Source organism: Mucilaginibacter limnophilus (assembly GCF_004005815.1).
GTDB lineage: Bacteria > Bacteroidota > Bacteroidia > Sphingobacteriales > Sphingobacteriaceae > Mucilaginibacter > Mucilaginibacter limnophilus.
On sequence record NZ_SACK01000001.1, the window covers coordinates 1 to 57,671 of the forward strand.

At 40.9% G+C, this 57,671-nt stretch carries 51 protein-coding genes, 1 tRNA gene and 1 pseudogene (1 of these 53 running past the window's edge); 39 read left to right on the top strand and 14 right to left on the bottom strand.

Annotated elements, in window-relative coordinates:
• Together EOD41_RS00005 and EOD41_RS00010 are read right to left on the bottom strand one after the other, a co-directional pair.
• Positions 1-367 (bottom strand): annotated as a pseudogene (locus EOD41_RS00005) (hypothetical protein); the annotation flags it as partial.
• Positions 368-462: 95 nt separating this feature from the next.
• Positions 463-1,323, bottom strand: a complete 861-nt coding sequence (locus EOD41_RS00010) for an N-acetylglucosamine kinase (protein ID WP_127702739.1) — start codon at positions 1,321-1,323, stop codon at positions 463-465.
• A 232-nt stretch (positions 1,324-1,555) separates the two neighbouring features.
• Between EOD41_RS00010 and EOD41_RS00015 the strand changes: the two genes are divergently transcribed.
• Both EOD41_RS00015 and EOD41_RS00020 read left to right on the top strand, forming a co-directional pair.
• A complete protein-coding gene (locus tag EOD41_RS00015) occupies positions 1,556-3,214 on the top strand; it encodes an LIC_10190 family membrane protein (protein WP_127702740.1) in 1,659 nt (552 codons plus the stop codon).
• 45 nt (positions 3,215-3,259) lie between these two features.
• Positions 3,260-4,087, top strand: a complete 828-nt coding sequence (locus tag EOD41_RS00020) for a transporter (protein WP_127702741.1) — start codon at positions 3,260-3,262, stop codon at positions 4,085-4,087.
• Positions 4,088-4,098: 11 nt separating this feature from the next.
• Here EOD41_RS00020 and surE read toward each other — a convergent pair whose 3' ends face one another.
• On the bottom strand, positions 4,099-4,842 hold the full coding sequence (gene surE, locus EOD41_RS00025; RefSeq protein ID WP_127702742.1) for a 5'/3'-nucleotidase SurE: 744 nt from the start codon (positions 4,840-4,842) through the stop codon (positions 4,099-4,101).
• An 81-nt stretch (positions 4,843-4,923) separates the two neighbouring features.
• Between surE and EOD41_RS00030 the strand changes: the two genes are divergently transcribed.
• Entirely contained in the window at positions 4,924-5,820 is an 897-nt protein-coding gene (locus EOD41_RS00030) for a diacylglycerol/lipid kinase family protein (RefSeq protein WP_164849836.1), read from the top strand.
• Positions 5,821-6,059: 239 nt separating this feature from the next.
• On the opposite strand, the gene EOD41_RS00035 is transcribed toward EOD41_RS00030, so the two are convergent.
• Both EOD41_RS00035 and EOD41_RS00040 read right to left on the bottom strand, forming a co-directional pair.
• Positions 6,060-7,076, bottom strand: a complete 1,017-nt coding sequence (locus EOD41_RS00035; RefSeq protein WP_127702744.1) for a hypothetical protein — start codon at positions 7,074-7,076, stop codon at positions 6,060-6,062.
• Positions 7,077-7,159: 83 nt separating this feature from the next.
• The gene (locus tag EOD41_RS00040; RefSeq protein WP_127702745.1) at positions 7,160-8,575 is read right to left on the bottom strand and encodes an MBOAT family O-acyltransferase; all 1,416 of its coding nucleotides are present in this window, start codon (positions 8,573-8,575) and stop codon (positions 7,160-7,162) included.
• Between the two features lie 116 nt (positions 8,576-8,691).
• On the opposite strand from EOD41_RS00040, the gene EOD41_RS00045 reads away from it, so the two are divergent.
• The 6 genes from EOD41_RS00045 to EOD41_RS00070 all read left to right on the top strand — a co-directional run bounded on the left by EOD41_RS00045 (position 8,692) and on the right by EOD41_RS00070 (position 15,049).
• Positions 8,692-8,765 (top strand) — tRNA-Arg (locus EOD41_RS00045).
• Between the two features lie 137 nt (positions 8,766-8,902).
• Positions 8,903-10,129: a site-specific integrase gene (locus EOD41_RS00050; protein ID WP_127702746.1), complete on the top strand. Its 1,227-nt coding sequence runs from the start codon at positions 8,903-8,905 to the stop codon at positions 10,127-10,129.
• A gap of 74 nt (positions 10,130-10,203) precedes the next feature.
• A complete protein-coding gene (locus EOD41_RS00055; protein WP_127702747.1) occupies positions 10,204-11,070 on the top strand; it encodes a hypothetical protein in 867 nt (288 codons plus the stop codon).
• A 189-nt stretch (positions 11,071-11,259) separates the two neighbouring features.
• Entirely contained in the window at positions 11,260-11,652 is a 393-nt protein-coding gene (locus EOD41_RS00060) for a hypothetical protein (protein ID WP_127702748.1), read from the top strand.
• Between the two features lie 111 nt (positions 11,653-11,763).
• Entirely contained in the window at positions 11,764-13,629 is a 1,866-nt protein-coding gene (locus EOD41_RS00065) for a hypothetical protein (protein ID WP_127702749.1), read from the top strand.
• 250 nt (positions 13,630-13,879) lie between these two features.
• Positions 13,880-15,049: a PDDEXK-like family protein gene (locus tag EOD41_RS00070; RefSeq protein WP_127702750.1), complete on the top strand. Its 1,170-nt coding sequence runs from the start codon at positions 13,880-13,882 to the stop codon at positions 15,047-15,049.
• 41 nt (positions 15,050-15,090) lie between these two features.
• On the opposite strand, the gene EOD41_RS00075 is transcribed toward EOD41_RS00070, so the two are convergent.
• Positions 15,091-15,765 (bottom strand): hypothetical protein, encoded by a 675-nt coding sequence (locus EOD41_RS00075; protein ID WP_127702751.1) that lies wholly within the window; start codon positions 15,763-15,765, stop codon positions 15,091-15,093.
• A gap of 446 nt (positions 15,766-16,211) precedes the next feature.
• On the opposite strand from EOD41_RS00075, the gene EOD41_RS00080 reads away from it, so the two are divergent.
• The 25 genes from EOD41_RS00080 to EOD41_RS00195 all read left to right on the top strand — a co-directional run bounded on the left by EOD41_RS00080 (position 16,212) and on the right by EOD41_RS00195 (position 43,597).
• The gene (locus EOD41_RS00080) at positions 16,212-16,400 is read left to right on the top strand and encodes a hypothetical protein (protein WP_127702752.1); all 189 of its coding nucleotides are present in this window, start codon (positions 16,212-16,214) and stop codon (positions 16,398-16,400) included.
• Between the two features lie 400 nt (positions 16,401-16,800).
• Positions 16,801-17,298 carry a hypothetical protein gene (locus EOD41_RS00085; RefSeq protein ID WP_127702753.1) on the top strand — a complete coding sequence of 166 codons (498 nt, stop codon included), beginning with the start codon at positions 16,801-16,803 and terminating at the stop codon, positions 17,296-17,298.
• Positions 17,299-17,876: 578 nt separating this feature from the next.
• Entirely contained in the window at positions 17,877-18,680 is an 804-nt protein-coding gene (locus EOD41_RS00090; protein ID WP_127702754.1) for a hypothetical protein, read from the top strand.
• Between the two features lie 141 nt (positions 18,681-18,821).
• Entirely contained in the window at positions 18,822-19,529 is a 708-nt protein-coding gene (locus tag EOD41_RS00095) for a hypothetical protein (protein ID WP_127702755.1), read from the top strand.
• Between the two features lie 591 nt (positions 19,530-20,120).
• On the top strand, positions 20,121-20,960 hold the full coding sequence (locus tag EOD41_RS00100; protein ID WP_127702756.1) for a ParA family protein: 840 nt from the start codon (positions 20,121-20,123) through the stop codon (positions 20,958-20,960).
• Entirely contained in the window at positions 20,950-21,450 is a 501-nt protein-coding gene (locus tag EOD41_RS00105) for a hypothetical protein (RefSeq protein ID WP_127702757.1), read from the top strand. Before EOD41_RS00100 ends, EOD41_RS00105 begins: the two co-directional genes overlap by 11 nt.
• Positions 21,450-22,160, top strand: a complete 711-nt coding sequence (locus EOD41_RS00110) for a hypothetical protein (RefSeq protein ID WP_127702758.1) — start codon at positions 21,450-21,452, stop codon at positions 22,158-22,160. The genes EOD41_RS00105 and EOD41_RS00110 overlap by 1 nt, the downstream gene beginning before the upstream one ends.
• A 182-nt stretch (positions 22,161-22,342) precedes the next feature.
• Positions 22,343-23,068: an N-6 DNA methylase gene (locus EOD41_RS00115; RefSeq protein ID WP_164849837.1), complete on the top strand. Its 726-nt coding sequence runs from the start codon at positions 22,343-22,345 to the stop codon at positions 23,066-23,068.
• Between the two features lie 84 nt (positions 23,069-23,152).
• Complete coding sequence (locus EOD41_RS00120) at positions 23,153-23,560, top strand: hypothetical protein (protein ID WP_164849834.1); 408 nt, start codon at positions 23,153-23,155, stop codon at positions 23,558-23,560.
• Positions 23,561-24,358: 798 nt separating this feature from the next.
• Entirely contained in the window at positions 24,359-24,661 is a 303-nt protein-coding gene (locus EOD41_RS21205; RefSeq protein ID WP_164849838.1) for a hypothetical protein, read from the top strand.
• A gap of 113 nt (positions 24,662-24,774) precedes the next feature.
• Positions 24,775-25,389, top strand: a complete 615-nt coding sequence (locus EOD41_RS00125) for a hypothetical protein (RefSeq protein ID WP_127702761.1) — start codon at positions 24,775-24,777, stop codon at positions 25,387-25,389.
• Complete coding sequence (locus EOD41_RS00130; protein ID WP_127702762.1) at positions 25,389-25,751, top strand: hypothetical protein; 363 nt, start codon at positions 25,389-25,391, stop codon at positions 25,749-25,751. The genes EOD41_RS00125 and EOD41_RS00130 overlap by 1 nt, the downstream gene beginning before the upstream one ends.
• Positions 25,736-26,401, top strand: coding sequence for a hypothetical protein (locus tag EOD41_RS00135; RefSeq protein WP_127702763.1), 666 nt, complete (start codon positions 25,736-25,738; stop codon positions 26,399-26,401). The genes EOD41_RS00130 and EOD41_RS00135 overlap by 16 nt, the downstream gene beginning before the upstream one ends.
• Positions 26,402-27,365: 964 nt before the next feature.
• Positions 27,366-27,947, top strand: a complete 582-nt coding sequence (locus tag EOD41_RS00140; RefSeq protein ID WP_164849839.1) for an RNA polymerase sigma factor — start codon at positions 27,366-27,368, stop codon at positions 27,945-27,947.
• 93 nt (positions 27,948-28,040) lie between these two features.
• A complete protein-coding gene (locus EOD41_RS00145) occupies positions 28,041-29,219 on the top strand; it encodes a FecR family protein (RefSeq protein ID WP_127702765.1) in 1,179 nt (392 codons plus the stop codon).
• Between the two features lie 193 nt (positions 29,220-29,412).
• On the top strand, positions 29,413-32,727 hold the full coding sequence (locus EOD41_RS00150; protein ID WP_240663111.1) for a TonB-dependent receptor: 3,315 nt from the start codon (positions 29,413-29,415) through the stop codon (positions 32,725-32,727).
• 25 nt (positions 32,728-32,752) lie between these two features.
• Positions 32,753-34,393, top strand: coding sequence for a RagB/SusD family nutrient uptake outer membrane protein (locus EOD41_RS00155; RefSeq protein ID WP_127702767.1), 1,641 nt, complete (start codon positions 32,753-32,755; stop codon positions 34,391-34,393).
• Between the two features lie 20 nt (positions 34,394-34,413).
• On the top strand, positions 34,414-35,538 hold the full coding sequence (locus EOD41_RS00160) for a SusE domain-containing protein (RefSeq protein WP_127702768.1): 1,125 nt from the start codon (positions 34,414-34,416) through the stop codon (positions 35,536-35,538).
• Positions 35,539-35,629: 91 nt separating this feature from the next.
• Entirely contained in the window at positions 35,630-36,841 is a 1,212-nt protein-coding gene (locus EOD41_RS00165; protein WP_127702769.1) for a glycoside hydrolase family 76 protein, read from the top strand.
• A gap of 28 nt (positions 36,842-36,869) precedes the next feature.
• Entirely contained in the window at positions 36,870-39,233 is a 2,364-nt protein-coding gene (locus EOD41_RS00170; protein WP_127702770.1) for a GH92 family glycosyl hydrolase, read from the top strand.
• Between the two features lie 119 nt (positions 39,234-39,352).
• A complete protein-coding gene (locus EOD41_RS00175; RefSeq protein WP_127702771.1) occupies positions 39,353-40,555 on the top strand; it encodes a glycoside hydrolase family 76 protein in 1,203 nt (400 codons plus the stop codon).
• A 38-nt stretch (positions 40,556-40,593) separates the two neighbouring features.
• Positions 40,594-41,811, top strand: coding sequence for a glycoside hydrolase family 76 protein (locus EOD41_RS00180; protein ID WP_127702772.1), 1,218 nt, complete (start codon positions 40,594-40,596; stop codon positions 41,809-41,811).
• A 286-nt stretch (positions 41,812-42,097) separates the two neighbouring features.
• Positions 42,098-42,643, top strand: coding sequence for an RNA polymerase sigma factor (locus EOD41_RS00185; RefSeq protein ID WP_127702773.1), 546 nt, complete (start codon positions 42,098-42,100; stop codon positions 42,641-42,643).
• Positions 42,624-42,890 (top strand): hypothetical protein, encoded by a 267-nt coding sequence (locus tag EOD41_RS00190; protein ID WP_127702774.1) that lies wholly within the window; start codon positions 42,624-42,626, stop codon positions 42,888-42,890. Before EOD41_RS00185 ends, EOD41_RS00190 begins: the two co-directional genes overlap by 20 nt.
• A gap of 20 nt (positions 42,891-42,910) precedes the next feature.
• Positions 42,911-43,597, top strand: a complete 687-nt coding sequence (locus EOD41_RS00195) for an ATP-dependent Clp protease proteolytic subunit (protein ID WP_127702775.1) — start codon at positions 42,911-42,913, stop codon at positions 43,595-43,597.
• 645 nt (positions 43,598-44,242) lie between these two features.
• On the opposite strand, the gene EOD41_RS00200 is transcribed toward EOD41_RS00195, so the two are convergent.
• The 3 genes from EOD41_RS00200 to EOD41_RS00210 are packed head-to-tail and all read right to left on the bottom strand — an operon-like array spanning position 44,243 to position 46,523.
• Positions 44,243-44,926 (bottom strand): hypothetical protein, encoded by a 684-nt coding sequence (locus tag EOD41_RS00200; protein WP_127702776.1) that lies wholly within the window; start codon positions 44,924-44,926, stop codon positions 44,243-44,245.
• 40 nt (positions 44,927-44,966) lie between these two features.
• A complete protein-coding gene (locus tag EOD41_RS00205; protein ID WP_127702777.1) occupies positions 44,967-45,458 on the bottom strand; it encodes an isoprenylcysteine carboxyl methyltransferase family protein in 492 nt (163 codons plus the stop codon).
• Positions 45,459-45,467: 9 nt separating this feature from the next.
• Positions 45,468-46,523: a type III polyketide synthase gene (locus EOD41_RS00210; protein ID WP_127702778.1), complete on the bottom strand. Its 1,056-nt coding sequence runs from the start codon at positions 46,521-46,523 to the stop codon at positions 45,468-45,470.
• A 118-nt stretch (positions 46,524-46,641) separates the two neighbouring features.
• Here EOD41_RS00210 and EOD41_RS00215 point away from each other — a divergent pair, with 118 nt between their 5' ends.
• Positions 46,642-46,830 (top strand): YtxH domain-containing protein, encoded by a 189-nt coding sequence (locus EOD41_RS00215; RefSeq protein ID WP_127702779.1) that lies wholly within the window; start codon positions 46,642-46,644, stop codon positions 46,828-46,830.
• Positions 46,831-46,879: 49 nt separating this feature from the next.
• Here EOD41_RS00215 and EOD41_RS00220 read toward each other — a convergent pair whose 3' ends face one another.
• Both EOD41_RS00220 and ligD read right to left on the bottom strand, forming a co-directional pair.
• Positions 46,880-48,325 carry a cellulase family glycosylhydrolase gene (locus EOD41_RS00220; protein ID WP_127702780.1) on the bottom strand — a complete coding sequence of 482 codons (1,446 nt, stop codon included), beginning with the start codon at positions 48,323-48,325 and terminating at the stop codon, positions 46,880-46,882.
• A 53-nt stretch (positions 48,326-48,378) separates the two neighbouring features.
• Positions 48,379-50,397, bottom strand: coding sequence for a DNA ligase D (gene ligD / locus EOD41_RS00225; RefSeq protein WP_205780462.1), 2,019 nt, complete (start codon positions 50,395-50,397; stop codon positions 48,379-48,381).
• Positions 50,398-50,495: 98 nt separating this feature from the next.
• On the opposite strand from ligD, the gene EOD41_RS00230 reads away from it, so the two are divergent.
• Together EOD41_RS00230 and EOD41_RS00235 are read left to right on the top strand one after the other, a co-directional pair.
• On the top strand, positions 50,496-50,687 hold the full coding sequence (locus EOD41_RS00230; protein ID WP_127702781.1) for a DUF2188 domain-containing protein: 192 nt from the start codon (positions 50,496-50,498) through the stop codon (positions 50,685-50,687).
• Positions 50,668-51,510, top strand: coding sequence for an ion transporter (locus tag EOD41_RS00235; RefSeq protein WP_240663113.1), 843 nt, complete (start codon positions 50,668-50,670; stop codon positions 51,508-51,510). Before EOD41_RS00230 ends, EOD41_RS00235 begins: the two co-directional genes overlap by 20 nt.
• Before the next feature lie 68 nt (positions 51,511-51,578).
• Here the strand turns inward: EOD41_RS00235 and EOD41_RS00240 are convergent, their stop codons facing one another.
• Complete coding sequence (locus EOD41_RS00240; protein ID WP_127702782.1) at positions 51,579-51,764, bottom strand: hypothetical protein; 186 nt, start codon at positions 51,762-51,764, stop codon at positions 51,579-51,581.
• 310 nt (positions 51,765-52,074) lie between these two features.
• Here EOD41_RS00240 and EOD41_RS00245 point away from each other — a divergent pair, with 310 nt between their 5' ends.
• A complete protein-coding gene (locus EOD41_RS00245) occupies positions 52,075-53,550 on the top strand; it encodes a S41 family peptidase (RefSeq protein WP_164849840.1) in 1,476 nt (491 codons plus the stop codon).
• A gap of 140 nt (positions 53,551-53,690) precedes the next feature.
• Here EOD41_RS00245 and nagB read toward each other — a convergent pair whose 3' ends face one another.
• Both nagB and EOD41_RS00255 read right to left on the bottom strand, forming a co-directional pair.
• On the bottom strand, positions 53,691-55,610 hold the full coding sequence (gene nagB / locus EOD41_RS00250; protein WP_127702784.1) for a glucosamine-6-phosphate deaminase: 1,920 nt from the start codon (positions 55,608-55,610) through the stop codon (positions 53,691-53,693).
• Positions 55,611-55,691: 81 nt separating this feature from the next.
• Positions 55,692-56,909 carry an ROK family transcriptional regulator gene (locus tag EOD41_RS00255; RefSeq protein ID WP_127702785.1) on the bottom strand — a complete coding sequence of 406 codons (1,218 nt, stop codon included), beginning with the start codon at positions 56,907-56,909 and terminating at the stop codon, positions 55,692-55,694.
• A gap of 401 nt (positions 56,910-57,310) precedes the next feature.
• Between EOD41_RS00255 and EOD41_RS00260 the strand changes: the two genes are divergently transcribed.
• Positions 57,311-57,671, top strand: partial view of a family 20 glycosylhydrolase gene (locus EOD41_RS00260; protein WP_127702786.1) — the beginning only. The gene runs 2,162 nt beyond the window's last position; 361 of the gene's 2,523 nt are visible here — the first part of the coding sequence; its start codon is at positions 57,311-57,313; its stop codon lies beyond the right edge, outside the window.

Genomic DNA, 57,671 nt, shown 5'->3' on the forward strand with positions numbered 1-57,671 from the left:
CCGGATTGTTTGGCTTCGTCTTTTTTAAGATAATGATTCCTTCTTCCTGTTCGGCAATTTCAATCAGTTTTTCATAAGCAACCAGCTTCAGTTTAGCGTCAGCTAACTCTTTCTCCAGGTCTTTAATTCGTTGCTTTTGTGGATCTTTCATCGGGCGGCCCAAAGCTCCTGCTTTCGGATAGTGCAATTTACCATACCTGCGGCACCATTCCAATACCCGCGAGTTGCCCTTAATACCATACTTAGCCTGAATTTGGTCTTTGTTTAAAAACCCTTTTTCATACTCGGCCACTACAGACCGTCTAAAGACCTCACTGTACTTAAACTGCGGGGCCTCGCCTTTTAATTTAATTACTTTGTAACTCATTCCGTTGACTAAATTTTAGTCAACTTTTTTCAGGACAAGACAAAATAAAAAGCCCGGCATAACCGGGCTTTTTTTATGTAAGGCTGATTTGATTTTTACAGTTGACTTGGTGCAAGCTCAAGGTGAAATTTCACCAGGTCGTCTATAGGTGAGCGGATGATTTTGCCCACAACCATACCGTGCTCGCTTACTACCTCTTCAAGCACGTTACGGAAGTTATAACCTACCGAACCGATACAGTTGAAAGTGTATTTTTGATAATCGGGGTAGTGTACCACTACATTTTTGAAAAACTCTTCGAATGATGAACGTACCAGGTTACGTGAGTACTCAAGGTGCACATTGTTATCATAAACAAACTTGCTGAAACTTGCGCAGAAACGATTAGCCAGCGGTTTAGTATAAACCTGCTCGTTAACATCATCTGGGGTTAATTTAAAAGTATCCCAAAAGTTTTTTCTTACCGCTTCGGGCATATAACCACGCAGGTAGTCGATAAGTAATTTCTTGCCAATATGGCAGCCGCTGCCTTCATCGCCTAAAATATACGCGCCCGAGTCGATGTTCTGAATGATGCCTTTACCATCATATGTACAGGTGTTCATGCCTGTGCCTAAAATTGCCGCAAAGCCTTCAGTGTGGCCAAGCAATGCACGGGCCGCAGCCAACAGGTCGTGCCCAATGTTTACTTTGGCGGTGGTAAATACTGCCGACATGGCGCCTTTTAGCTGGTCGCGCTTTTCTTCGGTTGAACAACCTGCGCCGTAGTAATTAACTTCGGTAATTTTATCTATTTGTAAATCAGTAGGCAGGTTTTCGCGTAACGATTGTATAACGTATTCTTTACTTACAAAATATGGATTGTAACCTTCTGTATTAAAGTAAACTTTTTTGCCTTCTTCATTAACAAGGCACCAATTTGTTTTAGTTGAGCCTCCGTCGGCGATGATGATCATATTAATAGAGTTTTTAAAATCCCGGTAAAAGTATAATAAGTTATTGTAAAATGTGCACTTTGCAGGCTGAAAAAACGATTTTTTTAGCAAAAAGCTAAACTGTACATATATTTAGTGCAATAAATAGTGCCGGGATTATTCAAATATAAACAAACATGCAATTAAGTACAAGCAATATGTCTGGAACTGAGCAAAATATGTAATTTATACAATTAATACTTTTACAAGGGCAATGCTGGCATTACTTCTATCAAGCGCTTCATTATTTTTCTTATTGCTTGTTTTCGGACTAGCGGTGTCAAAATACCTGTCAATTACCACTATAATTGCCGAAAAGCTTTTAATCGGTTTAGCAACAGTGAATACTGTAACCGCGCTGCTCTCGCTATTTGTACCTGTTAACAGTTATTCTCTTATTTTTTTATTGCTGGCAGCAGCCGTACTGTTTCCTTATATAAAGAAGGATTTAAACGAGCTTTTAGCCAGGATTGTAATTAAGCGTGAAGCCCTTATTATCATTATTCTTTTTATTGCCCCAGGCTTTTTAATGGCACTAAATGCTGCCACTAATAACTATGATACAGCTCTTTACCATACCCAGGCTGTGAAGTGGATTGAAGAATACGCCGCAGTTCCCGGCTTAGCTAATCTGCATGGCAGATTTGGCTTCAACCCGAATGTTTTCTCGCTTTTTGCACTCACAGCGTTTACATCCTTGTTTGGACAGCAGGTTTATTCTGTAAACTTTGTGGTATTTGTAATACTGGTTATATACTTTGCCGGGGCTATGGCTAACATTTATAAAAAGCAGGGTATAAGCGGACAGTTTTTCTTTTTTGCTGTGGCGATGCTGGTAGTACTGCTGTTAGGTAATAATCTTACTACACCCAGTCCGGACTTTTTTGCACTAACCCTGCCTTTGTTCATTTTAGCCCGTACCACACAATTAGCCAACGGCCAAACGCCGGTAACCGTTAATGGCTTGCTGCCAATGGTAATTATAGCCGCTTATGTACTCACAGTTAAACTTTCGTCGATGCCTATACTGGCGTTGCCGGCCTTATTACTGTCGAGAAATCATTTACGGTTTAGGCATATGTTATTGCTGGTAGGTATACCGGCTATAGTTGTAGTGCCATGGCTTGTGCGTAATGTGTTGCTAACCGGCTGGCTGATCTATCCAATGCCGTCCCTTGATATTTTTAATTTTGATTGGAAGGTGCCGTTATCAAAAGTACTCGATGAGCATCAATCTGTTGTAGGTTGGGCGCGTAATCCCGGTCCGCGGTACGCTATAGCTGCACACGCACCTTTGCAGGAGTGGTTACCCACTTGGTTTAAACGGCACACCATTTATCAAAAGCTATTTATAACAGCAGGTTTTGTGTTACCGGTTATAACGTTGATTATTGAGGCATTTAAGAAAGTAAAGAATCGGGCAGTAGTATGCATAGCCTTTATAACGTTTACTGCGAGTGTTTTTTGGCTACTAATGGCGCCGGTATTTAGATTTGGCGTTGGCTTTATAGCGGCAGGCGCCGTTTCACCATTACTTATTACCCGATTTTCAATTCAACGTCAAAAAGGGCGTGCCCTGTTTGCCATAGTGATCACTATTCTTTTTTGCCTCGAGGTAAACTCACTTAAAGCATATATCAGGCATGCTCTAACAAATTTTTCTTCAGTATTGCTAAAACCATTACCGGTACCCGAACCCACTGAAAAAACTTTCAGGACTTATACTATTAAAGGTGTTACGGTTTATGAACCTATACCCGGCGATAGATGTTTCGGCCACGGATTGCCGTGTACGCCGTACCCCGATAGCCTTGTTACCTTGCGCGGAAAAACTTTGCAACAGGGCTTTAAGGTTATATCTAACACAAGATAATTTTTATCAAGGAAAACTTTAAACGCAATGCTGTGTAATTAGCGTATGAAGCGTATTATAACCCTAGTTTTATTCTTTGTACTGACTATTACTGCTCACGCACAAAACAAAAGTCAATTTAATCTTTTTAAACCAACACCGGCTAATGAAATGCGTGAGTTTGAAAGCGATAGGCCAACTATCATTGAAAGTCCGTTAACAGTTGATGCCGGCCATATTATGTATGAAACAGATTTGGTGAAACTGGAAACCCAAACGACAGAAATTGAAAGTAACCGTCAATGGGTGTTTAATAACGCTAATATAAAACTTGGTATAACCAACAGTACCGATTTTCAAATTTTTATTGAAAGCTACGGTATTGAAAAAACAAAAGAACTATCAACCGGCGAGCGTGAAACTATGCAGGGTTTTGGTGATATCCGGCTTCGGGTAAAGCAAAATATCATTGGAAACGATAAGGGCAATTTTGCTCTATCTGTATTGCCTTACGTAAAATTCCCCACTAACAAATATTCAGACAACAAAAAGTATGAAGGCGGACTAATTGTACCCATGGAAGTCAAACTACCAGGCGAATGGAAGCTTGAACTACAAGTAGAAGCCGACAGATTAAAAGACGATGACGATGATGCCTACCATACCGAATTGATGCAAGGTGCAGGTATAAGTCATAAACTTGGGGAAAAACTTGAAGCTTTTGCCGAAACGTATTACACCTACGATTTTAAGGAACACAATATTTATAACTTCCTGAATGCTGAACTGCAATTTGAAGTATCAGATCATTTTTTAATTGATGGCGGCGTTTACTATGGCATACAAAAACATGCAACCCACAATTATTTTGCAGGCGCTGCTTTCAGATTTTGATAATAGTTAAACTAAACACTTTCTACAGGTAGCTTCTCTTTAACCTTTCGCAATTCATCTTCATTTGTAAGATCAAGCCGAAGCGGAGTAATGGATACATAATTGTTTTCAACTGCCCAACGATCAGTGCCTTCTTCAGCCGCGTCAAGCGGAGTAACGGTAAACCAGTAGTGTTTGCGTCCCATCGGGTCGGTTCCCGGTACTATGGTACCGTCATACAAACGTACCGATTGGCGGGTCCACTTCAATTCAGTTGGCTGAGGTGGAAAGTTTACGTTATATAACGAAAGTGTGGTGTCTTTTAAGAGCAATGTAAGTGTCTTTTCAACAAACGGCTCAAGCGCGTTAAAGTCAGGCTCGGTTTTGCCTACCGGTGTGCTCAAGGCTATGCCCTTAATGCCTAGCAAAACAGCCTGCTTAGCGGCAGCCAGCGTTCCCGAATGCCACATAGAGTTACCTAAATTAGGCCCCATGTTTATACCTGAAAGTACTACATCGGTATGACCCCAAAGATGGGTGCCCAGTGCTACACAGTCGGCCGGAGTACCGTTTACCCTGTAAGCCTCTACGCCCGGAAACTCAATAGGTGATTTTTTATAACTAAGCGGCCTCGAATGTGTTACCGCATGCCCCATTGATGATTGTTCAACATCGGGTGCTACCACCCGTACTTCACCAAATTTCTTCGCGATTTGTGCAAGGGCTGCTATTCCCGGGCTATATATACCGTCGTCGTTTGTTATTAAAATTCTCATATCAAAAACCTGATGTTTATTATTATTTCAACCCAAAAACAAAAAGGATGTTTTGATTGATGTACTTAAAAGAGAATGTATATGCCGATAGCTAAACTGATACATAATCCTAAAGCCGGAGATAAGGATCATTCAAAAGAAACGTTGATAGCTTTAATTGAAAATGAAGGATTTGAATGCGATTATGCATCGTTTAAGGAAGATGGTTGGGAGCACATTGCACCCGGTACAGACTTACTGGTAATTGTAGGTGGCGACGGCACTGTACGCAGGGTAGCCAAAACATTGATATATGATAATTTGCCCTGCCCTTACCTGGTAGGGTTGCTTCCGCTGGGTACGGCCAACAATATTGCTAAAACGTTGGGCATACATGGTGAAATGGCTGATATTGTACGTTGCTGGCACGATGAACAGACCAAAACATTTGATATTGCGATATTAAATGATCTGCCTAAGAAAAACTTTTTTATGGAAGGCCTTGGCTACGGTATTTTTCCGCAGTTAATGGAAGAAATGAAAAAAGTTGACAAAAAGCAGCTTGATACTCCCGAAAAAGAAATAAAAAAAGCGCTTGAGGTATTAAGGGATATTGTAAAAACTTACAAGGCAACTCATTGCAGCATCACTGTTGATGGTGCCACTCATGAAGGCGATTTTATACTTGCAGAGGTAATGAATATCCGCTCAATTGGCCCTAACCTGATACTATCACCCGATGCTGATCCGGCAGATGGTTATTTTGAAGTAGCCCTGTTACCTGCTGACGAGCGGCTGCCGTTTATGGATTATCTTAAAAAACTTATTGATAACCCCGGTCGCCCGCCATATTCCTATAAAAGTTTTAAAGGTAAAAATATAAAAATTAATTGGGAAGGTACGCTATTGCATGCCGACGACGAACTTATACAACTCAACAGGCATACCGAATTAAACATAAAAATTCAACCTTCGGCGTTAAAATTCCTTGTTCCTTAATGTCATGTTTTTGTCAAAACGGATAACTTAATATTACTCTATTGTGTACTTAATTAACTCAAAGTAAGCTAAATAATGTTCAAACATGTAAGTGTGAAATGTTTTTAAATAATTTGTTACAAAAGTGTGGTGTACAAAATACACTTTAATATTCTATATTTGAGCCCTAGTAAGTTCATGCTTACTAATGTGATAAGGTTTAGGTTGAAAGTCCCCAAGCAGCGAGTGTAAGGGGACTTTTATTTTTTAAATTTGTCATTTTTGTAAGTGTTCTGGAGTGTTTTGTTAAATTCATTAACCCATATTCTGAAACCATTGTAATTCCAATGCATGTCTGATGTTTGGTAAATGCTTTCTTTAGAATACCGAAATTTTTTATAAATATCGATATAGGGCATCTTTAAATCAGGATGATTTTGTATGCGTGGAATAATGTTATTGTATTCTCCCATATTTGGAGCTAATATGGTTACTGCGCTTGGTATTATACTTAAATATACTTCATCAAAGCCAAGGCTTTTATAATGATCATAAGCCTGGTTAAGCAACATTACATATTCATTTATTTCTTGATCAGTAACTTTTTTAAATGAGCTGGAGTTGTTACTTGTATCAACAGATGAAGCCATAAACAAGTACTTTTTATCGGACGAAATCCTTACAGCATGATCTGTACGATTGAACCATTTGTAAGTAATTTGTGCCTTCAATTCTTTAAGCGGAGTTAAAAAACGGTAATCAAAAAGGTTAAATTCAAGAGTTTCGTGTATACGAGGATTAAACAGCATGTTGTTTACCGGAAGTTTTGCAACGTTTACTTTTTTTTCGAACTCGGATGGCAGGGTATCGACCTTACTTTTTGACGGCGTAGTTACCAGGCTTCCGGTTAGCAGACCGGGTATGGTTAGGTTATGCAAAAAATGCTCGGTAGATTGTAACAGCAGTACATTGCGCTCTGTCGAATCAAATTTAACCACCGGGTCGTCAAACAATCCGGGCCTGCCAAACCAGTAGCGCTTAACACCGGCAAAAATTGCTTCAGTTTTTACAAAGGCATATATATAGCTATTACATAGTACATAAAGGTTAATATCGCGTTTTACACCTCTTACTGTGTCGGGGTAGGCTGCAGTATCAAGCGGGTCATCTTTTTTGAAATCGGGCAGGTAGCTTAAGCCATACAGGTCGCCGTATCGTGAGCGGTCGGTACCAAATACCGAGTTGAGTTTTACACGGTAATTAAAGTACTGCAGCATAATATTACTATTGCTGCTAAAAACATATAATCCCGTTGAAATCAGAGCTATTAAAGCAAGTACAGCTTTTCTCATTATTGGCATTAAAACTGAAAGTAAATGAACTGTTTATAGTTAAAAACACCAAAAAAATAGCATACAAACAACAGTAGGGTAAACACGCACGCATAAGCAAACTTATTAACGTGCCCCACCTGTAACCTTGGCCAGTGCCTTTCAACCAGTATTAAAATGGTAATAAGCAGCAGGCTGAACAGTAACTCATTCGTATTTAAACCTGATTGCACTGCGTCAATAAATGATAGGTTGAATATCTTTGATAAAATAACACCGGCTTGTGAAATTTCTGGAGAACGGAAAAACACCCGCACCAGTGATATAAGCAAAAATGTTAGCAGTATCTGTGTTACTTTCTTAGCAGTGCCGTTTACACGTGGCAAGCGCATGTTAAACTTAAGGGTGCTAAAAGCGTGTTCAATAATAACCATTAATCCGTTTAGCCCGCCCCAAACAACAAAGGTCCAGTTAGCGCCATGCCAAAGCCCGCTTATTAAAAATACAATTAATAAGTTGAGATAAAATCTGGGTATGGGCACCCGGCTGCCGCCAAGCGGAATGTACAGGTAATCTTTAAACCAGGTTGACAGAGAAATATGCCATCGTTTCCAGAATTCGCCTACCGAGCGTGCCAGATAAGGCGTATTAAAGTTGGTCATCAACTTAAACCCCATGCATCGGGCAGCGCCGATAGCCATATCTGAATAACCTGAAAAATCACAGTATATCTGAAACGAATATAGTAATGAGGCAATTAACAAGCTTAGCCCGGTTTGCTGCTGGTAATGTGCAAACGAATAGTCGACTCCTATAGCCAGCCTATCAGCAATTACCACTTTTTTAAACAAGCCAAACGCCATTTGCAACAAGCCTCTACGCATGTTATCAGCATTGTAATAATGCTTTTCCCTAAACTGATGAAGTAAATTTTGCGGACGCTCTATTGGTCCGGCAACTAACTGTGGATAAAACATCACATATAACGCATAAATGCCAAAGTGGCGTTCTGCTTTTTGCTTGCCACGGTATACCTCTATGGTATAACTCATGGCCTGAAAGGTATGAAACGAAAGCCCGATAGGTAGTGCTATGCGTAAAAATGGCATCGGGTTGTTCTTACCGAAGGCTGCAAGTACTTCAGTAAGATTCATGTTTAAAAAGTTAAAATATTTAAACAGCGCAAGTATGCTGATATTGGAAATAAGGCTTATTATCAGAACAATTTTTCGGCGTTTTCCGTTTGCGTTTTCAATTAGTAAGCCAGCAAAATAATCGATAATAATGGTGAACCCTAATATTATAATGTATTTAGGGATAAAGGCCATGTAAAAATAACAGCTTGCCAATAGCAGTAATAACCAGCGGTATTTATGTGCAAGCAAGAAATACAGCGATGTTATGCTGCAAAAGAACAGAAGGAACTGTAATGAGTTAAATAGCATTAAGTTAATTGGTTCGGCCACTAAAATATAAAAACATAATTGCAAATACCAAACAAATATGTAAAAGCGATTTTGCCTATATGCGGCAATTTTAGCATATTTGCACCGCAAAATAAGGTTCCGTAGCTCAGCTGGATAGAGCAACTGCCTTCTAAGCAGTAGGTCTTTGGTTCGAATCCAAACGGAATCACTTATAAAAGCCTTCTCATGATGAATGAGAGGGCTTTTTTGTTGGAATAGCGTTTAGTTATGTCTGCAAAGCCTTCTATCTGATAGTACATTGTTAGTACACTGTTAGTACATCAAGTAACCATAACCAACAAATTTATGGTTTACTTCAAAATCCTTCTTAACGACAAACGCGCCAAAGCAGACAACATTTACCCAGTAGTAGTCAGAGTTACTTACAATCGAAACAACACAACCTTTACCACTGGAATTCGCGTTAATTCAAATCAATGGGATAGCAGTGCATCAAAAGTAAAATCCAATCATCCTAATGCACAAGCATACAATAAGACTATATCTGAATTCTATAGTAAGATTCAGAATGTAGCTTTTCAACTTATAAACGAAGAGCAATTTACATTTGAGGAACTAAAGAATCGTCTGAGTGAAGATTACAAACCTGCAAAAGTCACTTCTGGACGTCTGTTCAGTGATTTTGCACAACAGCTAATTGATGAGTTGATAGAGTTGAACAAGGCTGGTAATGCGTTGGTTTACCAAGTGGCAGTTAAGCGTTTCAACAAGTTTACTAATAATCCTAAGCTTCGCTTTACAGATATCAATTACAACTTACTGGAAAGCTACAAGCGCCACCTCATGAAAGATGGAGTTAAGCAGAATACTATCAGCAACTACTTTCGAACGCTACGGGCCATTTACAATAAAGCAGTGAAAGCCAAACTGGTTGATAAATCCCTTTATCCATTCTTAGACATACCAATCAAAACAGAACGAACTGCCAAGAGAGCACTTGATATTCCAAGTATACAGAAGTTTGCTAAGCATGATTTGAAACCGAAATCCAGACGTTGGCATGCACGTAATTACTTCTTGCTTAGCTTCTCACTTATTGGTGCTTCGTTTACTGACTTAGCGTATCTTACAAAGGCTAGTATCAAGAAAGGAAGGATTATATATAGACGAAGGAAAACGGGACAGGAGCTTAACATTAAACTGACTCCTCTTGCTGAAGAGATTATATCGTATTATAAGGGTTCCAATGAAAAGTACTTGCTACCTATATTGCCAGCAAATATTGTTGAAGATGGTATGAAAGCTAAGTACCTTATAATGCAAGCAATTAAACAAATCAACCGGCATTTGAAGAACATTGCGGAAGCTTGTAAGATTGAAGGTGACATTACAACATATGTCGCTAGGCACAGCTGGGCAACAACTGCAAAACGATTAGGTTATTCAATTGAACTAATTGCGGAGGCGCTAGGTCATGAACATGGTAACAAGATAACCAACATTTACCTTGATAGCTTTGATCAAAGTTTGATTGATGAAGTTAACGCACGAATTGTACAACTTCTTGAATAAGTGAACATTTAAAAGGTAGCGGAGCGATTCAACTTCGCTACCATACTTTTGAAAGAATTTACATCTTTGATGCGATGGATAATACCAAAACCATACAATTCAATTGGAATACACAAAGTCAAGTAGGTACGATAACATTGCTTTTGAAAATAGATGTTCTCAAAAAATACGTACTACCGCCAGTTCTGCAAGCTTATCATAAACAAGTACACGAAGGACATGACATTGGAGTAATCATTCACACTTATGATGATCTTAAAACATTTAATGCTGTAAGTGACGAAATTGGTGAGTTTCTCGCAACTACTAGAGCTGCAAAACTCGATAATGAAGACCCGTACCATGAAAGCCACTTGCTTTGCTTACTGGTTGATTATGTGTTAAGGTCAACTGATGAAGAAGGGCGAAATAAATTAAAAGCAGTATTACTTAAACGCGTTACCTTTTTACAAGCCTTAATAAAACTTGAAAGACCTAATAGATCAATTATTCGTTTTGAAGGCAAATCAAATAACATCAGCTACTCAACAGGTGATGATACCTTGACAAAAGGACTCTTTCATTATGTCACTACTCAATTAAAAGTACAAATCAAAAGATTTGACATGAGACTTTATAAACTTGTAATAAAAGGAGTATCTGAAGAAGAGTTGAAAGAAGCTATTAAGTTGAAGACAGATAGCCAAATTTCTAAAGCATTGGTCGGTAAACTTGCCAAGAGTATCTTAAGTTATTTGAATAATGAAACAGTTAGCTTAAACAACCCTAAACGCAAGAGCGAATCTTCTGTGACAGTGAAACAAGGCAACTTCATTTATCAAATCTTACAGAAATTTAAAATCTATGTTCCTAGTAAAAGACCAGGTCGAAAGGAAGATGATGAATATGACGATGCTATCCGCAAGCTGATCCTGAGGGCTGAAATTACTGAAGACAAATAAAGTTTTCAAATCGTTTCTAGTTGTCTTCATGCCCACATCTAACACAAGCGAACTTTACACCATAATCAAGGACATCAACAGTTAACTGCTGCAGAAGTATGACTATGATGTATGATTATCAGGTGCACATGCACAAGCTCACCTAGGCTAGAAGGCAACGAGCTAGTAAAACATAATTTTAAATACCTTATGGGTAGAAAATTTAATCGAGGTCAAGAACCTCAAGCGGGCACTACAGCCCCAATTCTAACTGCAGCTGCGTTTCTAACAAAATATTGGGACGGAGACAAAGATGGCTTCCTACATTTTGGAGAAACGTTACGGGACGAGGATGAAGAGGAATTGTCTGCTTTCTTCAGTTTGATTAATGAGAAGTTGAAGATGACTATACATCGTAGGATCCAAACTGACCGTGGCGGCAAGCGGTATAAGTACGAAAATTTCCTTCGTCCAAAAGGACCAGAAGGTGTTAAGGTGATTTTAGGAGGTAACATGCTACAGTTCATTAAAGACTATCAAGCAGGTTTATTCGAAACGAATTTCACATTGGATGACCTAATTGCCGAGGCACATAAAGTCTAACTTCCCATCTCTAGCTCGGCAACAAACCGTTGTCGGGCTCTTAAACAATTTATTAACACACTTGACAGTACATGTGAATGCACTGATAAGGTGTCTTATTTTTTTTAATTTATGCAAAGTAAAATACATTGGCTAGCCCTCAATCAATACTTAGGGCAACTGGAGCCCTTCAAAAGCTTAGGCTTACCAACAGATAGTTTCGTCGACAAGGAAATACCTGCATGTGGTGCAACACATTGGGAATTACACTATGAACGTAATAGCCTCATTGTTGAACACAACTTACCTGTTATTATTGGAAAGTGTAATAAGATGAATGGCAAGGCACGTAAGAACAAGGTTGTGCTTGGTGTATATGAGAATGTAACTGTTGAGGATATTAAATACTACATTGTCAATCGTAAAGGTTACAAAAAGATCATTACCACACCAGAGAGCTTCTATAAGGTGATTGAGGCAATTGGTGAAATTGTTTTTACAGATTATTTCTTACTGTTTGATGAATGCGAGAAGGCCATTCAAGACGTAAATTATCGGGAAGACATTATAAACCCTATTGATGCGTTCTTTGCTTTTAAGGGTAAGGCGTTCATATCAGCTACTCCTATCATTCCAAGTGACCCACGCTTTAAGGATTTTAATCACGTAAAGATTAAACCAGCGTACATTCATAAGCAAGCTATCACTGTGTTCACTACCAATAATATTGTCTACCAACTAAAGTCTGTATTTGATCAATATAGCAGCACAGGTACAGACGAAGGCAGGAAGTACTATATTTTCTTTAAATCTACCAAGCGCATTCGCAATATCATTAAAGGATTAAAGCTTGATGACTATGCAGTTTATTGCTCGGAAACCAGTGTCAAAGACTTAAAGCGCAATAGTATTGAGCATGCTTATGACCAGATCAATGATAAGTTTGCGAAATACAACTTCATGACCAGTCGCTTCTTCTCTGCGGTTGACATTGACTACAAAGATTATCATTGCGACCCTATAATAATTATGATTTCTGATGTTTTAGCTGTTGAACATTCAGTTATTGATCCGGCAACAGAGGCTGTACAAATTGTTGGCAGATTTAGAAAGCCGGAGCTTGTTAAAGGAGAGCCGGAGATCATTGTAAAGAAAGATGTTTACCATATCGCAAATTATAATACCAAGCTAACAAGCTTCAACGAAACAGAGATAATGGCAATTTTAGAAGATAAACGTAAGCTACATGAATTCATTTCGACCTTTAAGCCAATCTCAGACATTGAGTACATCAACAGCTTTATTGAAGAAATTTTAAAGCTGAATGGCTTCGGTTACTTCCTTAGGAAAGGCGATGGAGGGCTTAATTATTTCATGGTAGATAACTTCAAGTATGTAGAACAAGTAAAGCTTTACTACAAGAGCGCCGGTTCACTAATTGAGCGCTATAGAGCTATTTCACATTTTAATGTTACCGAGCAATCAAAGCATGTACTCTATAGTCTAACAGACGAACAGTTAACAACAATAAGCGATCATACAGCCTATACAACCGTTAATGAATTCGTTGGTCAGAGGGTGAAAGTGATTATGGAAAGTAATAGCGCATTCAATCGTGCCGCTAATCTTTCCCTCTTACGGTTTAGCTATGCTGAGCAAATGTCTATCATCGACCAATATGGATTGGAGAATGCGGCAAAGTTAGATTACAACATCAATAAGATTGCTAAGCAAATGGAAGAAGCTAAAGGCTTAAAACGGTTGTTGCCAATCATTAGGTACATACAGCGAACTTTTAAGTTGCAGGGCTATACCAGTGATGAGATAGAAGGTCTTCTCAAAAAAGGTATCACTGAAACGGGATTGTTAGACCTCAAGCCTACAGTACAGTTGCTACGTAATGGTGTTATTCTGTCTGAACGTAAACGGATTCGAAAAGATGAACAGGGCAATTGGCTTCGAGGATATGAGATGTTAGGATACGTTCATACTTTTTAACGTGTCCACTTTGTAAGTAAGGGTATATACCCCGAGTTATTTGCTGGACATAAATAAATCCATTCGATTCAATAAATTAATTATATGGGTTGATTGGGTTTAATGTTCACTTTTTAACGGAGGGGATATACCCATTTATATTTTTTGGACATAAAAAACTTAACCGTTAGCTGTCAATAGTGCAGCTTTTGTTGTTTTAAAGCTTGCTACTGTCAACAATTATCTTCATTTTGCTTTACCTTATTACAAGATGGAGCAACTTCAAATTAAAAGTTTACTGAATCAAGTAACCACGTTAAACAATCATTACAAGAAAATTAATGACCTTACCGGAGAAAACTTCAATGTCTTTCGCATTCTAAAGCTTGAAGCATCTGAAGTTAGATTGCATTCGGCATTTTTAGCCTCCTTACTTGATCCTATAGGAAGTCACGGTCAAAAAGACACGTTTCTTAAATTATTCATTAAACAGTTCTGCTTCAAGAATAATGCAATTAACATAAGCAACTGCAAAGTCGAGATAGAGAAGCATATAGGCTTTATAAGTCATGATCGAACAGAAGGAGGCCGTATAGACATTGCTATAACTGATGACGCTGGTAATAATATTCTTATTGAAAACAAGATATATGCTGGAGACCAAAACTTTCAACTTAAACGATATCACAGGCATGCTCCGAATGCCGACTTAATATACTTAACACTAGATGGCAAGCTGCCGAGTGAGTTAAGCTTTGACGATCTTATACAGGATACTCATTTCAAGTGTCTTTCTTATAAATCTGATATAGTTTCATGGCTAGAAGAATGTCGTAAAGAAGTAGCAGTTTATCCTATCGTACGTGAATCGATTACTCAATATATCAACCTTATAAAATACTTAACAAACCAAACCCTTAATCATACCATGCAAAGAGAATTAGATCACTTGCTATTATCCAATCTCGAAGCCTCATTTACCATTGCTGATAGTTTAGACCAAACGCTTGAAAATGTCTTAGCAAGCGAGTTCACACCTAAACTTGAAGAAGCTTGTGAAAAGATAGGTTTACACTGTGTCAACGGCATTAATTTTAAAAGAAACTATTCCGGCATTTGGATATGGAAGGAGGAGTGGCAACATGTCAATATTGGGTTTCAATTTTGGAGTACAGACAAGGATATGATTTATGGTTTCACTTGCAAGCAAGACCCTGTAAAGGAACCTATACCAGATGAAGTCAAAAATAATTTAAATGCATTGGCTGATCGCTCATTACGGCAGAACGGTTGGTGGCCACTTTATCACAAGATGGAATCACCTTACAATAACTGGCATAAATATGAAGCATGGAAAGCGATAACAGACGGAACTATGTTAAGCGTTTTGCTAGAAAAGATTGAGTATCTACTAAGAATAACTGAAGGTAAAGTTTTATAGTGTTCTTAGTAATTAAGGTCTTCTATGGCACTTCTATAATCTTATAAATATCTGCTAAGTGTATCAATTGAAGGTTCAAGCAAAGAAGATATTTTACCACTTAAGACACTATCATAACTTACTTTCGACATACTTAATGCATCAACAGTTAAGCAATAAGTTGGATCGACTTTATAACGATTCGAGTACACCTGGTTTAAGTGCTTAAATAAGCTTTCAGAATAGATTCCGAGGTCACTAAGTGCAAACTTGTCTATCCATGCTACAAACCATATTGCGCCAACAGTCGGCTCATCATTAACTTTATAGGTAAAAACGTGTTGTGGTAACACGTGTAACGACGTATTATTAATATTTAAAGGCTCTTTAGACTTGGTAGGAAACTTCAAATCAGTACTTGGTCTTAAAGTTGAGAAATCGAAATCTTGGTAATTGATTAATATGTCCAAGTTCCTCTTAAACTGGTTTCTATTACGATTGTTATTTGCTGCCTTATACTTACCTGCCAAGGGCTCAATTCTTTCCTTTATGATATTATTATCATTCTGTTTGAATGCAGTGCCAAGCGCACTTAAACCCGTTACCCAATAGTCACCACCACTTTCATCAATCTTTGGCTTTGGCGGGGTTTTCAATTGATTGATAAAAGTTGAACGTCGCTTTTCAGAGAGTCTGTTAAACTCCACTATTTTCTTTACAGTTAACTTATTGAGCATGTAAGTATTTCTTTATAAGTCCATTATACTAAATTAACATTCCTCAAGACAAGTAGTAGCGCCTGTTGATAATTAGTATCTATGTGACTATTTCCAACATACATTAAGCGCTCATGCCCATATACCCCCTATATACCAAATTCCCCTCCGGTCATTCAAAACAGAGCCGCTTTATATATCTCTCATCCCTTTCTATTAGGATTTTCGAATTTGAATGTGTGTTGAGCGGGCTTAGGTGGGTCTGAGAAGTCCCCGAACGGGTTCTCGTTGGAAAAGCGTTTTAATATATGGTATGCGCTCACTGCGCCTGTTTCCCAAAGCGTAAAAAGTGGACCATATAAAACAGCGCAAGTTCATCTCATAACCTATCCAGGACTAGTGCCTGAAATTTTCGCTTTTCATCTTACCTAACTGTTCAATCACTCACCTAACAGCCACTAATAACTATGGAGTTCATACCTAAACATTACAAGATCATCATTCCTGAAGAACCGCAGCAATCTAAAAGGAAAAGACGCATCCGCAAACGTTGGATGACTGCAAGAATTAGCACAACGGGCAAACTCAATGCAGCAAACAACCTACTTATTGAAAGGCATTTCATGAAAGTACGTGCTGAAGTACGCAAGCTCTAGGCGCAACATAACGAATACTTCTACGATCATGATTACAGGCATGACACCTCTGAATCTGCCTTTACAATGCATGTTTTAGCTTGCAGTAGCTTCTATATGATTTTGGACTGCAACTTCTGTTATGAATACACAGTACAGTATGATATTGAAAGTAGTCCGTTTAAAGAAGAAATTGCTGCACTCATTTATAAAGGTCCACTAAGAAAAGCAGCAAAGCCAGTTTCAATGCTACCCACCATGAAAGCATACTTTCAATATATGCGGTTGTACTGGCAGGATAACCCAAAGTATTTTTCTAACCTGAGCTTGGATAAAGAGCAACGTAATTAACCCTATTTACATAACCAATTGAAGCCTGATAGTTACCACTGTCAGGCTTTTTCTTTTAAAAGTAAACTGCATGAAATCACAACCTACCAATTCAGCTATCTCAACTTATAATAAGATAGTGAAGCAAACCTATTTTCAGCTAGTCAAAGAAGCTAAAGCCTTGTTAGCTACTATTGAGGAAGAACCCTTGCGTTATTCCCTTATAAGGGAAGACAAGCAAAGCTTTCAGCAAGGCACCATCGTACACGAATTTCTGAACCCATTACTTTATCTTCGGCTTGAGTGCTATGCAGAAAACAAGCTTGGTATTCACTTCGGATGGGAACTGATGCCAACATTCGGTGAGTACTACCACATTATGAACACCTTTGTCAGATTAGTTTATAAGTTAACAATGGCTGATACAACGGCAATCAATATTGAAGATTGTATCCGTACGGACTATGTTATCAACGAATGTTCTGCTGCCTATGAACATTTAGAGGAACGCGGTTTAAGACATCATACCTTCGTACTGATACCATACAAGGCTAAACCTATAAAAAGAAAGTTACGCAAGGTGGCTTAACTTATAAGGAGACTGTTTAACTTTGCTTTGAACCAATAATAAGGAGGCATCATATAGATAGTATTATTTATACTTATACATATATAAAGAAATAGAGCGTTGCTTTATTTGTTCTTGTTTCAGGAACCTAGGAAATTTCTAAAACTACAGGAACAGATGAGATCAACGTCCATGCGCGAAAGCGTTTGGGCGAAGACTTGTTTGTTGTAGTTTGGGCTTCCTAGGGCCTCTGAGACACAAATACAGTTTAGTCCAGGCGCTTTTGTGTTCATAAACCTACCGATGAAGGACTGCTCGGTAATTAAACCTTTAACCCAATGTCTAATAATGCTAAAGGCTGGATACTTTATGCCGTCTTTATGATACTGCTCTATGCCGGTATCTCGTTCACTCAACTTAATTCTGATTTCACAATCTGGTCGACTACAGCACGCACCGTATTAGTAATTGGTGCCGTAGTGCTATATTTGGGCGCTATGTTTCTTGCTGACCCACCAGAACTGAAGTAGCCAATTGGAGCAACTCACCTTTAAAAGTCAACAATTTTAATTCATAGTTTATTTACAATTCAACACAAGATGAAACAAACCTTATCGATCTTGCTACTTGCAGCATTACTGGCAACCTCATGTTCAAAAAGCAGTTCCACCAACGAAGAGCCGAAGCCCGGAGAAGCGACCGTTTTGCTTACTAAAGTCATAAACAATACTATTGGTGACACATATTACGGCAAGCCAATCATGGAGTTCACCTATAATGGTAAGCAGCTAACGAAAGCCACCATTTATCATTATTCCATAACACCTGATGTTGAAACCAACATCTTTGTTTATGATGGTAGCGGTATCCTGACAGGCACCACTATTTCTCATACCAGCTCTAACACTTATGATTTTGCCAAATCAACAGTTACTCTTAGTGGCAGCAACGTTGGCAATATCAAGTTTTACAAGTCAGGTAATACATTAGGTGCAGAACATACGCTTACTTATAGTAATGGCAACCTGACCAAGTGGTTCAATCCAAATGAGGTTGAAATCAATTATCAGTATGACGCTAATGGAAACAACACCAAGCAAGATGCCACCGAATACAGCAACGGGAATGCTACCAACTACAAGTACACAATAACCAATAAGAGCTTTGATGATAAGAAGAACCTTACCAAAGCATTACCTTATTGGGCATACTTCAGGTCTTACTTAGGCGAACACGCGTTAAGTTATACACCTGGTGCCCATAATCCTGTCAGCTTCAATGACGATGGAACGGAAAAGGTTTACAGCTATACGTACAATAGTTATGGCTACCCGGCTAGTATGACTGTCACAAGCTCTGGACGTACAGAATCATACACCTATGAGTATGTTGAGGTGAAGTAGCATACTTGCCTTTTAAAACTTACAAGCGTTAGTGCAGAGCTTACCTGATTGGGTAGGCTCTGCTCGTATTGTAGTACGTTAGATTTATATTCAATTAACCTCTCTTAGTAGATTTGTGATATACAAACGATGTTTCTATCTATGGAAAGGACTCCATATTTTAAACGATTTGGCACTAAACACCAACAACTATCCATCAATGATATCCTTGAATACTTACGTCAATTTGATGATAACTTAGAACCTCATAAGCTTTTCAATACCATTGATAATGTAAGTAATGCATTCAATAAGCTTTCAACACATGAAATTAAATTTTCACGTCAAGTCGGGCAGGGACTTGTATATGATGGGTATCTCCCTACTGCCAAATTAGTTGATGGATTAAAAGCAGTAAATAGAAGAGCCTACTTTCGCTTAGCAGGAGATTTTGAAGTGGTTGATATCCACAATCCGAATGGTGGTAGCGTAGTCAAATCGATACAGGCACCTGTCTTATTTACAACTGGAAAAGAACAGCAGATATATGCGGACGTTCTTAACGTGGGGCCTTTTGTCAATCAGTTTGCTTATGGATTCGATTTATCTAATTATAACAATCCTTACCTTGTAGCTACACCAAAAGATTTTACTTCAAAGATTGCTGTACTCGAGGCTATGCGTGACAAGGTGATCTATGTTTTTGAGCAAGTGACGTTAGAGGACGAAGATTACAAGCGGGCGTTTAAATACTATCCTAAACATACGGTGTGGTTCATATTCCCAGATTCTCTTTTTTTATTCCTACATAGTCTTAATAATCTAATCACATCGACGGAATTGCTGGTTTTATGTAAGAACGTAAGCTGAATTAGTGTTATTTAACAAATCATAAATAAGCCTCCGCTTCCCTTCACTCTCTTGTTGCTTAGGATAGCAAAGGGAAGCTATGCTTATTATCTGTCGCTTGGTCTGCCTACCGCACCAGGAAGATAGGTATTCTTCACTTCTAAGCTCCACACCAATAGCGCCAAGCTACATTACGTTTGGTAAGCTTGCAGCACACCAAACTTCATCAGCTAAAAGCTGGCTTGTCACGATTGCTGCAATGAGCAAAGGCGTTCATCATGTTCGCTGCCTCTGTGCTTTTAAATGTTACGCTTTGCTACACTCTTTATAAGCCCAAGCGCTCACCTTGCTTGGCTCACCTACGCATCGCAAATGGCTTCAGCCTTGTCACAGGTTTTAATCCTTTGCTCATCCCTTACAAGTCAAAACCAGCGCCAAGCCTTTGTGAAGCATTCTGAGTGCCCGCACCAATTGGTGCTTCCTCCACTCAGACCATTTGCTCAATTCGCGTAGGACGGTTCACATCGGAACATTTGTCTGAACGCTACTTGACTCTTTCAAAACATTGAGTAACTTAGAAACTTGATGTGAAATCTAAATCTTTAATCGGTAATGAAGGTAATAAGTTTAATTAACATGAAAGGGGGGGTTGGAAAGACAACTTTATCTGTAAATGTGTGTGATTGTCTGGCAAGAAGGCATAACGTTAAAGTACTGCTAGTCGATGTTGATCCTCAATTTAACGCAACACAATGTTTGATGTCTGGTGAAGATTATGTCAAATACTTAAAAGAGGATAACGACACTATACTTTCTGTATTTGATAGAAATAGTCGAGCAATGGTTAGCTCCGTTTCAGGGACAACTCAGCGCCCGGAAAGAAAGCTTGAAGACATCAAACCTTATCGGGTTAAAAAAAATTTCGATTTGCTCCCAGGTAATCTAGAGTTATATCGCATGGAGATGACACCAGGTGAAGGTAGAGAAAATAGATTAAGTAAATTTTTGAAGGAGCAGGAAGCTAAGCAAGCCTATGATTACGTTATAATTGATACGCCTCCTACTCCGTCAGTATGGATGACCAGCGCGCTTCTAGCATCAAATTATTATTTAATACCAGTTAAACCCGATCCGATTTCATTCACTGGCATAGACCTGTTACAAGGCATAATAGATAATAAAAAAGAGAACTATGACTTAAGCATTCAATGTGCTGGAATCGTTTTAACCATAGTTGAGGAAAATACAAGGGTTTATAAACAAGCTGTTCAGAATCTAGATAGCGGAAGATGGAAGACTTATCGATATGCAAAGTCAGTCCCCAAACGTACAGAGATTGCTAGAACACAAACAAACAAAGGTTACATATTGGATTTACATGATAACGAGAGTAAATTTGCATTGACAGGAATTGTTGCTGAGCTTATAGAAAGGACTAAAGATGAACGTTGATAATGTAAAGAGAAGAAAGATTAATCAAGCGGTTAACTTCCTTGAGGAGCTTAGTTGGCTTTTAGATTCTAAACGTAATTTCGATTTGAAGGAAGTTTCGAAGCTTATTCGATCGTTAACAGAATCAGATATTCAAAGCGATATCTCCACTAAATATTCCTCAGTAAACCAAAACAAGAATATACTTGTTGGAATCTTGCCAAATCTCTTTCTAGATCAAGACTTATTTAAGTCGAATAGTGATTTAACTGAGTTCTCAGAGTCTGTCTTACATATTATCATTCCGAGGTTTGAAAAGAGATCAAGGTACGAAATTATTGGTTTGATTGTATGTGCCGTACCTGACCTTGATGACTCTGCACTCTCAAATCTTGTTGAAGCATTAACTTTAATAACAGGCAACAAGGATAAACTGAAGCAAGTGAAAGCTGAGAAGAATAAGGTTAATTTTTCCTGGAATGATACTATACACAACCTGAATAAATCGTAATGTCACGGGAGATACAGAGAGATTTGCTTGACCTTAAGGATTTTCTAAAAAGTTACAGTTTATCACATTTAAGTAATGACACTAAGCTGCTTAGTGTCATTACACAACAACATAAGAAATATTTTTCCTATCTCACCTTTATCGCTGAACTTGAGGCATTGCAAAATAGTGGGCTATTGCCAGCTATATCCGATGTTCAAAAGGATTATATTACAGAATCATGTTCAGATATTGGCAACTCAATGTTTGTTATGGCCCATGGGGCTTATAAGGCATCCAGAATGATGCTAAGAAGTTCTATTGAAACATTTATGAAGGGATTTAATGCGGATGAAATTGCAGACATACTAACAGATAAGAGTATGTATTCTATTTTTGACAATATCAAGGCTCTCAGCTTCTTTCAACGTGAAGACATTGAACCCATTTTTATATCTATTCACAACGACTACAAGATTCTTTGTAGAGATATTCATACCGCCACAAGAGCTAACATGGATCATTTAACTGCATTAAACTATTTTCCTACGTTTGATGAGAAAGCTGCAACTCCGATTGCACAAATCTCCATGAATCTTGTATCCAATTACCTTATCCTCCTTTGTGTTAAGTATGGCACTTACTTTCACAAAATGCACCACAGAAACAGAGAAAATATTTTAATAAGCATACCCAAGGCATATCGTCCTAAAGTCTTGGGTGTTAAGTAGCATTCTCTACTCAAAGTTAGCCTCACACCATCACATAGTCGCTAACGCTTCAAGGTAGTATCTCGTAATTGGGTATCCATATGCATGGAGCCTCCACAATTACTCAATCTCCACCTTGCCATAGTGCTGCCGTTCAGCAGTTTGTTGTTTCGAGAATTCACTCGAACATAAAACTTACTGCAATGACAGACATTAGACAACTACTTAAAGAGTTCGAACGCTTTGCTTACGGCGAATCTCTACACACCGCCTTTACCGACCTGCTAGATTGGATACTTTTACCTTTTAAAAGGTACGAGGATAAATTAGAGCAACAAGCAGCACTCGATACCTATAGGGGTCACAAGAAGGTAAACGAACTGGCCAGACTTGTAACGCTAATAGGTGAACTATCAGAAGGCTTTAGAGATCCATTAGGAGAATTGTACATGCAAGCAATCAGCAATGGCCATAACGGACAATATTTCACACCAGAACCTATCTGTGATATGATGGCAGCCATAAGTGTTGGTAATCCTACCGATGGACAAACCGTTGCTGATTGCGCTTGTGGTAGTGGCAGAATGCTACTAAGTGCAGCGAAGATCAACCGGCATCTTAAGCTTTATGGTGCAGACCTTGACTTAACTTGCTGCAAGATGGCTTTGATAAACTTGCTCCTTAACTCCCTACAAGGTGAGGTAGCTCACATGAACTCTTTAAGCAATGACTTCTACAGAGGTTACAAGGTGCAAACTACACTGGTTGATGGTTACCACATGCCTTACTACGTTGAGTTTACAGAGCCTGAGCAAAGTCAGCTATGGCTTAAACCAGTAAAAGAGCAGGCAAAGCCTAATTTTGATAGTCCATTTGAACCTGTAAGGGCACCACAACCTATCAATGGTGTACAAGGTAGCCTCTTTTAGAGGTTTGCCTTTTAAATCAGTTTGCTTAGCTTTACTTATATGTTCGTACACAAAGAGATCATAGGCAACGAACTTTATCTATACATGAATGGTAAGCTCATTTACAAGCGATGGTTAAAGACCGGTGATTCAAAGGTATTTGATGTGATGGCTTATGACAAGTATACTCTTGTCAGTTACCGTGATGATAACAGCAATAAGTCTACTTATGACATTAACTGGTTTAAGCAGGAGATTGAACCACAACTTTTTAATTATGAAGTGAGCTACCGTTACTTCGAACAAGGCGACTTTGGTTCATTGACTCAAGTTGGATTTGAGGGCAAAGACAAAGGTGGGCAGATTGATTATTGGGGCTTAGGATGGCTTGGCATTTTCTTATATGATCTCAACAAAGAGGAAGAGCTTATCAATGTTTTGTTGAGTCCTGAAGAAATAGAGCAGAGCGATGAATGGTTTGGCAAACTCGTTGAACATTTAACAGACTTATAGCTCCTTACAAGTGAACAAGGCCATAAGGGCTAGAATAAGGAGGCGCTTCATGCTGAGATAATGAAAGATTGCTACATTGCAGTAAGTAGACCATGAGCAGATTAAATAAGTTGCTAGTGAATAAGTTTAGAGTTGTAAGCATCACTTTTAATATAGCTACTTTGCTGATGCTCTTGCTAATAATTAGTACGAGCCATAGGGTGCCACAGTCAACTTGGAATAGCGCATTTATAGCAGTGGGTATAGCTTCACTCTTAAACTACATAAGCTTTAAAGTTAAAGCTAAGTATAGCAAACAAATCAACGCTTGATACCGATACACTTATTTCCCAAACAGGTTCTAAACGTCTTAACTTATAAAGAGTACATCATAATTAGAGCAAATGAATTTAGATCATTATGAGCCATACTCTTCCTTAGAGGGAGTTCCTACTAACATTTACTTCTACTCACTGAAGCATGAGGCAAATGTATTGACGATTGTTATGGCTACGTACCCTGACGATGGAGATAGGTACATAAGGGTAAGTTTTACGGGGTGCTTTACCTATCGCTATACCGTAGAGTCAGGCAGGATGAAATTGCTTTCAGAGGAGACTTGGACGAACCCTTTCAACATTTCAATAAATTCAAAGTATTTGGATTGGTCAAGGAGGAAGGTTACGGGATTTATGATGATTTTGCTCTTAAGCACTTCCTACTTGTGTGTGACGACTTAATCGATGTAATCTCAGTTGATGAACCTGTCATTGAATGGATCGAAGAACCAGTAGATTAGTAATCAATTCAGCACTCACTATGGATATTGACCACATTGAAGCTATAGGTATAAACGAGCAAGGGCAGCTATACGTCAAGCCCTGTAAGAAGCAATTTACCTTGATATGGCGAAGTGCAACACAAGTCCATTGGAATGATACCGGAAGCTACCTGTATTCACCTAAGCCCACTGAATGGTCTTATATGGATTGGTACAAACACATTGTAACAGTCATTGCGGACGAATATAACTGTAAGCTTCTAGTTGTTAATGATACCTTGTGGTACAGTGTTGATAATGAACTCAAGGGTCAAATTATTAACTTCAATTCAGAGTTATAACATCCTGTATAAAGTAAATAATTGATGATTTGTTGAATAAATTACTATATCGCTCAACAAGCTAATTACCATTGTTGACTTTTATAGAATGAGTGGTTACCTTGCTGGTCATTATGAAGGCCGAAGATGCACTACCCCAAGAGCTTACTGTTATCCTAGACAGTCCTGAATTTGACGATGAGGCGGGCATTGTCATTGATGCTGTTGAGTTCAAAAATAGCGACCTTCTACTCGACTTTTCCTTTCGCTATTGGAATGATGAGACTCCTCCTCAAAGGTGGCAGCTTACAGTAAGTGACTACAAAGAGGAAAAGATAGTTCGGGATTGGACGCAGGATATAGCACTTTACAAGCAACATCCATTACTGCTAGAACACATAGACACTTATACGGAGCTTTACTTCAAAGGGACAACTACTCAATCCCAAGAGCTGTTCATTGACATATACCAATCTCTGCTAACCCTAACCGAAGACAATGTCAACTTAGGCGAATATGTGCTAACACCTGGTAGGGTCATGGAGTTAAGTCAACAAGGCTATGGACTGTTCGCCAGAGGGTCAAAGACTATCCTAATGCTATATAGACAATGTTTAACTAAGTATAGCATTCACGCTTACTTTGTAGGAGAAAGAGAACGGTCAGAAGAAGATGGTGCACTAAAGCTTTTTCAAATAGGTAGCAGTTATATCATTGGTAGAACTTTTCACTTTGTGCAATTGAAGTAATGGCTAAAAGCATCTGTATTGTAATCGTAATGCTATGTCTTTGCCTCACTGCGTGCCAGCCAAAGCTTAAGTTCGACAAGGCTAAGTGGAACAGCAGAAGTGATATGGAGTACCCTTACCGGGACGCTATGCTGGATGACTTGTTAAAACAGCATCATTTGAAAGGGTTGACTTATAAAGAGCTAACTAAGAACATTGGTGAACCTATACGCGCCCTCGATAACCTTGAGTATGCTTACTATAATATAGTTACCGACTATGGCTCTGACATTGATCCAGTATACACTAAGATACTAAGCATTAAGTTAAACAAGGACTCTATAGTTACAGATTACAAAGTGGAAGAATGGAAAAAGGATTGAAGGACTATATAAGGTTAACACTAATCATTGTAGTGGTATTTAGCTGGCTAGCTTGTAATCAAGAGCCAACTCAATCTGCTCAGGTACTACCGAAAGCTGACAACACTATAAAGGCATCACTACGTCAAGCTCAACCCAAAGTTGAGCAAGATACTATACCAACTTATACAACTGCCATATACAAAACTCACATACCTGAAGCCGTCTATGGCCTGCTTGAAAAAAAGCTTCCAGGCTGGAGATTACCCTCACCAGATAGCTGGGAGAAGTATTGGTTTCATGCCTATAAGAAAGACAGTGCCCTTGTTGACTATGTGAATGGAGACTTTAACGGTGACAGCAAGTCCGATTATGCCTTACTCTTAGAGAATGAGCAACATGCTTTCACAGTTTGGGTATTACAGTCAGATGGCAATGATTATAAGGCAATTAAGTTACTAGAACTTAACGAGGCGACTTTGCCGCTTGACATAGGTTTAGAATTGATAGATAAGGGTAAGTTGAACTACCTAAGTATGGATGAAGGTGCGGATGACATCAAAACAATTGATTTAGAGCACCACGCTATACAAGTTTCAAATTTTGAGGCTTCAGCAGAGACATACTACTGGAAAGATGGCAAGTACCAATCTGTTACTACAGGCGATTAGGGTCTGCACATTTTCTGAACACATGGTATAATATAAGTAGTACTAGATAATAAATGTGCAGTTACCTGAGTGCAGACTTGCCTATGTAAACTTTTAAAGCATACAGGTAAACTATTCGTTTACAAGTCAAGCCACTCAATTCAGTTTCAACTGCTTTATAAAGTAAGATTCAATATCTATTGGAATCCTTCAGTTGATCAATAGTTTAGTTCAATAAGGTTAGCCTTGTGAAGACAAACGTTGGAGTGTCATCATATGCTAGTGTTGCTATCCAAAAAATTTTCAAATCTTGTAACTCCCTATATAAACATAGATATGTAGAATAATTTGGAAAGTGGGATAGATAATTATACAAAGGGAAGAGAATCATTAATCATTAGAGCAAAGTTAGGGCTTCGGCTGCTGTAGCGCATGAAAGACTACGGCATAAACACAACCTCACGCATTGCCTTACATTTATTCCGTTTCCTTTCTTGCTTGATTGCCTCAAACCTGAGTTATGCTCAAATAATTAATTGTTTCACTCAATCCTAATTGCATATGACAAATACATCTTAAACGCATTTAAGCATTACACGCCAAAAGGCGTACATTAGCATTATAGTTCATCCAATTTATTAACTCGGTTTACTTGATAGTAAATAGATAGTACAACAATACATCATTGCTTCAAAAAGAAGGTTTGTTATACCGTAAACGAATATATGACCTCTAGCTTCTAAGCAGTAGGTCTTTGGTTCGAATCCAAACGGAATCACTTAAAGGAAAGCAGAAATGTTTTCCTTTTTTTGTATATACATAAAGGTGGTATTAAGGATGACGTTATAGCATCAACTTGCATAAAGAAGATTGCTTTTGCAAATATTTTACCATCGAATGTCTTAATGTTTGAAGATTCTATTGTTTGATAAATACTGTTGTATTACTTTTATCAACTCCAATTTACAAACCCGTTAGTAATACTTTGGCCAATCAGCTTTCAGAAACTGAACGCATAGCCGGGCTAATAGCAGGCGACGAAAATGCTTTTACGTTACTGTATCAGGAATACAGTGCGAAGGTGTACAGGCTTGCTTATAAGTTTTTAAAAAGCAAAGAACAAAGCGAAGAAATAGTACAGGAGGCATTTATTAATCTTTGGCTTAGTCGTCAAAAACTTGAAACCACAGGTAATTTATGGTTATACCTGTATGTTATAACGAAGCGTTTATCGTTAAATGCGTTACGGCAAGTTTACAAGTCGGCTGATTTAACCGGTAAATTATTGCAAAGCATTAAAATCGATCATAATAGTACAGAAGAAGATATTCTGGCACATGATCTTGAACAATATACTGATAAGCTGATAGAAAAGCTTCCGAAACAGCAGCAGCTTATTTTTAAGCTTAGCCGTATTGAAGGCTTGTCGCATAAAGAAATAGCCGAACAGTTGAACATATCTCAAAACACAGTTAAAAACCATATGGTTGAGGCGTTGAAAACACTGAAACAGAACCTTAAATATTCTGATCTTCTCTTCTTTGTGGCGCTGATACATCGTTTTTGAAAAAAAAATTTCAGTACAGGTAGTCCTGTAATCCTCTTTGTGTGTTCTGTATATGTAAACCAATCTCCCGGAGAGTATTATACCAACTATACAATGAAGCACGAAAAGCTTAAAAGCTTATTACGCAGTTATTTTGACAACACCATTAGCGATGCCGATTGTGTTGAGCTTTTAAGCTATATGGACAAGCATCCTCATGAAGTAGAACGTGCAGTTGACGAAACGCTTCCGGCAGATGATACCGGCCCGAAATTTTCAGAGCAGCAGGCACAGGATGTATTAAGCCGTATAAAAGCCGACGGGCGTTTTGTTACAGTTTTACAACCTCCGGTAATTAAGTTTTATCAACGTCGTTGGTTGCAGGTTGCAGCCATTTTATTGGTGATTTTAACCGCTGTAATAGTCGTTCTAAATAAAAACAATACTCCTGCCAACATTGCTGAAAATATAATTCAAAAACCCATTGTACCGGGTAGTAACAAAGCTATGTTGACATTGGCTAACGGACAAACCGTTGTACTTGACAGCGCCTCCAACGGAGTTATTGCCGGTGCAGGAAATAACAATGTTGTTAAAAAGAACGATGGTGAACTTGTTTATCAGCCTGGTGAAAATGCTGCAAACAATCGCATCCCGATATACAATATCCTTACAACTCCTAAAGGTGGAGAGTACCGTGTTACCCTATCTGATGGTACTAAAGTTTGGCTCAACGCCGCATCATCATTAAGCTACCCGCAGGAATTCACAGGAAATGAGCGTAAAGTGAAATTAACAGGCGAGGCATACTTTGAAGTTGCAAAAAATAAAAGCAAACCTTTTTATGTAATGGTGAACGATGTGCAGGTGCGGGTACTTGGCACACACTTCAACATTAGTGGTTATACAGATGATGGCCGGGTAACTACCACCCTGATTGAAGGTGCTGTACAAGTGAGCAAGTATAAAGTTGTATCATCATTAATGCCCGGCCAAAAAGCGGTGGTAAATAATAGCTCGGCAGATATAGTTGTCTCCTCTGCCGATGTAAGCGATGCCGTGGCCTGGAAGAACGGCTATTTTACTTTTAATGAGGAAGATATAACCGGCATTATGAAAAAAGTTTCGCGGTGGTATGATGTTGAAGTAGTGTATGAAGGAGCCGTGAGCAATGAGAAATTTGGCGGGACATTTTACCGCTCAAAAAGTATTAACGAACTACTTGACTATCTGAGAAGAATTGGAAATATCAGCTTTAAGATTTCAGGAAGGAGGATAATTGTTATGAAGTAAAACTTACTCCCATGCAATTATCTGATAAAAAGCAAGCCGGAAGCGTTCGCACCGCCCCGGCTCAGTGTATCAGATAATTGAACCAATTGCAAGCAAATACAAATCAATTAATTAACCTGACATTCAAATGTATAAAAATTTTACTGCTTTTACTTGCAGACGGCAACGCCGTATTTATAAACTTCTGTTCGTGATGAAACTCATAATTTTCCTGTTGACAGCCACCTTGTTACAGGTGTCTGCAGCCACGTATGCACAGAAAGTTACACTGACAGTTAAAAATGCTACCATAAAGGAAGTGTTTGAAAAAATACAGAGTCAAACTCAATACGATTTTCTGTACAATGCCGATGATTTAAAATTAGCCCGGCCTCTTAGTATAAATTTAAAAGATACACCGTTAAAACAGGCGCTCGACGAGTGCTTCAGCGGACAACCTTTAAGTTATACTATTGAAAATACCACTATACTTATTACAAAAAGACCGAAAGCACCTGCTAAAGAGGCACAAAGGAAAGTGATTACAGGTACAGTAACCGATAGTACCGGTTTGGCTTTGCCTGGTGTAACCGTCAAAGAAAAAAACACCCAAAATGCCGTGAGTACCGATAATGCCGGCAGGTATAGCATTGAAGTAGCCGATGAAGGCGCGGTGCTGGTGTTCAGCTTTATTGGATATGTTAACCAGGAAGTTGCCGTAACAGGCCCAGGCCCGTTTAACGTAAAACTTAAAGAAAGCAATACAACGCTTAACGAGGTTGTGGTAGTGGGCTACGGCACCCAAACCAAATTGTCACTAACAGGTGCGGTTAATCAAATTAAGTCTGAAAACATTGCTAATAAACCAGTTACCAATACTTTCCAGGCATTGCAGGGTGAGTCGCCCAACCTGGTTATTCAGCAAAGCCAGTTAAATCCCGGTAGCAATGTGGTTATTAATATACGCGGTGTGGGTACGCTGGGAAATAACGACCCGCTTATTGTTATTGACGGTATTGTGGGCGGCAACCTGGCCACGCTTAACCCGAATGATATTGCGAGCGTTTCCGTATTGAAAGATGCAGGTTCGGCAGCTATTTATGGTTCGCGCGCGGCAAACGGCGTGTTGCTGGTTACCACCAAAAGCGGAAAAATGAACCAGAAATCAACCGTAACATACAATGGCAATTACGGTATTCAAACGCCTCGTGTACTGGTTAAAAAAGTAAGCGCATGGGATAACGCCTATTACAAGAACGAGTCGCTGGTTAATTCAGATCTTCCGCCGGTTTATACGCCTGAAGATATACAACAACTGCGTGAGCAGGGCAACGGCACATGGGACGTTGAACACATATTGAAAGATGCTCCTATGCAATCACACAACCTTAGTGTTAATGGTGGTGGCGAAACCAGTTCATATTACGTATCGTTGGGCTATCAAAATCAAGAAAGTAACCTGATAGGTAACGGTGGTTCGGGGGCTGATTTTGGTTATCAGAAATATAATGTTCGGTTAAACCAAACCTCGGTTATTGGCAAGTTAAGAACGAATATCATACTTAACTACACCAAAACACGTAACAAAACCAATAGCGTAGGCGACAATAATATTTTTGCCGATGCCAATCGCGTGCCTTTAAACTATAGCTGGACTGACGAGAACGGTAATTATCTTACAAACACCGTAGCATCGCAGTATAATGAATATGGTGTGTTGGAAAAAGGTGGTTTTAATCAGGCCGATAACGATGAGATATTCGGTAATATCAACGGTCAGTTAAACATTACTAACGATTTAAAGCTGACTGCCGTTGTGGGTGGTACTATAACTAATAACGGTAATTTTTTCCGCAGGATGCAGGTAAACTATCTGCCATCAGGGGTTTATGGTGACGATCGTGCGGTGCTTGATAACAACTCAAAATCATTTCTGCTGAATACACAGGTATATGCCGACTACAATAAACGTTTTGCCGAACACAGCCTTGCGGTTAAAGTAGGCGTATCTAACGAATCGTATAACGGACGTGGTTTCCAACTGCAAAAGACCTTTACCGACTTGTATTTAGGTACACCAACAACAGGCACAATACTGGATCCTCTTAACTCAAACAACAGTATAGCGGTTGACCAGACAAGCTTAAATTCACTGTTTGGCCGTGTATCATATTCTTATAAAGACAGGTATTTCCTTGAAAGCACTTTCCGTGTGGATGCATCATCAAAGTTTGCTCCGGGTAACCGTACAGGTTTCTTCCCATCAGTAAACGCGGGCTGGCTTGCGTCTGACGAGGAGTTTTTCAAACCTATTGAAAACGTTGTCAATACGCTAAAATTCAGGGCTACTTATGGTGTGTTGGGTAATCAAAATGTAAATTCATTCCAGTACCAAACTACTTATTTCAATTATACTAACGCTTACGGTTTTAATGGCAGCCCTGTAGGTGGCGCAGGGTTTTTATTAGGCAACCCTATTTTAACCTGGGAAAAAGCAGCTACCCTTAACCTTGGTGTGGATGCAGGTTTCCTGAATAATAAGCTGAATGTTTCATTTGACTATTTTGATAAAGTTACGCGCGATATCTTACAAACCAGGTATGATGTTCCGTTAATTTTCGGCGCAGGTTTGCCCGACTATAACGTAGCTAAAGTACAAAATAGAGGATGGGAGTTTACATTAACCTATAATGCGAACGGGAGAGATCTAAAACAAAGCTTCAGTTTTAATATTGGCGACAGCAAAAACAAATTGCAAACCTTAACTGGTGGCGCTACCGAGCAAATTGTAGCGCAGGACGTATTCTCACTGATAAGAAGGGTAGGCGAACCAATTACCCAATATTACGGTTATGAAACCAATGGCTTCTTCCAAAACCAGGAAGAGGTTAACAGCTACCCAAAACCTGCCGGTTTTACCGTTACGCCGGGCGACGTAAAGTTTGTTGACCAGAACAGGGACGGTAAAATTGATGATAAGGACAAAGTGGTTTTAGGTAACCCTTTTCCACGTTATACCTTTGGCTTTACGTACAGGGCATCATATAAGGGGTTTGACCTTAGTCTGTTTGTACAAGGTGTAGGTAAGCGCGACGCGTTTCTTCGCGGCGAATTGGTTGAGCCGTTCCACTATAACTATGGTGCCACGTTGTACGAGCATCAAACCGACTACTGGACACCTAACAACCCTGATGCCCGTTATCCAAAACTCGCCGCCATCGGTTCGGCTTCAAACTCATACAACTGGCGTAATGGTTCTGATTTGTATAAATACGATGCCGCCTATATCCGTCTTAAAAATGTCAATATAGGATATTCGCTTCCAACTTCGGTTGCAAATAAAATGGGGATGAAAACCCTTAGGGTATCATTCATCGGCCAAAACCTGTTAACGTTTACGAAGTTAAGTTTCATTGACCCTGAAACAACAGAGTTTGGTAATAACCTGGGTACAAACTCAGCTTCAAACAGCGCGCGCACCTATCCGCTGCCGGTATTTTACGGAGCAGGTGTTGATGTGACATTTTAACTGATTGACCTTTAAAGAAACAGACATGAAATTTCTAAAAAAAATATTTATCGCGATGCTTGCGTTAACCGCGGCATCAGGATGTAAAAAACTTGACCTTGGGCCATCAGACAGGTTTTCTGAACTTAATTTTTGGACAATTGATGCCAATGTTTACAACGCGCTGTACAACAATTACAGCCTGATGTACAACAGCAACCTGTATTTTTATAATGAGTCGACTTCTGATAACGCCTTCTCATCATCGGGCGATTATAACCTGATAGCGAGTGGCAATTCAACTTCGGCTTTGGGCAAGTTTCAAAACGATTGGTCGTATTACTACTCCACCATAAAATCGTGTAACTTGTTTTTATTGCACATTGATGAAAACACAACCCTATCGGCTGAAGTGAAAGAACGTTTAAAAGCCGAAACAAGGTTTATCCGTGCATTCGCGCATTTTAACCTGGCCAAATGGTACGGTGATGTACCGCTGGTTGACCGTGATCTTACACCCGAGGAGGCTCAAACCATTTCACGTACGCCTAAAGAACAGGTGATGAACTTTGTGATTGACGAGTTAGCTGCTATTGCAGAAATACTGCCATCAAAAAATGAGATACCTGCTGCGGAAAATGGCCGCATTACAAGCGGTGCCGCGCTGGCATTAGAAGCAAGGGCGTTGCTTTATGAAGGCGACCGCATGGCAGAAGTAGTTACCGTATGTGAAAAGCTAATGAACCAGCAATCAACATACGGCACGTACGAGCTTGTTGGTAACTATAGCGATCTGTTTAACAATCCTACAGTTAACCGTACTAACAACGAAACCATCCTTTCACTACAATACGTTCCGGGGGTACGTACCTGGAATGAAATGTGGGACTTTGTTCCGCGTTCGGTAGGTGGCCGTGTAAGTTCAATGTCGCCAACTCAGGAACTGGTTGATGATTATTTAATGCTGAATGGTAAGGATATTGACGAAGCAGGTTCGGGATACAACGAAGACAATCCATATGTTAACCGCGATCCGAGGTTAACTGCAACCGTGGTATACCATGGATATGACTGGACAGGCCAGGTGAATAAAATCATTTATATAAAACCTGGTACAGACCCTGTGAATTTTGACGGCAAACCTGAAACTGTACCGTTGGACGAGTACAGCCCTGCTTCTCAAAGCACTTCGCCAACCGGATATTATTGGCGTAAATATTACGATCCTACATCGCTGCCCAATTTAGTATCAGGTATTAACCTGCATTTATTAAGGTATGCAGAGGTATTGCTTACTTATGCCGAAGCAAAAAACAGCCTTGGCCAGATGGATGCTACCGTTTGGAATGAAACCATAAGGGCTTTACGCGAGCGTGCAGGCTTTACCGATGCGGGCGCGCTTAATTATCCCGGTAATGCAAATATGACCGACATCATTCGTCGCGAAAGAAGGGTTGAACTTGCCATGGAGGGTTTACGTACCGATGATATTTTCCGCTGGAGGATTGCAGAAGATGTGCTGAATGGCTGGGCCCACGGCGCTAAGTTCTCTGCCGACCCAAGTACTGACAATGGTTACATAAGAGCGCAAAACCGCAATTTTGATCCGGATAAGAATTACTTGTGGCCGATACCGGCACGTGATCTTAGCCTGAACCACAACCTGACACAGAACCCCGGTTATTGATCATTTAAATATAAAGCAATATGAAAAATATTATACAGTATTGCAGTATGGCCATATTGGCTGTACTGGCAATTACTTCTTGCAAAAAAGAAGTACGAGACTTGAATACAAACATAAGCGCTGTAAATACGCTTAATCTTCCAGAAGAAGCTGAGGATATCGATTTAAAAGACCCGGGCGTAACAGCCCTACAGTTTAGCTGGGAACCTGCAACTAGTGAAGATGGCGGCGTTATACTGTACGAAATAGCCTTTGATAAAGAAAATGGCGATTTTAGCCAGCCTATTTATAAGACTGTGTCAGACGGTGCAGGTGTGCAAAGCCGTATTACCATATCGCGGAAAGAACTATTAAAAATTGCTGCTTTTAGCGGTATAGAAGCGCTTGGCAGTGGTAAAGTGAAATGGACTGTTATGGCTTCAAAAGGTACTAACAATCTAAAAGGTAGTACAAGCCGTAGCCTTACTATGCAAAGGCCTGCAGGTTTTGCCGAGATACCTGCCGAACTGTTTGTTACCGGTACCGCTACCGAAGACGGCGGAGATGTGACCAAAGCTATCCGCCTGAATAAAACTGAAGAAGGCGTATTTGAAATTTATACCTCGATTAAAGCGGGTACCTACTGGTTTACCGACAAGCAGGCAGCAGGTGGCAAAACCTATTACTTTGAAGGTAACGAGCTAAAAGAAGGTGATAACCCGGTAACCGTTACCGGCGACGCTAAAACATATAGGCTGAACCTTGACCTGAACGTTGCTGAATTCAAGTCGTTGGAAGTGCAGGAAATTGGTTTGTACATGGCGGCTTATGATAAGGAAATAGGCACATTAACTTATCAGGGCAACAGTACATGGTCGGCGGCAAGCATACCGGTTGAGTTCTTCCCATTTTCGTGGGGACGTGACGAGCGCTATAAATTTAAGGTGCATACTGCTGCAGGCGATGAGTGGCTTGGCAGTTATGAAAAGGATAATGTACAGCCAGCCGGACAACCGGATTCATATTTTTACCTGTATCCGAGGCCGCAATCACAATGGGATTATACCTATAAGTTTGATCCATCTGCTGATGGAAAGAACGTGAAAGCGGAAGTATTTTTTAAACCGGGTGCAGCATATACGCATAAAATAACTGTGGTTAATTAATATCAGTAGTAGCCTAATCCTTAGTCTTAATAATTCTCTCAACACCCGCTCCTTTAATTGGTGGGAGCGGGTTTCTTTACAAAGTTTATTTATGAAAAATGTGTTTTTGAAAGGATGCGTAGTTGTGTTAGCGGGAGTGTTAATGGCATCGTGCGGAAAAGAGAAAAGTAATCCTGCACCGGTAAAGCCTGATACGTCCGACAATGGCGGTGGTACATCTGAATCCAAATACCTTACCTTGGCAAAAGAAACAAATTCTTTTATCCGCAGTACATTGCTTACGCCGTTTGGTAATTACAAAATCAGCAACGAAACTACGCTAAATACCGCTTACGAGTGGTACAACGCCAGCCAGATTTATGCCGATGCGGCTATGGTTGCGGTAGGCGAAGAAAGCTACCGGGCATCAATGGATAAAACCATTACGTGGATGAGCAACATGTGGGATAAGAATGACCCGAACGGCGGCTACTTCGCGGCGTCAAATTTAGATGGCAGCGGCGCTGGTGGCGATAAATATGTTGATGATAACGGCCTTACAGGTATGATCTATCTTGATGCGTACGATATTACAACAGGTGATAAGAAAGAACAATACCTGAATTCGGCAAAAGGTTGCGCAAACTGGCTTATGCATAGCGGCCTTTGGGATGATACCTACGGCGGTGGCTTTTGGTGGAGTACGGGTAAACAGAACAAGCCCACACAATCAAACGCCTTGGCGATGCAGCTATTCTTACGTTTATATAAAATAACCGGTGAAACATATTATCGTGATTGGGCGGTATCTGTAAACAACTGGCTTAACAGTAAAATGTATGATAGCAACACCGGTTTATACATCTGGATGATAGACGGGCCAGGTACAGGTACAAAACATGCAGAAATATTTACCTATGATAACGCCATTGTACTTGAGGCATATTTGATTTGGAAAGATGCCATGAACGATAATTCATACCTTGCCAAAGCACAAGCTATAGGTAATGCAATGAATAAAACATTGTGGGACAAAGGCTACAACGTATATATCTTCAATACAAAAGATATACGCGTAACACCGGCCTGGTGCGGTTGGGGCTCACAAGCTATGATAAAGCTTTATGAAGCTGACGGCAATACAGCTTGGCTAAGCTATGCTAAAGGCAATATTGATGCTATAAATAACGTACTAAGAAGTACAGCTACCAAAGGTTATTATCAATTTGCCGGGCTTAACGGTGCCGGCCGCTATACCAATATGGAAGGGGTTGACCAGGCATGGATGCAGCGCCTGCAAGCCATGCTGTCAAAATACAAATAACAAAAGCGCATAAACACATTTACACATAATGAGAACTCTTAACAGGTTTATAAAAAACGGTTTTTTAGTATTAACCCTGTCGTTGGCGGCATGTAGTGTACAAAAGAAAAGCGTGCTGCAATACGTCGATCCGAATATTGGTACGGCGCACAGTCGCTGGTTTTTTTACACACCGGCTGCAACGCCTTACGGTATGGCTAAACTGGCGCCATCAACCAATGGGCACTACGGTAACCCCAGCGGCTGGGAAGCTGTTGGATATGATACCCGCCACAACTCGATAGAAGGTTTTGTGCATTTTCACGAGTGGCAGGTTGGCGGCGTTAGCGTAATGCCGGCTGTTGGCAAGCTGCAGGTTACACCGGGTGAACTGGAAAATCCCGATGGCGGCTACCGTTCAAGATTCGACCGTAAAAACGAGATAGCACAGCCCGGTTATTACAAAGTATTGCTGGATGATTACAAGGTAACTGCCGAACTTACCGCTACGAAGCACGTAGGTTTTCACCGCTACACCTTTCCAAAAAGCGACAGCTCACGAATTATTTTTGACATAGGCAACGTACAGGGTGAAAGCGGTGAAGTGCGCGACGCGGGCATAAAAATGCTTGACGATACCCACTTTGAAGGCTTTGTGATTACCTATCCTAAATACGTAGCAAAATATGACCCTGATGGTATTGTCGCTATGTATTTTTATGGCGAAGTAAGCAAAAAGCCGTTGTCAACAGGCGGTTTTAATGCTGAAGGTATAAAACCGAATACCTCATCTGCAAACGGTAAAGGCGCAGGATTATTTCTTGAATACAAAACTGCCGATAAGGATGCCATCGAGCTGAAAGTTGGTTTATCATACACATCAACCGCTAACGCGAAACTAAACTTTGAAGCCGAAGCAACAGGATTAACCTTCGAAAAAGCCAAACAACAGGCACAGGAAACCTGGAACGAAGAGTTGAGCAAGCTGTATGTTGAAGGTACTAACGAAAAGGATAAAGTTAAATTCTATACCGGTTTGTTCCATGCCTTGCTTGGTCGCGGAAGCGCCAGCGATGTAAACGGATCGTTCCCTCAATTTGGCGGTAAAATAGGTACTTTACCAAAAGACAAGAACGGCAATTTCAGTTACAACTTTAACAATACTGATGCAATTTGGGGCGGTTTCTGGAACATAACGCAATTGTGGGCGCTATCGTACCCTCAGCATTATAACGACTTTGTACATACCCAATTGGAGATTTATAAAAACAGAGGTTGGTTTGGCGATGGTATTGCCAACAGCAACTTTGTGTCGGGTGTAGGAACTAACTTTGTAGGACTGGCAATAGCCGGTGCATACAATGCAGGCATCCGCGATTATGATACCGAACTTGCCTACACCGCCGTAAAAGCTAACGAACTGAACTGGAAAGACCGCAAAGTAGGCTCAGGTAAAATGGATACAAAAGCCTTTGTTGAATTGGGTTACTCGCCATACCTTGATGCTGATAAAACAGACTCAACAGGTTCGCATTTTTCGGCATCACATACAATGGAGTACAGTTACAGCGCGTTCGCGGCGGCGCAAATGGCCAAAGCAATGAACAAACAGGCTGATTACACGCAACTGATAAAATATGCCGAAGGCTGGAAAAATATTTTCGACCCTACACAAAAACTTATCCGCCCTAAAAAAGCTGATGGTACATTTATTGACAAATTTAACCCGAAAGAAGCCTGGCGCGGTTTCCAGGAAGGTAATGCGATACAGTACACTTTTTATGTGCCGCATAACCCTAAGGCACTAGTTGAGGCCGTTGGTGCCGATGAATTTAACAACCGCCTTGACGGTATTTTTACCACAGCGCAAAAAAACGCTTTCGGCGGCGGGAAAACTATCGACGCGTTCGCGGGTATAGAGTCGTTGTACAATCATGGTAATCAACCTAACCTGCATATTAGCTGGTTGTTTAATTTTTCGGGCAAGCCATGGCTGACGCAAAAATGGGTACGTGCCATTTGCGATGAATTTTACGGTACCGAAAGCATACACGGCTACGGCTACGGGCAGGACGAAGACCAGGGTCAGCTTGGCTCTTGGTACGTAATGGCTTCGCTGGGCTTGTTCGATGTAAAAGGCTTTACCGATTTGCGTCCTATTATCCAACTGGGCAGCCCGGTATTCAGCAAAACAAGTATAAAACTGGGTAACGGCAAAAACCTGACTATCGAAGCAAAGAATGGTTCGGGTAAGAATATCTATATACAATCAGCCACTTTTAATGGCAAGCCGCTTAACAATTGCTGGCTTTACCTTGATGAGTTAATGCAAGGTGGTGACCTGACTTTTGAACTGGGCGAACAACCAAATACAAATTGGGGAACAAAAGTGCCGCCGCCATCAGTACAATAAAAAGGGTAGTCGCCCTGAGCTTGCCGGAAGGCGCATAACGTGTTCGTCTTTTGGCAAGCTAAAATGACATTCTGAGCTTCCAAGAACCGGAAAAGAAACATCTGCAAAATATAAAACCTATGAAATTGAACACTAAAAATGTTGTGATAAGGGCTTGCTTTGCCCTTATTGCAGCAGGTTTTGCATTACCCGTATCCGCACAAGGGCAGTTTTCATCAGCCGAATATCAAAAGCGAGCCGATGAGTTTTACACCAAAGTTTGGAACCATTACCGTGTACCAAAGTACGGGCTGTTTGCTGAGAATTATCCCTCAAACCCAAATGATACGCTTACCTATTTTCAGGGTGCCGGCGAAAAGGAGCGAGAGGTGAGTTTCCTGTGGCCTTTCTCGGGTGTGTTATCATCAACCAACGTAATGCTGAAAATCCCTCAGCTCAGGAAAAAGCATCTGCTGTACCTCGATACACTAATTAAGGGCATTGAAAAATACCGTGACAGGTCACGCACGCCGTCCGGCTACCAGGCATACCCGGTACAGTTTGAAAAGGTGGACCGATACTATGACGATAACGGATTGGTTGGTATCGACTATGCGGAGGCTTATCTCAATACAAAAAATCCCCTATACTTAAAGCGCGCCAAAGAAGTGTTCGCGTTTATTTTAAGCGGATGGGACGATAAACTTGGTGGCGGTGTGTACTGGCTGGAAGGTCATAACGATATGAAACCGGCCTGCAGCAACGGCATGGCCACGCTTACAGCCTTAAAAGTCTATCAGTCCACAAAGGACCCGTATTATCTGAAATGGGGACAAAAGTTTTACGACTGGATGTACAACAACCTGCGCGACTCAGCAGGGGTGTACTGGAATGATAAAAAGACAGACGGCAGTATAGTGAAAACCCAGTGGACTTACAATTCGGGGTCGATGCTTGAAGCTTCTGTAATGCTTTACAAATTCACCAATGATAAAAAATATCTGACCGAGGCTAAAGCAATAGCCGCCGGCACATTAGCCCATTTTGGCGCGCAAAAGCAAAGCGACAAACTTGCCATTCATGTCGACCTGCCATGGTTCCTTACCGTACTTTTCAGAGGATACGAGGCATTGTACCATATCGATGGAGATTACAAATACATATCCGCTGTTGAAACTTCGGTGAACTATGCATGGCAAAATTCGCGCGATAAATATGGGTTTATCACCAAAAGCTGGCTCCCCAAACCAAACGAAATTGAAAAACCAAAATGGCTGCTTGACGAGGCATGCATAGCCGAATTATACGCACGCTTAAGCTTGATAAATAAGGAGAAAAAATGATGTAGTAGTAAGAACACTCTAAAACCAAATTATAAATCATGAGAAACAATCGTTCAACCAAGTGGCTTGCGGCCGTTATGCTGCTGGCTGCTGCAACATCGTGCAAAAAAGAAAATTTTCAGGCTAACCAACCTGCAGAAAAGCCTGATGCTAAGTTAAAAGTTAACGGCCCAAGTTCGGCTTACTGGCAAAAGGCGCAGGAGACCCACAATTTTGTTTATGGCAACATTCTTACCAGTTACAACAGTTACCGGGTAAATACCACAACCACTACTAATACAGCTTACGAGTGGTACAACGTTAGTCAGCTTTACGCCGATGCCGCCATGATTGCCGCCGGCGACGCTGCTTATGCCCCATACATGAATAATACCAAAGCCTGGATGGCCAACATGTGGGATAACGTTAGCCCTACTGGCGGATATTATGCCGCAGCAAATATTAACGGCACAGGAGCCGCAGGTGATAAATACGCTGATGATAACGCCTTATCGGGCGTGGCGTACCTGGACGCTTACGCGGTGACGACAGGCACAACGCAAACGGGCTACCTTAATTCGGCAAAGGCATGTGCCAACTGGCTGATGTTTAGCGGACAGTGGGACAGCGTTTACGGCGGCGGCTTTTGGTGGAGCACTGTTAAAGAAAGCAAACCAACACAAACCAACGGCCTGGCGCTGCAACTGTTCCTTCGTCTTTACCAGATAACCGGGCAAACTTTTTATCGTGATTGGGCTGTCTCTATAAAAAACTGGCTGCTGGCAAATATGCTTGATACCGCTACCGGTTTATACATCTGGAAAATTGATGGGGCAGGGGCAGGCGTAAAACACTACGAGAAGTTCACGTATGACAACGCCATTATGATTGAGGCTTTCCTGCTATACGCGCAAATAATGAACGATAACTCGTTTGTTACCCGCGCGCAAAACTTAGGCAGCAGCATGAATACAACGCTGTGGAACAGCACCTATCATGTATACATCTTTAACACAGCCGATGGCCGTATTAATCCTGCATGGTGTGTTTGGGGATCGCAAGCAATGGTTAAATTATACCAGCGCGACGGCAACACCGCCTGGCTTGACTACGCGCAGCAAAATATCGATTACATGAACACCTATCTGCGCAACAACACCAATCATGGTTACTACCATTTTTGCAACTTTAACGGCAGCAATGTTGAAACCCGCTTTGAGGGTGTCGACCAAGCATGGATGCAGCGCACTCAGATAATGCTATCTAACTACCGTTAATAGCTTTACTATATCTAAGGAGGCGTAATTGCGCCTCCTTTACTATTAATCGCCTTTTTTTGATTCCTTTACACAATTAGGAGCTGTTTTCCATTTTTCTTTTTTGTGCCCTCTTTTTTATATCCCGACCAGCATGGACCTTTCTTTTTAGTTGCCATGATTTCCAGATGTTTGTCATTTAGTTATCCAACAATTATTCCATAAAAGAAAGGTTAAATTAAAAAAACAAATTACCGCCGGGTGATATATTCATTTTTAGGTACACTTGTATATAAACGCATTGCTTATGGCAGCAATATTTCATAACATACATACAACAGAACAGCGCGAACAGCTTTTTATGCATCTGTACAAAGAGGCTTTTCCGGCTGCGGCAAAGTACATACGTAAAATGGGCGGAGGCTTTGATGATGCTAAAGACATTTTTCAGGATGCGCTGGTGATTTATTATGAAAAGACGGTTGCAGGCAACTTACCGGTACATAGTACTGATATAGCATACCTGCTGGGAATTACCCGTCATTTGTGGCTGAAAAAGAACCGGGAAAACAACAAACTGCAGCCAATGGATGACGTACTTACCGAGTTTACGGAAATACAGGAAGACGCCCCTTCTGCACGGAAACTGCTGAATTATCTGGAAACCACCGGCCAAAAGTGTATGGATATGCTGAAGGCTTTCTATTACGACAAGCTTCCGGTGAAAGAGATCGCAACATTGTTCGGTTATTCGGGTGAACGCTCGGCAACAGTGCAGAAATACAAGTGCCTTGAAAAAGTACGCGACACGGTTAAACAAAAAGCATTATGTTATGAGGACTTCCTTGAATGATATAAAACTTGCCGACGATTATCTGTATCGGCAGTTACCCGCCGGTGATGCGCTGCTGTTTGAGGCTAATATGCTGCTTAATCCCGCCCTTAGGGAAGATGTATCATACCTGAAAACTACGCATCGCCTGGTAAAGCAGTATAGCCGCAAAAAGCTCAAGGCAGAAATAGCAACCGTTCATCAGCAATTGTTTACCAGTCCTGCGCACAAAAGTTTCGCGCAACAGATATTGAACATCTTCAGATAACTTAAAACGCACTGCAAATTATGAACACTAACGAATTCCGCAAATACGCGGCAGGGCACCGCCATGTCAATACTTTATGGCTTGACGACTATACCGCTCACATCAACAACGCTTTTATGCCGATGGCCATGACACCGCATATTATTGAGGAGCGTCAGCTTAACGTAGCCCAAATGGATGTGTTTTCAAGGCTGATGATGGACCGTATCATTTTCCTGGGCACAGCTATTGACGACCAGGTAGCGAATATCATTCAGGCGCAATTGCTGTTTCTGCAATCAACCGACAGCAAGCGGGATATACAGATCTATATCAATTCTCCGGGCGGCTCGGTTTATGCCGGACTGGGTATTTATGACACCATGCACTTTATTGCCCCTGATGTGGCTACCATTTGCACGGGCATGGCCGCGTCAATGTCGGCGGTATTGCTGTGCGCCGGGGCTGCAGGCAAACGCGCGGCGTTGAAACACGCACGGGTGATGCTGCACCAGCCGTCGGGTGGTGTACAGGGTACTCAGGCTGATATTGAGATCACGGCCCGGCAAATTGCCCGCATAAAAGAGGAACTGTACACCATTATTGCCAATCATAGCGGGCAGACGTACGAGCGGGTACATCAGGTTTCTGACCGTGACTACTGGATGGTAGGCCATGAGGCGAAAGAGTTTGGGATAGTGGATGAGATTTTGGGTGAAGGGAAGTAAGTGCAAGTGTTGACGTCAACAGAGTAAACACCGTCAACACCGTCAACACCGTGCTTCAGTTGCACTGAAGCACGGTCATAGCGCCTCACCCATTTTACGGTAGTGATTTATTCACTGCCGCTGCTACCCTCTCCAATGGAGAGGGTTTGTACAGGAGTTGCAATTTGCAGTAACATTGTTGGGTGAGGCTAATCGGGGATCAGTGCTCCGTTATGAATGGCTTTCCACTTTATACAAGCCAGTGGATGTTCTTTTTTCTTTTGCCGGAAAAGAAAAAAGAACCAAAAAAGAAACCGGCCGGCTGCACCTGAGCCTTTTAAAGTTTCTGCTTTGGCTTTGCCTGTGCTACCCGGCTCAGCTGATGCCGGGATTTTAACGGGTATTTGGGGTTTGTCAGGCTCTGTTCTAATTGCGTGTACGTTGAGCTAATTTTAACATGCAGTTGCAAAACAGGTGAATTATAGAAAAGGGTTTATTATCACTACTTTTAACACCCCGTTATGAGGTGATAACCTACCACCTTTAATAGATCTTCTTTTGATGCTTGCGTCGATAAATAAAGAGTAGTAATAATAACATTATAATCATCAGATGTATCGATTATAAAATCAGGCGTATCATCTCCATCCAAATCTCCGGCGAATATTATTTCAGGGTCTTTACTATCAAATCCCGGTTGGGCGAGCAGCAATTGCTTATCTGTCTACCATCTTTTATACCACTTAAAAACAACCTGTAATTTGTCAGCATATATAATTCAGAATTTTTTTCACTGATTTTTTGCCCTGTGGCTGAAAGCGTATATGTACTTCCTTTAAAAGTAAATACCTGCTTTTCACCCGGAAATACAAGCGATTTAACAGGCACCTTATTTACTTTGCCCGTTTTAAGTATTTTGCCTGAAACCAGTATCACCGCTGTATCTTTATTAGCTGTTTCTACCCGTTTTCCGGTTTTGTTACCATCATCATCTAATATCTCATCCTTCACTACAGAAACCTTAATATTAGTTGGAACAATATAATAGCCTGAATCGCTTTTAAAAACTCCCGACCATTTTAACCGTGCAGCATTATCAGGCACTTCATCTCCATGAAAATCGCCCGTTAATATAACAGCCGTGTTATATGTATAAGAAGTGTTGTAAGTGATACCCGGAAACGGTTTTAAAACTGAATCAGGATTAATTGCAAGCTTTTGATTGGCTATGGTATCAGCTTTGGCTGGAGATTGTCCTGACAATGTATCAACTGTACTTTGTTCAGCAACCTGTTGCTTACAAGAAAACAACCCTGTTAACAGGAGAAGTGCTGTATGTTTGATATTCATTGGTTAAGGCTTAGTAAATAACGGCCCTAATATATAAATTTTACTTACTCCAAACCCTGTTTTCAACCCGTATCCTTACAGTAAGCATTATAGCATTAAGGATTGTGAAAATGATAGCGGTATAATACAATTGAAATATCAGCGGTATTATGGCAATCTCGCAGATCACTTCTACATAATTAGGATGCCTTAAAAATTTAAACGGGCCTTTTACTACCGGCGAGGCGTTGGGAACGCGGAATATTCTGGTATTCCAGTATTTGCCCAAAGACGATATCACCCAAAATTTAAACAGCAGCAACAATATAAATATGCCCAGAAAAACGGGTTGAAGAGGTGGTTCGCCGCGGTAATAGTATTCGGCAATGATGGATACAATAAAAAGCGTATGCATAGCCACGATATATGGATAATGCTCGCGCCCGTATTCAACAGCGCCCTGCTGCAGCAGCCACTTTTGATTTTGCTTCGCGATATACAGTTCAGACAAACGCTGAAAAATGAAGAAACAAATGAAAATAATAAAATACATAACGCAGGTTTAGTTGTGCATTTGTAAAAGTACCATTTCGCTTGAAAAACCCGGCCCCATGGCCAGCATCAGTCCGTAACCGTCTACAAAGCCTTGGTTTATAAAGCTTTCAAGTACATACAACACCGTAGCGCTCGACATGTTGCCGTAATCGCGCATGGCATTACGGGTGTTATTCAGCGCGTTGGCCTCCAGGTGCAGGGCATTATCATAAGCATCGAGTACTTTTTTTCCTCCGGGATGAAAAATGAAGTTCTTTATATCATCAAGGGTAAGCAGATGTTTCGCTAAAAAGGATGTAATATCTTCCTTAACATGCTCGTTTATAAATGACGGTATATCTTTTGAAAACAGCACTTTAAAGCCGGTGTCCTGAAAGTCCCAGCCCATTATATCCAGCGAATCGTAATACAGTTTACTTCCCGAAGCTACATACTTAACCTGTGTGTTGTTGGTGTGGTTATCACCTTTTATAATACAGGCGGCAATACCGTCTGAAAACAGGCTTGAACCGATAAAATTACTTTTGCTGTAGTCGTTCTTGATCAGCGTGAGCGAACATAATTCAACTGCAACCAACAGCACTACGGCATCCGGATTTGCAGTGGCTGCAGTACAGGCTTTGGCCATGCCCGATACCCCTCCGCCGCAGCCCAGCCCCCACAAGGGGGATCGGTTAATAGCCGGGTTAAGGCGCATGGCGTTTATTATCAGGGCATCGATACTTGGTGTAGCCAATCCGCTGGTTGATATAAAGAAAAGGTCGGTTATTTCGTTTTTACTTACGCCGGCTTTAGCTATAGCATCTTCTGCTGCCTGTATAGAATACCGCAACGACAGCCTGATGTAATCGTTGTTCCGTTCCTCAAAAGAACGTGATTCCGCATAGTAACTAAGTGGCTGGCAAAAGTTGCGGTATTGAATACCGGTATTATCAAAAGCGTATATCAGCCTGTCAACCTGCGGGAAATTGGGTGCAAACATATCGCGTGCATGCTGCTTCACTTCCATTTGGTCGGCCTTGTGCGGTAAATCAATTTTTGAGGCCGATGCTATAAAGGGCATAGAATATTATTTAAAGCATATACGCTTAAAAATGCCTATAGTTTGCTTTTAAGAAATTTATTTACTGATAAATACAATGTGGCACCATACTTGTATTGATATTATTAAAATTGAAATTATGAACGTGCTTAAATTTATTGCATTGGGTGCTGTAGTAGCTTATGGTGTAAGCTACCTTACCAAAAGAGACGAAAACGGTCGCTCGATAGTTGATGACGTGCTTGACAAAGCACCTGACCTGGCGAACAACCTGAAAAAATATGGTGAAGACGCTTTAGCAAGCGTTAAACAAAAAGTACAGGGTTAATAGTATTACTGTACATAATAAGGCCTGCAAAATATTGTGGGCCTTTTTGTTAATACACCGGTTTGCTGTTGTACGGATTAAGCTCCCCGCCGAATATTTTATACCACTCGCGCCATATGGCAGCCGAGATAGTGTTTTCCTGCTCCAGTTGTTCAATAGTTTTGCCAAAGTAGTGACTGATAAAGCCTGCTGTTTTAGGACGTGTTGTATTGATAAATGTCCGCAGCTCGTTAAAACTTGCCGATGGCGGACCGGTTTCTTCAATCACCAGCGGTTTGCTTGATACATTGTTGTTTACGAAGTTTATGGCCTCATTTATTTTTCCGCTTTCAGGATAAATGTGGGCGCTGTTGTAATCAAGCAAATCATTAAACTTACTTATTACCCCCAGCCCGATAAAGCCAACGGTGATCAAAGTTTTATCGTCGTGCAGCCTGATAGCCGTTTTCATTTGCGTTATCCACTGTCGGGTCACGGTTTCCCAACCACGACCGGCGGGTTGACGCGTTAAGTGCTGCACAAACCAATATCCGCCAAAGTCTTCTCCGGGTATCCACTCACTAACGTTTGTTGAAGGTGTTATGGGCTCGTTTATCAGGTTAAAAGCAAATACCGCGGGCGAGCCTTCTGCTGCCGTGGCAACGCCGCGCCAAAATAAAGCCTGGGTATTCCATCGGTCTCTTTCACCGGTGTTTACATACCAGTCAGGATCCTGCTTAAAATAGCTGCATAGTCCGGTGATGTCAAGATATATGCCTATGCTTTCGCAAAACTTTACCAGTTCTCGCAGGCGGGTAAGCGCCTGTATGTTGGGCTGATTATGGTATGTCATAAAGTGATGGAACTGCAGGTGTATGCGCACTACGTTAAAACCCATCAGCTTCATTTCCCTGAAATCCTGTTTAATGATCTCCCATTTGGCGTTATCAAACCATACGTCATCCATTAGCGGTATCTGGTCGGGATTGGTATAGTTCATACCCCATGGTATAAACGGTTTGCCATCCTCATCGGCAAAACCGGTGCCTTGTACATGTATCTTTTTCAGATTGTAAGGCTTTTCCATAGCAACTACATCACTTTTTATCGACTTGCCCTGGTAACTACCCGGCACGCTAAAACTGCCTTTTATGATAACCGGACTTGTCAATTTATACAGCTTTCGGGTAATAAAACTTCCTAATTTCAGCTGGATGGAAACTGGCATTACCTTTCCACCATTCTTAAGCTCACCATTGATCAATAAATTACCGGGAAGCTGAAGCGCGTTCACTGTATCCGCATCGGTTGTTACCCAAAAAGAAAGTTCATAATTGTAACTTTTAGGACCAACGGAATCAAGTTTGCGCACTGAAGCATGCACTACGTATGCGCCAACGTCTGTCGCCCGTTTATTATTGTTTTGTTGTTGACGGTTTATTTGTTCTTTTTTACAAGATGAGATAGCAAATAAAAAGCACAGCGATAGCAATGCAAACGAAGTAATAGTTCTCATATAATTGGTTTAACCGGTTACCAAATATATGATTTAAGCACCAACTTGTATAATCAAGCTTCGAACACCGTGCGTGCTTTTCTGAGTGCCTTTTCCAGATCTATCCCTTTACCCAATACCGGCTTAAAGATGTCGCCTTCGGCCTTCACACGGTCAAGCGCGTTATGGATATTGAAATGCCTTATCTGCAAACCGGGTTTTACTTCGTCCCAATGCAGCGGCATGGCCACGGTAGCGCCAGGTTTGGGGCGTAATGAATACGGACAGGCGATTGTTGCGCCGGGACGATTTTGTAAAAAGTCGAGATACATTTTACCCTCACGGTTAGCGATAATTCGCTCGATACTCGTAAACTCGGGTATCTGCTCGTGTACAATGTGTACCAACAGGCGGGCAAACATTTGCGACTGATCATAAGTGTACTTTGCATTCAGCGGGATATAAATATGCATACCTGTTGAGCCGGATGTTTTGATGTACGACGGCACGTCTATCGCATCCAACACCTGTTTCACAACAAGCGCGGCCTCTATCACCTGTTCAAAAGTGTTCTTGTCAGGATCAAGATCGATAATGCAAAAATCAGGGTTGTCCGGCGATTGTGTGCGGCTGAACCATGGGTTCATTTCAATTGAGCCAAGCGAAGCCATCCATAACAGACTATACTCATCAGTACCTACCAGAAACTCTTTATGCTCTCCGTCGCTGGTAGTATAGGGGAACGTCTGCAGCCAGTCGGGTGCCTTGTCCTTTACGTTTTTCTGATAGAAACTAAAGCCTTTTATCCCGTTAGGGAAACGGTTAAGCGATTGCGGACGGTCTTTCAGATACGGCAATATATATGGCGCCACCTGGTAATAATAGTTTAGCATATCGCGCTTGGTGATGCCGTCGTCGGGCCAGTACACCTTGTTCAGGTTGGCAAACTTCAGGTTGTGCCCATTTATGCTTTTCACCTGTGTTTGCTCAGTTGGGTTAAGCAGCGTTTTGCGCGAGCCTGCCTTCGGCGCTTTAATTACCTTTTCAGTCACCAGCGCGTGTTCTTCTTCAACAACGTCAGTAGTGTGGGTAGCCGATTCACGTACTACCTCTTTGGCGTTCTTGTCGGTACGCATACCTTCAAAAGACGGATGCCTGAACACCCCATCGCTTGTTACCTCGGCAAAGCTGATCTCGCATACCAGTTCGGGCTTTAACCAGGTTGCGCTCGCCTTCGGCGGATTTGGCCGGAAGCGCGAAGGCTTGTTATAATCAGGCTCAACTACAAACGGACTTTCGGGTATTATATATTGCTGAAATTGCTCCATCATTTCCTTTTGCAGCTTATCGGTAAAGCCGGTGCCCACCTTGCCTACATAATGAAATTCATTGCCCTGAAACACCCCCAACAGTAATGAGCTGAATTTTTTATTTGAGCCTTCATTATTGGTATAACCGCCGATAACCACCTCCTGTCGCTGATGCACCTTTATCTTAAGCCACTCTTTTGATCGCAGTCCCGGAGAGTAGGTGCTTGCCGCTTTTTTGGCAATGATTCCCTCTAAACCCATTTTACCCGCCGCGGCATAAAAGTCAAGACCGCCGGCATCAAACAGCTTGCTTATGCGCACATCGTCATCCTGGGGCAGCACGGCTTCCAGAATAGCCCGGCGTTCGGTAAGCGGCAGTTCGGTAAAGTCATAACCATCATACCACAATATATCGAACACGTAGTATATCAGCTCGCCATCAGCCTCGCTGCGCCAGTTTTGCAGACTGCCGAAATTTGATATACCTTTTTTGTTAAGCACAACAATCTCACCGTCAACTATCATGTCTTTTTTCCACCTGCTTAGCGTAGCATGCAAAGGGTAAAATTTCTCATTAAAGCTTTTGTTGTTGCGGGAGATAAGCTCGGCGGTGCCTTTGTTTACTGTCCCAAGCGCACGGTAGCCATCCCATTTCACCTCGTAAATCCATGCGGGGTCGTCAAAAGCTTCGTCAACCAGCGTTGCCAGCATAGGTTTAATTCCTTTCGGGAAAGCAGATTTGCGGCCCTTCTTTATAAGTTTTTGTATATCAGTTTGCGGCATATTTTTATAACATATCTTCCGCGTGAAAGTTTAGCGGCAGGTAATGTCCCGAAACATTCTGATACAGGAAGGTGTTTATTTGCAAAAAAGGAGGCATTATGCCCTGGTATAACGGAGATTACCCGCCATCATACAAAAATCAGCCTGTAAAACTCAGGAACAAGGCTGTAGAAATTGCCAACGCGCTGCTTGAAGAAGGCGCCGACGAAGGCATTGCAATAGCCACAGGGTTAAAACGCGCACGTGAGTTTTTTAAGAATAAGGAGAAAAGTGCCAGACAAGCAGGATAACATACCGCCTAAAAACGACTGGCGTTTCCGGCTGCACGAGGTGATCTACGAATCGAACACGCGCGCCGGTAAGGCGTTTGACGTAGGCTTGCTTATCGCCATTTTCACCAGTATTATTGTGGTGATGCTTGATAGTGTGCAAAGCATACACGGGCATTACGGCAAGCTGTTTCATGTGCTTGAATGGATATATTCAGGCTTGTTCACCATTGAATATATTTTACGTCTCATCAGCATACGCAAACCCTGGAACTATGTGTTCAGTCCGCTGGGCTTAATCGACCTGTTAGCGCTTATACCATCTTATTTGAGCATCTTCTTTGCCGGCGCGCAATCGCTGCTTGTGTTCAGGGCGTTGCGGCTGCTGCGTGTGTTCAGGATATTTAAGCTTGGGCATTTTTTAACAGAGGTAAATTTTCTTAAACAAGCTTTAAAAGGCAGTGTACGTAAGATCAGCGTATTTTTGCTTACTGTACTAACACTTGTTGTGATACTTGGCTCGATAATGTACCTGGTTGAAAAACGTGAGAACGGCTTTAGTAACATCCCTGAAAGTATTTATTGGGCCATTGTTACCATAACCACAGTTGGTTATGGCGATATTTCGCCGGTAACTCCTATGGGGAAGTTCGTCGCGTCGGTAGTAATGCTGATCGGTTATGCCATTATTGCTGTGCCTACTGGCATTATCACTCATGATTTGGCTTTAGCCCGGCGTAACTCGAAACAGGAATTACCTGAATCGTGCCCCAATTGCAGCCGTGAAGGTCATGACAGCGACGCAGAATATTGTAAGTACTGTGGTTCGCCATTGTATGTATAATAAAAAAGCACCACTTGCATGGTGCCTTAATAATAAAGTTAAGCTGAAACGGCTTATATGCGTGCTAATTAATAAACGATAAATAATAATGTTATTAATGTAAACACAGCGCCGGTAGTGTAAAGCGCGTACCTGTTTTTAGCAGCATGGATATCAACAATCCTTCCCGAACCCATAAGCCGTTTGTGCGCGCGATAATTTTTGATTGCTGCCACAAATAGCAGCAACGGAATTAAAAATGTTAAATAGTACATAGGTGTAAATGATGTAAAATGTTTTAATCGGTTAGCATTAAATGCTTTCCGTACATAACCATACGTACAACCAAATGGTTTCGTTACATTAATAAATATTTATTTAACATTTTGGTAACACTTTTAGGAATGAAGGCTTATTGACTACTTTGGGATCCAGGCTGTGATTTTTATAACCACGCTGCAGATATTCTCGGTTATAATCACCATCAGTTAGATAATTAAGTACATTAATAATTCTCCGAATAATATAAATAATTGAATGGCGTTAACTTGGCAAATCACAATTATAAATTTTCAACCAAACCATATGAAAAAAGCACTGTTGCTCATCTTAGCAATAACATTATACAATACTGTATTTTCACAAATCATTAATCCGGGTTTCGAAGCAGCCCGCGATACTATGCCTTCAATGCCCAAAAGCTGGAACACCAAAAAAGTTGAGGGATTTACATTAAATTTAGATACAGCCCTAAAATATTCAGGCAGACAATCACTATGTATTGAGGGCGCTCAAACAGTAGCTCAAGGCACGTTTATGCCTTTTTCACAAATTGTAACGATAAACGTTAATAACATGAAGCAAGTGTCGTTAATCTGCTACGCTAAAACTCAATCGGTAAAAGGCAATGTACAGTTATGGTGTCAGGTATGGGATAAAAATAACAAGATGATTGGTTTCCAAAATTCACAAATGCAAAACACCATGCTTACCGGAACCAACGACTGGAAAAAGCTGCAACTGACACTTTTGGTTGATACCAATGCTAAACGGTTGCTTATAGGCGGCTTCTTGTTGGGCAGTGGATCAGCATGGTTTGATTCTTTTTCTATTGACGACCTTCCGCCCCCTTCAGTCAAAGCGACTAAAGAGGTGACTAACTTAGCCAATGAAATAATCAATTTGGTTAAGCAAAATTCAATTTACAAAGATTCGATTGCCTGGCCTGAAGTTGATAAACATATTGCCGAACTTGTAAGATTCACCCCGTCTGTTGATGATGCAGGTTTATTAACCGAATATATTTTATCGCAACTCAGAAAAGCAGGCGATAACCATTCTTTCTATCAGAATAAAACAAGCGCCCAGCAGTATACTACAGGTAATTCGGTACCCGAACAACCATATGGTAAACTACTTGAGGGAAACATTGGCTATATTTTCGTACCGGCTTTTGCATCAATAAACGATACCGCTAGCGTAAATTTTGCTAAAAAAATACAACATTTCATACGCGATTTAGATACCAGGCAAAAAATCAAGGGCTGGATAGTTGATCTTCGTAAGGATGGTGGCGGCAATATGTACCCTATGATAGCCGGATTGGGCGCAATTATTAATGAGGGAGTTTTAGGCTACTTTGTATCGCCCGGATCACAACCCTCAACAAGCACGGCGTGGTTTTATAGAAATGGCAGTTCCGGTATTAATGAAAACAAATACGTCACTGTTAAAAAACCTTATAAAATAAAAAATGCTAAAGCCAAAGTTGCGGTGTTGATTGGGGCTAATACAGCCAGCAGCGGTGAAATGACGGCTATATCTTTTATCGGGCGGCAAAACACACAATTGTTCGGGCAACCTTCAGGAGGTTTTACTACAGCAAACCAAATGTTCACACTTTCTAACGGAGCGTTTTTGAACCTTGCTACCAGTTACGTGGCCGACAGGAATAAAAAGAGATACCTAGTAAATATACGGCCTGATATTATAGTGAAGCCGGATGATAATGTAACAATTGATGCTACTTTAAATACAGCATTAAGCTGGGTAAAACAATAGCTATACATTTTTAACAACCAGTTGAAACAGCAAAGTCTTCAGCATATACTGAAGACTTTGTATATATATCTCCGAAATTAATTGCTTATAAAGCAATAATTGTAATTGTATATTGAAGTTTTATGGATAATTTATTAATATCAAAACTTCCACCTTACAAAGGCCTCGATAGCCTCATAATCGGCCAGGCCGAGGGCATTGTATTCACGGGCAGTTTCACTGGTACGTTGTTCGGCACGTACCCAAAACTCACGCGCGTCGTCACCCGGGAAAACAGGCGTATCTTTTTGCGACTGGTGTTTAAAAATAGCATGGCGCTTGCGTAACACTTCCTGCGGCGAAAGGGGTACGGCCATTTGTATCTCATGTATCTCAAACTCGTGCCATGCGCCGCGGTACAACCACAGCCAGCAATCTTTTACCCACTCCTCAGTAGCCTTCAGGCGTTGCAGGGCTGTTAGTATAATATCAAAGCAAACCTTATGCGTACCATGCGGATCAGCGAAGTCGCCGGCAGCAAACACCTGGTGCGGTTTTACCTGCTGCAACAATTGCATAGTTTGCTGTATATCGGCTTCGTAATCTGTCTTCGCGCTTGTTTTTAACACATCATAAAACGGCAGGTTCATAAAGTGGATGTGCTCATCAGGCAAGCCTGCAAAACGAGCGCCGGCAATAGCTTCGCCCTTACGGATCAGCCCTTTTACCGTACGGATGGCATCATTATCAGGCTGATTGGGCAGTTTGTTACCTAAGTGCTGCCTTGCCTCATTATACACGGCTTCCAGCTTTGCGGTATCTCCGCCTTGTACACGGCTAAAATCAATAGCGAATTCAAGGAAGCGCAACGCATCATCGTCCCAAACAGCCGTATTGCCCGATGTCTGGTAGGCCACGTGCACTTCGTGACCCTGATCGGCCAGGCGGATGAACGTGCCACCCATTGAAATCACATCATCATCAGGGTGCGGTGAAAACAATATCGATCGTTTTTTTGCAGGTTCTCTGCGCTCGGGGCGCTGGCTGTCGTCGGCGTTTGGTTTGCCGCCCGGCCAGCCGGTTATGGTATGCTGAAGTTTATTGAATATGTCAATATTAAGATTATACACAGGGCCTTTTTCTGTTGCCAGCTGGGCCATGCCATGGTTGTTGTAATCTTCTTCGGTAAGCTTTAATATCGGCTTGCCCGTTGTTTTCGAAAGCCAAACCACAGCTTTTTTTATCAGGGCGATATCCCACACGCAATCGCGTACCAACCATGGCGTGTCAAAACGGGTAAGTGCCGATGCGGCGTCGGCATCAAGCACAAATTCGGCCTTGTCAGACAATTGCAGATAGGTTGCCGGTACGTCTGATGAAATTTCACCTTCGGCAGCTTGTTTTACTATAGCAGCTTTTTTCAGGTTCCAGGCCATCAGGATAACTTCGCGGGCTTTGAATATGGTACCTACACCCATGGTGATGGCTTTGGTTGGCACGTTTTCCTTTCCGCCAAAATCATAGGAAGCATCGCGGCGGGTAAGATCGGCAAGGGTAACCAAACGGGTACCTGAGTTTGGCGCAGATCCCGGTTCGTTAAATCCGATGTGGCCGGTACGCCCTATACCCAGTATCTGCAGATCGATGCCGCCAACATCACTTATCTTTTGCTCATAAGCCAGACAAAATTCGACAACTTTTTCTTTGGGTAGAGTGCCATCTGGTATGTGTATGTTCTCGGGTAATATATCAATATGGTCAAATAACTGCTCCTTCATGAACCTGACATAGCTTTGTACGGCATCAGGCTGCATGGGGTAATATTCGTCCAGGTTAAAAGTTACTACGTTTTTAAAGCTTAAACCTTCTTCTTTGTGTAAACGAACAAGTTCTTTATAAACACCAATTGGCGTAGCACCGGTTGCCAATCCAAGTACTGCTGTTTCGCCATTGGCTTGTTTCGATTTAATTAGCGCTGCTATACGCGCCGCGACACTCTTTTCAGCAGATTTCTTGTTATCAAATACGGTAACCGGAAGGCGTTCGTAGCGGGTTTCTTCAAGTAAGTTTAAACGTGACATAGATGATTGGTTAATAATGCAAACTTAATAACATTTATTTATATCATTATTAAACTTATTAAAAAAATTATTAAGTTCGTATTATGTGATGGAAGTAACAGACTCCTCGTGATGTTGACCGAAATTCTCCATTACCAGTATGGCCGAACCTATAAGTTCGGCATCGAAGCCTATCTCGGATATAAAAATTTCGGTACCGCTGGCCAAACGCGGGATACAGTATTTATTTAATGCCTGCTGTATAGGTGCTAATAGTAGCTTTGCAACTTTCACGCCGCGCCCGCTCAACACAATCGCCTTTGGATTTAGTATATGTATGAGTATGGATAACCCGCGCCCCATTTTGTAACCCGCCTCTGCAAGCAATTCAATTGCATATTGGTCGCCTTTATTGGCCGCTTCCATTAACGCGCTGCCTACAGCCAGGTTTGAACTGTCTTCGGCAATATATTGCTGCAGTATGGTTACTTGTCCGTTTTTAACCCCTTCGATTGCCTTTTCAGCAACTGATAGCAATGATGCTTCAGCCTCAAGACACCCTTGTTTGCCGCAGGTACAAAGTGATCCGTCTTCGGTTATAGGAATGTGACTAAACTCACCTGCAAACCCATTCTCACCCCTGAATATTTTGCCATTGATGATCATCCCGAGGCCGATGCCCCAGCCAATATTGATCACCATAACGTCTTTAATCGATTTGGCCACGCCAAATTTAAGTTCAGAAAGAGCTATTAAGCTCGAATCGTTATCAATGTAAACCGGCAGGCCTACAATATCTTCAATATGCTGTGTTAAGGTTTTTTCGCCCGCATCTAAATACGTATAATTGATGCCATCGTTTACATTTACAAATCCCGGCATACCAATACCAATACCTATAATTTTTTCTTTATCCAGGCCTGAATTTTCAATATGGCGCGTAATTAATTCGGTAAGTGAATTAAGCGCATCGGGATTATCCTGTAATTTAAGGCTAATGATTTCTACAGGTGATACGTAGTTATTAAGAAGATCAATAATACCAATACGAGTTGATAACTGATCCATAGCTACAGTAACCACATACAGCCTGTCGTGCTTCACTGCATACATTAATGGTCTGCGCCCCCCGCTTGATGGTGCATATCCCTGCTCAACAACAAAGCCGGCATCAATTAAATAATTAACTGCCTTGGTTACCAGCGGAATACTTTTATCAGTAAGCAGGCTTAATTCGGCACATGACAACTGTTCTCCATAGTATAACTGTTGGATGATGTCAGCATAAAGTTTAGCTGTCTTTTTGTTGGCATTGAACATAGTAAGGTTTAAAAAATCCTTGACATACAAAGAGGTGCACAAAAGTAACTTATCAGTTTATCAAATATTTTAGTTCAACGTAACAATGTTATAATGTGTTATTACTATGTTGAACACAACCTAAAAATTTTTAAAGGCTCAAATATTATAACTTCTCATCAAATTTAAAAAAATTAGGAAAATAAAGAATCTTTTTAAAAAAATTTTAAAGTAACTGTTCCTTTTTATTAGTTTTGAGTTAATAGGTAGTGAATAACCTATTTAAAGCACTATTGTTTCTAATTATTAGATAACCGAAATACACGCATATGGTATCGTTATTGTACAATACATGTCAATGTTTTTATTTAAACCTGCTTTAATAAGACATAAATATTATAATTACGTTGCTGTTACAGTTTATGAAAAATATAAAATTATTAACCTTATTGCTGCTAATAACCGCTAAACCTTTACTTGCACAGGTACAGCAGCCTTTTGATCCGTCGCAATTAAAAATCACCTGGGAAATAAAGGAACGCAACTATAAAAAAGGCGCACAGACACTTTCTACCATAACGCTGGTTAACACCGGTACAACGACTATCCCGGCAAAGGGCTGGAGCATCCGGCTGAACGATGGCGGTCCGCATAATGCGGGTAATGATAAAAATATAATGATTGACCGTATAAACGGTGACCACTTTTCTTTATATGCCGGTAAAGATTTTAAGCAGCTTGCGCCGGGTGATAGTATTACATCAGACGCCTTATCAACAATCA

Excerpts from the sequence above, each read along its gene's own strand:
- EOD41_RS00020 (WP_127702741.1), top strand. The coding sequence starts at position 3,260 with ATGAAGCGTATTATAACCCTAGTTTTATTCTTTGTACTGACTATTACT.
- EOD41_RS00155 (WP_127702767.1), top strand. The coding sequence starts at position 32,753 with ATGAAATTTCTAAAAAAAATATTTATCGCGATGCTTGCGTTAACCGCG.
- EOD41_RS00015 (WP_127702740.1), top strand. The coding sequence starts at position 1,556 with ATGCTGGCATTACTTCTATCAAGCGCTTCATTATTTTTCTTATTGCTT.
- EOD41_RS00035 (WP_127702744.1), bottom strand. The coding sequence starts at position 7,076 with ATGCTGCAGTACTTTAATTACCGTGTAAAACTCAACTCGGTATTTGGT.
- ligD (WP_205780462.1), bottom strand. The coding sequence starts at position 50,397 with ATGCCGCAAACTGATATACAAAAACTTATAAAGAAGGGCCGCAAATCT.
- EOD41_RS00080 (WP_127702752.1), top strand. The coding sequence starts at position 16,212 with ATGGAGTTCATACCTAAACATTACAAGATCATCATTCCTGAAGAACCG.
- nagB (WP_127702784.1), bottom strand. The coding sequence starts at position 55,610 with ATGTCACGTTTAAACTTACTTGAAGAAACCCGCTACGAACGCCTTCCG.
- surE (WP_127702742.1), bottom strand. The coding sequence starts at position 4,842 with ATGAGAATTTTAATAACAAACGACGACGGTATATATAGCCCGGGAATA.
- EOD41_RS00245 (WP_164849840.1), top strand. The coding sequence starts at position 52,075 with ATGAAAAAAGCACTGTTGCTCATCTTAGCAATAACATTATACAATACT.
- EOD41_RS00040 (WP_127702745.1), bottom strand. The coding sequence starts at position 8,575 with ATGCTATTTAACTCATTACAGTTCCTTCTGTTCTTTTGCAGCATAACA.
- EOD41_RS00125 (WP_127702761.1), top strand. The coding sequence starts at position 24,775 with ATGAAGGCCGAAGATGCACTACCCCAAGAGCTTACTGTTATCCTAGAC.
- EOD41_RS00145 (WP_127702765.1), top strand. The coding sequence starts at position 28,041 with ATGAAGCACGAAAAGCTTAAAAGCTTATTACGCAGTTATTTTGACAAC.
- EOD41_RS00210 (WP_127702778.1), bottom strand. The coding sequence starts at position 46,523 with ATGCCCTTTATAGCATCGGCCTCAAAAATTGATTTACCGCACAAGGCC.
- EOD41_RS00030 (WP_164849836.1), top strand. The coding sequence starts at position 4,924 with ATGCCGATAGCTAAACTGATACATAATCCTAAAGCCGGAGATAAGGAT.
- EOD41_RS00215 (WP_127702779.1), top strand. The coding sequence starts at position 46,642 with ATGAACGTGCTTAAATTTATTGCATTGGGTGCTGTAGTAGCTTATGGT.
- EOD41_RS00170 (WP_127702770.1), top strand. The coding sequence starts at position 36,870 with ATGAGAACTCTTAACAGGTTTATAAAAAACGGTTTTTTAGTATTAACC.
- EOD41_RS00010 (WP_127702739.1), bottom strand. The coding sequence starts at position 1,323 with ATGATCATCATCGCCGACGGAGGCTCAACTAAAACAAATTGGTGCCTT.
- EOD41_RS00200 (WP_127702776.1), bottom strand. The coding sequence starts at position 44,926 with ATGAATATCAAACATACAGCACTTCTCCTGTTAACAGGGTTGTTTTCT.
- EOD41_RS00100 (WP_127702756.1), top strand. The coding sequence starts at position 20,121 with ATGAAGGTAATAAGTTTAATTAACATGAAAGGGGGGGTTGGAAAGACA.
- EOD41_RS00090 (WP_127702754.1), top strand. The coding sequence starts at position 17,877 with ATGAAACAAACCTTATCGATCTTGCTACTTGCAGCATTACTGGCAACC.
- EOD41_RS00120 (WP_164849834.1), top strand. The coding sequence starts at position 23,153 with ATGAATGGTAAGCTCATTTACAAGCGATGGTTAAAGACCGGTGATTCA.
- EOD41_RS00060 (WP_127702748.1), top strand. The coding sequence starts at position 11,260 with ATGGGTAGAAAATTTAATCGAGGTCAAGAACCTCAAGCGGGCACTACA.
- EOD41_RS00115 (WP_164849837.1), top strand. The coding sequence starts at position 22,343 with ATGACAGACATTAGACAACTACTTAAAGAGTTCGAACGCTTTGCTTAC.
- EOD41_RS00085 (WP_127702753.1), top strand. The coding sequence starts at position 16,801 with ATGAAATCACAACCTACCAATTCAGCTATCTCAACTTATAATAAGATA.
- EOD41_RS00175 (WP_127702771.1), top strand. The coding sequence starts at position 39,353 with ATGAAATTGAACACTAAAAATGTTGTGATAAGGGCTTGCTTTGCCCTT.
- EOD41_RS00230 (WP_127702781.1), top strand. The coding sequence starts at position 50,496 with ATGCCCTGGTATAACGGAGATTACCCGCCATCATACAAAAATCAGCCT.
- EOD41_RS00095 (WP_127702755.1), top strand. The coding sequence starts at position 18,822 with ATGGAAAGGACTCCATATTTTAAACGATTTGGCACTAAACACCAACAA.
- EOD41_RS00255 (WP_127702785.1), bottom strand. The coding sequence starts at position 56,909 with ATGTTCAATGCCAACAAAAAGACAGCTAAACTTTATGCTGACATCATC.
- EOD41_RS00135 (WP_127702763.1), top strand. The coding sequence starts at position 25,736 with ATGGAAAAAGGATTGAAGGACTATATAAGGTTAACACTAATCATTGTA.
- EOD41_RS00160 (WP_127702768.1), top strand. The coding sequence starts at position 34,414 with ATGAAAAATATTATACAGTATTGCAGTATGGCCATATTGGCTGTACTG.
- EOD41_RS00065 (WP_127702749.1), top strand. The coding sequence starts at position 11,764 with ATGCAAAGTAAAATACATTGGCTAGCCCTCAATCAATACTTAGGGCAA.
- EOD41_RS00105 (WP_127702757.1), top strand. The coding sequence starts at position 20,950 with ATGAACGTTGATAATGTAAAGAGAAGAAAGATTAATCAAGCGGTTAAC.
- EOD41_RS00050 (WP_127702746.1), top strand. The coding sequence starts at position 8,903 with ATGGTTTACTTCAAAATCCTTCTTAACGACAAACGCGCCAAAGCAGAC.
- EOD41_RS00220 (WP_127702780.1), bottom strand. The coding sequence starts at position 48,325 with ATGAGAACTATTACTTCGTTTGCATTGCTATCGCTGTGCTTTTTATTT.
- EOD41_RS00150 (WP_240663111.1), top strand. The coding sequence starts at position 29,413 with ATGAAACTCATAATTTTCCTGTTGACAGCCACCTTGTTACAGGTGTCT.
- EOD41_RS00165 (WP_127702769.1), top strand. The coding sequence starts at position 35,630 with ATGAAAAATGTGTTTTTGAAAGGATGCGTAGTTGTGTTAGCGGGAGTG.
- EOD41_RS00130 (WP_127702762.1), top strand. The coding sequence starts at position 25,389 with ATGGCTAAAAGCATCTGTATTGTAATCGTAATGCTATGTCTTTGCCTC.
- EOD41_RS00185 (WP_127702773.1), top strand. The coding sequence starts at position 42,098 with ATGGCAGCAATATTTCATAACATACATACAACAGAACAGCGCGAACAG.
- EOD41_RS00180 (WP_127702772.1), top strand. The coding sequence starts at position 40,594 with ATGAGAAACAATCGTTCAACCAAGTGGCTTGCGGCCGTTATGCTGCTG.
- EOD41_RS00075 (WP_127702751.1), bottom strand. The coding sequence starts at position 15,765 with ATGCTCAATAAGTTAACTGTAAAGAAAATAGTGGAGTTTAACAGACTC.
- EOD41_RS00240 (WP_127702782.1), bottom strand. The coding sequence starts at position 51,764 with ATGTACTATTTAACATTTTTAATTCCGTTGCTGCTATTTGTGGCAGCA.
- EOD41_RS00070 (WP_127702750.1), top strand. The coding sequence starts at position 13,880 with ATGGAGCAACTTCAAATTAAAAGTTTACTGAATCAAGTAACCACGTTA.
- EOD41_RS00055 (WP_127702747.1), top strand. The coding sequence starts at position 10,204 with ATGGATAATACCAAAACCATACAATTCAATTGGAATACACAAAGTCAA.
- EOD41_RS00110 (WP_127702758.1), top strand. The coding sequence starts at position 21,450 with ATGTCACGGGAGATACAGAGAGATTTGCTTGACCTTAAGGATTTTCTA.
- EOD41_RS00195 (WP_127702775.1), top strand. The coding sequence starts at position 42,911 with ATGAACACTAACGAATTCCGCAAATACGCGGCAGGGCACCGCCATGTC.
- EOD41_RS21205 (WP_164849838.1), top strand. The coding sequence starts at position 24,359 with ATGGATATTGACCACATTGAAGCTATAGGTATAAACGAGCAAGGGCAG.
- EOD41_RS00190 (WP_127702774.1), top strand. The coding sequence starts at position 42,624 with ATGAGGACTTCCTTGAATGATATAAAACTTGCCGACGATTATCTGTAT.
- EOD41_RS00205 (WP_127702777.1), bottom strand. The coding sequence starts at position 45,458 with ATGTATTTTATTATTTTCATTTGTTTCTTCATTTTTCAGCGTTTGTCT.